This is a genomic window from Micromonospora sp. C51, assembly GCF_018070435.1.
Classification (GTDB): Bacteria; Actinomycetota; Actinomycetes; order Mycobacteriales; family Micromonosporaceae; genus Micromonospora; species Micromonospora sediminimaris.
Genome location: NZ_JAGPXQ010000015.1, coordinates 56978 through 114648, shown reverse-complemented (window position 1 = coordinate 114648; position 57671 = coordinate 56978). Strand labels below are relative to the sequence as shown.

General features: G+C 70.6%; 45 protein-coding genes and 1 tRNA gene (2 of these 46 running past the window's edge). 25 read left to right on the top strand and 21 right to left on the bottom strand.

All coding sequences use genetic code 11. The annotated features are described in order from the left end of the window. From KBX50_RS17475 to KBX50_RS17465, 3 genes are all read left to right on the top strand, one after another. On the top strand, positions 1-1011 hold the 3' portion of the coding sequence (locus tag KBX50_RS17475; RefSeq protein ID WP_210938081.1) for a DUF58 domain-containing protein. 381 nt of this gene lie to the left of the window's left edge; 1011 of the gene's 1392 nt are visible here — the last part of the coding sequence; its start codon lies off the left edge, out of view; its stop codon occupies positions 1009-1011. Beyond that, positions 1011-1574, top strand: a complete 564-nt coding sequence (locus tag KBX50_RS17470; RefSeq protein WP_210938080.1) for a hypothetical protein — start codon at positions 1011-1013, stop codon at positions 1572-1574. Before KBX50_RS17475 ends, KBX50_RS17470 begins: the two co-directional genes overlap by 1 nt. A gap of 156 nt (positions 1575-1730) precedes the next feature. Then, the gene (locus KBX50_RS17465; RefSeq protein WP_210938079.1) at positions 1731-3056 is read left to right on the top strand and encodes an NAD(P)/FAD-dependent oxidoreductase; all 1326 of its coding nucleotides are present in this window, start codon (positions 1731-1733) and stop codon (positions 3054-3056) included. Positions 3057-3087: 31 nt separating this feature from the next. Here KBX50_RS17465 and KBX50_RS17460 read toward each other — a convergent pair whose 3' ends face one another. Next, positions 3088-4926 (bottom strand): hypothetical protein, encoded by a 1839-nt coding sequence (locus KBX50_RS17460; RefSeq protein ID WP_307870991.1) that lies wholly within the window; start codon positions 4924-4926, stop codon positions 3088-3090. 101 nt (positions 4927-5027) lie between these two features. Between KBX50_RS17460 and KBX50_RS17455 the strand changes: the two genes are divergently transcribed. From KBX50_RS17455 to KBX50_RS17445, 3 genes are all read left to right on the top strand, one after another. After that, positions 5028-5111: transfer RNA gene (locus KBX50_RS17455), tRNA-Leu, on the top strand. Positions 5112-5268: 157 nt separating this feature from the next. After that, positions 5269-6102 carry a Bax inhibitor-1/YccA family protein gene (locus KBX50_RS17450; RefSeq protein WP_093406384.1) on the top strand — a complete coding sequence of 278 codons (834 nt, stop codon included), beginning with the start codon at positions 5269-5271 and terminating at the stop codon, positions 6100-6102. A 243-nt stretch (positions 6103-6345) separates the two neighbouring features. Beyond that, positions 6346-6639: a hypothetical protein gene (locus tag KBX50_RS17445; protein ID WP_210938078.1), complete on the top strand. Its 294-nt coding sequence runs from the start codon at positions 6346-6348 to the stop codon at positions 6637-6639. A gap of 163 nt (positions 6640-6802) precedes the next feature. On the opposite strand, the gene KBX50_RS17440 is transcribed toward KBX50_RS17445, so the two are convergent. The 3 genes from KBX50_RS17440 to KBX50_RS17430 form a co-directional block, all read right to left on the bottom strand. Next, a complete protein-coding gene (locus KBX50_RS17440; protein ID WP_210938077.1) occupies positions 6803-8065 on the bottom strand; it encodes an acetyl-CoA C-acetyltransferase in 1263 nt (420 codons plus the stop codon). Positions 8066-8150: 85 nt separating this feature from the next. Next, entirely contained in the window at positions 8151-8954 is an 804-nt protein-coding gene (locus KBX50_RS17435; RefSeq protein WP_210938076.1) for an SGNH/GDSL hydrolase family protein, read from the bottom strand. Between the two features lie 46 nt (positions 8955-9000). Then, positions 9001-10053: an SGNH/GDSL hydrolase family protein gene (locus KBX50_RS17430; RefSeq protein ID WP_093406394.1), complete on the bottom strand. Its 1053-nt coding sequence runs from the start codon at positions 10051-10053 to the stop codon at positions 9001-9003. 139 nt (positions 10054-10192) lie between these two features. On the opposite strand from KBX50_RS17430, the gene KBX50_RS17425 reads away from it, so the two are divergent. The 7 genes from KBX50_RS17425 (at position 10193) to KBX50_RS17395 (ending at position 17005) form a co-directional block, all read left to right on the top strand. Next, positions 10193-10549, top strand: a complete 357-nt coding sequence (locus tag KBX50_RS17425; protein ID WP_093406678.1) for a YkvA family protein — start codon at positions 10193-10195, stop codon at positions 10547-10549. 82 nt (positions 10550-10631) lie between these two features. Next, positions 10632-12002, top strand: a complete 1371-nt coding sequence (locus tag KBX50_RS17420) for a cystathionine beta-synthase (RefSeq protein ID WP_210938075.1) — start codon at positions 10632-10634, stop codon at positions 12000-12002. 341 nt (positions 12003-12343) lie between these two features. Further along, positions 12344-12793: a hypothetical protein gene (locus KBX50_RS17415; RefSeq protein ID WP_210938074.1), complete on the top strand. Its 450-nt coding sequence runs from the start codon at positions 12344-12346 to the stop codon at positions 12791-12793. A gap of 126 nt (positions 12794-12919) precedes the next feature. Then, positions 12920-13849, top strand: coding sequence for a hypothetical protein (locus KBX50_RS17410; RefSeq protein ID WP_210938073.1), 930 nt, complete (start codon positions 12920-12922; stop codon positions 13847-13849). Beyond that, positions 13846-15132 carry a peptidoglycan-binding domain-containing protein gene (locus KBX50_RS17405; protein WP_210938072.1) on the top strand — a complete coding sequence of 429 codons (1287 nt, stop codon included), beginning with the start codon at positions 13846-13848 and terminating at the stop codon, positions 15130-15132. The genes KBX50_RS17410 and KBX50_RS17405 overlap by 4 nt, the downstream gene beginning before the upstream one ends. Beyond that, entirely contained in the window at positions 15132-15794 is a 663-nt protein-coding gene (locus KBX50_RS17400; protein WP_210938071.1) for an ABC transporter ATP-binding protein, read from the top strand. Before KBX50_RS17405 ends, KBX50_RS17400 begins: the two co-directional genes overlap by 1 nt. Further along, complete coding sequence (locus KBX50_RS17395) at positions 15791-17005, top strand: ABC transporter permease (RefSeq protein ID WP_210938070.1); 1215 nt, start codon at positions 15791-15793, stop codon at positions 17003-17005. The genes KBX50_RS17400 and KBX50_RS17395 overlap by 4 nt, the downstream gene beginning before the upstream one ends. Before the next feature lie 35 nt (positions 17006-17040). Here the strand turns inward: KBX50_RS17395 and KBX50_RS17390 are convergent, their stop codons facing one another. The 9 genes from KBX50_RS17390 to KBX50_RS17350 all read right to left on the bottom strand — a co-directional run bounded on the left by KBX50_RS17390 (position 17041) and on the right by KBX50_RS17350 (position 26245). Then, positions 17041-17550 (bottom strand): GNAT family N-acetyltransferase, encoded by a 510-nt coding sequence (locus tag KBX50_RS17390; RefSeq protein WP_210938069.1) that lies wholly within the window; start codon positions 17548-17550, stop codon positions 17041-17043. Beyond that, positions 17547-18476 (bottom strand): ribonuclease Z, encoded by a 930-nt coding sequence (locus tag KBX50_RS17385; protein ID WP_210938068.1) that lies wholly within the window; start codon positions 18474-18476, stop codon positions 17547-17549. The genes KBX50_RS17390 and KBX50_RS17385 overlap by 4 nt, the downstream gene beginning before the upstream one ends. A gap of 316 nt (positions 18477-18792) precedes the next feature. After that, a complete protein-coding gene (locus KBX50_RS17380) occupies positions 18793-19986 on the bottom strand; it encodes an osmoprotectant NAGGN system M42 family peptidase (RefSeq protein ID WP_210938067.1) in 1194 nt (397 codons plus the stop codon). Continuing rightward, positions 19983-21875: an N-acetylglutaminylglutamine synthetase gene (gene ngg, locus KBX50_RS17375; protein ID WP_210938066.1), complete on the bottom strand. Its 1893-nt coding sequence runs from the start codon at positions 21873-21875 to the stop codon at positions 19983-19985. Before ngg ends, KBX50_RS17380 begins: the two co-directional genes overlap by 4 nt. A 2-nt stretch (positions 21876-21877) precedes the next feature. Next, positions 21878-23662, bottom strand: a complete 1785-nt coding sequence (locus tag KBX50_RS17370) for an N-acetylglutaminylglutamine amidotransferase (RefSeq protein WP_210938065.1) — start codon at positions 23660-23662, stop codon at positions 21878-21880. A 301-nt stretch (positions 23663-23963) separates the two neighbouring features. Beyond that, positions 23964-24626: a peptide-methionine (S)-S-oxide reductase MsrA gene (gene msrA / locus KBX50_RS17365; protein WP_210938064.1), complete on the bottom strand. Its 663-nt coding sequence runs from the start codon at positions 24624-24626 to the stop codon at positions 23964-23966. A 128-nt stretch (positions 24627-24754) separates the two neighbouring features. After that, the gene (locus KBX50_RS17360) at positions 24755-25171 is read right to left on the bottom strand and encodes an HIT family protein (protein ID WP_210938063.1); all 417 of its coding nucleotides are present in this window, start codon (positions 25169-25171) and stop codon (positions 24755-24757) included. 52 nt (positions 25172-25223) lie between these two features. Further along, positions 25224-25916, bottom strand: coding sequence for a nucleotidyl transferase AbiEii/AbiGii toxin family protein (locus tag KBX50_RS17355; protein ID WP_210938062.1), 693 nt, complete (start codon positions 25914-25916; stop codon positions 25224-25226). Beyond that, the gene (locus tag KBX50_RS17350) at positions 25916-26245 is read right to left on the bottom strand and encodes a hypothetical protein (protein ID WP_210938061.1); all 330 of its coding nucleotides are present in this window, start codon (positions 26243-26245) and stop codon (positions 25916-25918) included. Before KBX50_RS17350 ends, KBX50_RS17355 begins: the two co-directional genes overlap by 1 nt. A gap of 95 nt (positions 26246-26340) precedes the next feature. Between KBX50_RS17350 and KBX50_RS17345 the strand changes: the two genes are divergently transcribed. Genes KBX50_RS17345 through ilvA form a run of 4 tightly spaced genes read left to right on the top strand, consistent with a single transcriptional unit; the run spans position 26341 to position 31096 of the window. Beyond that, on the top strand, positions 26341-27483 hold the full coding sequence (locus KBX50_RS17345; RefSeq protein WP_210938060.1) for a cystathionine gamma-synthase: 1143 nt from the start codon (positions 26341-26343) through the stop codon (positions 27481-27483). A gap of 16 nt (positions 27484-27499) precedes the next feature. After that, positions 27500-28909 (top strand): amidase, encoded by a 1410-nt coding sequence (locus KBX50_RS17340; RefSeq protein WP_210938059.1) that lies wholly within the window; start codon positions 27500-27502, stop codon positions 28907-28909. A gap of 43 nt (positions 28910-28952) precedes the next feature. Then, positions 28953-29873 (top strand): DUF4328 domain-containing protein, encoded by a 921-nt coding sequence (locus KBX50_RS17335; RefSeq protein ID WP_210938058.1) that lies wholly within the window; start codon positions 28953-28955, stop codon positions 29871-29873. Between the two features lie 2 nt (positions 29874-29875). After that, a complete protein-coding gene (ilvA, locus tag KBX50_RS17330; protein ID WP_210938057.1) occupies positions 29876-31096 on the top strand; it encodes a threonine ammonia-lyase in 1221 nt (406 codons plus the stop codon). A 129-nt stretch (positions 31097-31225) separates the two neighbouring features. On the opposite strand, the gene greA is transcribed toward ilvA, so the two are convergent. Further along, on the bottom strand, positions 31226-31723 hold the full coding sequence (gene greA, locus KBX50_RS17325) for a transcription elongation factor GreA (RefSeq protein WP_164446063.1): 498 nt from the start codon (positions 31721-31723) through the stop codon (positions 31226-31228). A 111-nt stretch (positions 31724-31834) separates the two neighbouring features. Next, on the bottom strand, positions 31835-32269 hold the full coding sequence (locus tag KBX50_RS17320; RefSeq protein ID WP_210938056.1) for a DUF4307 domain-containing protein: 435 nt from the start codon (positions 32267-32269) through the stop codon (positions 31835-31837). Positions 32270-32489: 220 nt separating this feature from the next. Here KBX50_RS17320 and mca point away from each other — a divergent pair, with 220 nt between their 5' ends. From mca to KBX50_RS17305, 3 genes are all read left to right on the top strand, one after another. Further along, positions 32490-33371, top strand: coding sequence for a mycothiol conjugate amidase Mca (gene mca / locus KBX50_RS17315; RefSeq protein ID WP_210938055.1), 882 nt, complete (start codon positions 32490-32492; stop codon positions 33369-33371). Positions 33372-33419: 48 nt separating this feature from the next. Further along, positions 33420-33716, top strand: coding sequence for a hypothetical protein (locus KBX50_RS17310; RefSeq protein WP_210938054.1), 297 nt, complete (start codon positions 33420-33422; stop codon positions 33714-33716). 234 nt (positions 33717-33950) lie between these two features. Beyond that, positions 33951-36425 (top strand): bifunctional diguanylate cyclase/phosphodiesterase, encoded by a 2475-nt coding sequence (locus KBX50_RS17305; RefSeq protein WP_210938104.1) that lies wholly within the window; start codon positions 33951-33953, stop codon positions 36423-36425. A 96-nt stretch (positions 36426-36521) separates the two neighbouring features. Here KBX50_RS17305 and KBX50_RS17300 read toward each other — a convergent pair whose 3' ends face one another. Beyond that, positions 36522-37556 carry a phosphatidylinositol-specific phospholipase C domain-containing protein gene (locus KBX50_RS17300; RefSeq protein WP_247673887.1) on the bottom strand — a complete coding sequence of 345 codons (1035 nt, stop codon included), beginning with the start codon at positions 37554-37556 and terminating at the stop codon, positions 36522-36524. A gap of 140 nt (positions 37557-37696) precedes the next feature. Here KBX50_RS17300 and KBX50_RS17295 point away from each other — a divergent pair, with 140 nt between their 5' ends. The 3 genes from KBX50_RS17295 to purE are packed head-to-tail and all read left to right on the top strand — an operon-like array spanning position 37697 to position 41472. After that, positions 37697-39736 (top strand): thioredoxin domain-containing protein, encoded by a 2040-nt coding sequence (locus tag KBX50_RS17295; protein WP_210938052.1) that lies wholly within the window; start codon positions 37697-37699, stop codon positions 39734-39736. Positions 39737-39787: 51 nt separating this feature from the next. Beyond that, on the top strand, positions 39788-40975 hold the full coding sequence (locus KBX50_RS17290) for a 5-(carboxyamino)imidazole ribonucleotide synthase (protein ID WP_210938051.1): 1188 nt from the start codon (positions 39788-39790) through the stop codon (positions 40973-40975). A gap of 5 nt (positions 40976-40980) precedes the next feature. Then, positions 40981-41472, top strand: a complete 492-nt coding sequence (gene purE, locus KBX50_RS17285) for a 5-(carboxyamino)imidazole ribonucleotide mutase (protein WP_093406682.1) — start codon at positions 40981-40983, stop codon at positions 41470-41472. 8 nt (positions 41473-41480) lie between these two features. On the opposite strand, the gene KBX50_RS17280 is transcribed toward purE, so the two are convergent. After that, positions 41481-46409 carry an SCO7613 C-terminal domain-containing membrane protein gene (locus tag KBX50_RS17280; protein WP_210938050.1) on the bottom strand — a complete coding sequence of 1643 codons (4929 nt, stop codon included), beginning with the start codon at positions 46407-46409 and terminating at the stop codon, positions 41481-41483. Between the two features lie 110 nt (positions 46410-46519). Further along, positions 46520-47947, bottom strand: coding sequence for a UDP-glucose/GDP-mannose dehydrogenase family protein (locus tag KBX50_RS17275; protein WP_210938049.1), 1428 nt, complete (start codon positions 47945-47947; stop codon positions 46520-46522). Positions 47948-48200: 253 nt separating this feature from the next. Between KBX50_RS17275 and KBX50_RS17270 the strand changes: the two genes are divergently transcribed. Beyond that, the gene (locus KBX50_RS17270) at positions 48201-49364 is read left to right on the top strand and encodes an acyl-CoA dehydrogenase family protein (RefSeq protein WP_210938048.1); all 1164 of its coding nucleotides are present in this window, start codon (positions 48201-48203) and stop codon (positions 49362-49364) included. A 91-nt stretch (positions 49365-49455) separates the two neighbouring features. Here the strand turns inward: KBX50_RS17270 and alaS are convergent, their stop codons facing one another. From alaS to KBX50_RS17255, 3 genes are all read right to left on the bottom strand, one after another. Then, positions 49456-52128, bottom strand: a complete 2673-nt coding sequence (gene alaS / locus KBX50_RS17265; RefSeq protein ID WP_210938103.1) for an alanine--tRNA ligase — start codon at positions 52126-52128, stop codon at positions 49456-49458. Positions 52129-52455: 327 nt separating this feature from the next. Then, positions 52456-53883 carry an amidohydrolase family protein gene (locus tag KBX50_RS17260; RefSeq protein WP_210938047.1) on the bottom strand — a complete coding sequence of 476 codons (1428 nt, stop codon included), beginning with the start codon at positions 53881-53883 and terminating at the stop codon, positions 52456-52458. A 75-nt stretch (positions 53884-53958) separates the two neighbouring features. Continuing rightward, complete coding sequence (locus tag KBX50_RS17255; protein WP_210938046.1) at positions 53959-55023, bottom strand: ParB/RepB/Spo0J family partition protein; 1065 nt, start codon at positions 55021-55023, stop codon at positions 53959-53961. A 904-nt stretch (positions 55024-55927) separates the two neighbouring features. On the opposite strand from KBX50_RS17255, the gene KBX50_RS17250 reads away from it, so the two are divergent. Then, a protein-coding gene (locus tag KBX50_RS17250; protein ID WP_210938045.1) for a BTAD domain-containing putative transcriptional regulator crosses the window boundary here: on the top strand, positions 55928-57671 show its 5' portion. Its footprint extends 1448 nt past the window's final position; only the first 1744 of its 3192 coding nucleotides appear in the window; it begins with the start codon at positions 55928-55930; its stop codon lies beyond the right edge, outside the window.

Genomic DNA, 57671 nt, shown 5'->3' with positions numbered 1-57671 from the left:
GGTGCCGGGCAACCGACCGTGGCGGACCGTCCGTTCGTCACGTCGGTCGCCCCGGACACCGCCGTCGACCTGGAGTTGGCCGGTACCGCGCTGCGCTGGGGCCGGCATCCGCTGGGTCCTGCGGGTGCCCGGGTCGCCGCCGCGCAGGGCCTGCTGGTCTCGCGTGCGGTGATCGTCGAACCGGTCCGGTCGAAGGTGTACCCGAAGACCGAGCCGTTCGAGGCGGTCGAGGTGATGCCCCGGGCCGCCGGCCTGGTCGGTGCCCACCACTCGCGTCGTCCCGGTGAGGGAGGCGAACTCGCCGGGGTGCGGGTCTTCGCCCCCGGTGACCGGTTGCGCCGGATCGACTGGCGGGTGTCGCTGCGGGCCCGGCAACTGCACGTGGCGGCCACTCTCTCCGACCGGGACGCCGAAGTGGTCGTGCTGCTCGACGTGCTGGCCGAGGCGGGTCGCTCCGGTGGGGTCACCGGTACGGCGTCGGTGTTGGACACCACGGTCCGGGCGGCCGCCGCCATTGCCGAGCACTACCTGCACCGGGGTGACCGGGTGGCGCTGCTGGAGTACGGCCCGAGTGCCCGGCGGCTGCGCCCCGCGACCGGACGGCGGCAGTACCTGACCGTGCTGGAGTGGCTGTTGGACGTCAAGGCCCAGTCCTCGCCACACGAGCCGTACGACCACGTGTTCGGCCCGCAGTTGCTCTCCGCGGACGCGCTGGTGGTGGTGCTCACCCCGTTGCTGGAGGAGCGGTCGGCGCAGATGTTGGCCCGGTTGGCCCGTTCGGGGCGGTTCGTGGTGGCCGTCGACACGCTCCCGGCGGACCTGTCACCGCCGAAGGATCGGGGCTGGGCCGAGGTGGCGTACCGGCTGTGGCGACTCGACCGGGACACGATGATCGCGCAGTTGCGTGAGCACGGGGTGCCGGTGGTGCCGTGGGCCGGCGCCGGCAGTCTCGACCAGGTGCTACGCGACGTGGCGAGGCTGGCCACCGCCCCCCGGGTGGGTGGCCGGTGATGGGGGCGGTCATCGGGCGGGTTCGGGCGTTGCGGACCGCCGCAGCACGGATCTCGCTGGCTCCCGTGCTGGTCCGGGTGGGGATCTTCCTCAGCGCACTGGTGGGGCTGCTGCTGGCGTACCCCGCCGAGGTCGTGGCGGGTGAGGCGCTGGGCCCGCTGGTGGCGGTCGCGGCGCTGCCGGCGGTGCTGCCGCGCCGGCTCTGGCCGAGTTTCGCCGCCCTGGTCACGGTCGGCGGCTGGCTGCTCGCCACCGACGGATACAACCGACCTATCGCGTTGTGGCGGCTGATGGCGGTGGCCGTGGCGCTCTACCTGACCCACACGCTCTGCGCGTTGGTGGCGGTGCTGCCGTACGACGCCGTGGTGGACCCGGACGTGATAGTGCGTTGGCTCACCCGGGCCGCCGGAGTGTTGCTCGCCACGTCGGTGCTCGGCGTGCTGCTGCTCGAACTCGCCGGTGCCCGGCCCGGTGGTGGCGGCTGGCAGGCGGTCACGGTGGCCGGTCTGCTGCTGGCTGTCGGGGTGACCGCGTTGCTGGCTGGGCTGCTGCGACGCCGGTGATTCGGGGGTTCCCCGGGTCTGCCGCGACAGCTGGTGTCGGCGGTTCGAGGATGCCGCCGGTGGCCGTCGTTACCGGGGTCACAGTCGCGTTGTGCTCGGTCACAGAAGGGGGCCGCGCGCGGGATTACCGCTGTCGGTGGGGGAAAGATGGTAGGCGTGAATCCGAAGCGGATCCTTGTGGTGGGCGCCGGGCACGTCGGTCTCTACGCGGCGCTGCGCCTGTCGAAGAAGCTGAGTCCCCGTGAGGCTGAGGTCGTCGTCGTCGACCCGCAGCCGCACATGACGTACCAGCCGTTCCTGCCCGAGGCTTCGGCGGGGAACATCTCCCCACGGCACTCCGTGGTGCCGCTGCGTCGGGAGTTGCGCCGGTGCAAGGTGGTGGCTGGTGCGGTCACCCGGATCGACCACGCGAGCCGGACCGCCACGGTGCAGCCGATCATCGGCCCGCCTCGCGAGATCACCTACGACCACGTGGTGGTCGCCCCCGGCTCGGTCTCCCGGACCCTGCCCATCCCGGGCCTGCACGAGCACGGCATCGGCTTCAAGACCATTGGTGAGGCCATCTATCTGCGTAACCACGTGCTCGAACAGCTCGACGTGGCCGCCGCCACCACCGACCCGGAGGTACGCCGCCGGGCGCTGACCTTCGTCTTCGTCGGCGGCGGGTACGCCGGTATCGAGGCGCTGGCGGAGATGGAGGACATGGCCCGCCACGCGCTGAAGTACTACCCGGAGCTGAACACGTCGGACATGCGGTGGGTACTGGTCGAGGCCACCCAGCGGGTGCTGCCGGAGGTCGACCGGGACATGGGTGCCTACACGGTGCAGCAGTTGCTGAAGCGGGACATGGACATCCGGCTCGACACCCGGCTGGAGTCCTGCGTCGACGGGGTGGTCAAGCTCTCCGACGGGGACAGCTTCAGCGCGGACACCATCGTCTGGACCGCCGGGGTGAAGCCGTCACCGATGCTTGACGCGACCGACTTCCCCCGCGAGGAGCGGCGTCGGGTCACCTGCCTGCCGACGTTGCAGGTGGTCGACGGTGACCGCGTCGTCGAGGGCGCCTGGAGCGCCGGCGACTGCGCCGCCGTACCCGACCTGACCAAGCCGCCGGGCAACTACTGCTCGCCGAGCGCGCAGCACGCGGTACGCCAGGCGCAGCGGATGGCCGACAACATCGTCGCCGTGATCAGGGGCCGGGCGCCGGTGCCCTACAAGCACAAGCACGTCGGCAGCGTGGCCAGCCTCGGCCTGCACAAGGGGGTGGCGCAGGTCTACGGCATCAAGATGACCGGCTGGCCGGCGTGGTTCATGCACCGGACGTACCACATGAGCCGGATCCCGTCGCTGAACCGGAAGGTCCGGGTCGTGGTCGACTGGACGCTGGCGTTCGTGCTCAAGCGTGAGGTGGTGGCCCTCGGCCAGCTGCACGACCCGCGTGAGGAGTTCGCCGAGGCGTCTCAGCCCCCGTCGAAGGTGTGAGTGAGCGGTAGCCCTCTTCCCCGGAAGGGGGCTACCGCGTTTCTTCGACCCGCCAGTACCAGGCGTCGGTGAGGCGGGTCGACGGTCCGTAGAGCGCCTCCAGCGTCAGCCGCAGACTGTCGGCGTGCGCCGTGTCGGCGGCCAGCACCACGCACGAGGCACCCCAGTACGCAACGTCCGCGGCGGCGCGGCGGCGCTGTTCGTCCCCGACGACGGGCCGGAGACCGCTGCGGGCCACGTCGGCCAGGAGCGCGGAGGTGGGTCGCGGGGCGACGCCCATCGCAGCGCTGCCGCCACGGCCGTGCGGGCCGATGAAGAAGCCCTGCGGCATGCTGAACTCGGCGTTGGCGGCGGTCGCCCATCGCATCGGCCAGGGCTCCTTGGGCGTGGCCAACGGCACCGGTACCAGGACGCCGCCCGGCTCGACACACGTCCGCCAGTGGCCGGCGGCGATGAACTCCGGAACCGGCGGGCGCTGTGCGGTAGGCAGCGGCGCGGGGAGCAGCGGTACCACCGCCACGGCGACCGCGACCAGCGTGAGCCGGCGGGCGCGGCCCGTGCTGCGCAGCGCCCGGTCGACCGTCAGCACCAGCAGCGTCGCGATCAGCGGCGGTACGGCCAGGGCGAACCGCATCGGTAGCGCGCCGTCGACCACCGGCACTCCGCCGAGCAGTGCGTACGGCCCGGGCAGGCCGGAGGCTTCGCGGTCGAAAATCACCTCGGGGCCGAGCGACAGCGCACCCATCACGAGAATTCCGGCGGTGCAGGCCAGCACCAGCGGGCGGCGTCCCAGCCAGACGGCGCAGCCGACGGTGACGACCAGCAGCGGCCAGCCCAGGAAGGTGTTGTACTCGGCCGGGCCGGTGCTCAACTGGGCGGAGCGGTCGTCCCCGAGCAGCGAGAGCGGTGAGATCGCCCACCAACTGCGCAGGTCGGCTGAGAAGTAGTGCGGGCTGAACATGCCATCGGCGACGCCGAGGGGCCCGGCGAACTGGAACCACAACGGGCGGGCGAGCACCAGTAGGGCCGTACCGGTGGCGAGGACCATTGCGCCGGCGAAGGCGGGGAGCGCCCGACGGGTGAGATCGCGGTCCGTGATGATCATCGTCACCGCCATCACCAGCAGGGTGAGCGCGGCGAGGAAGAGCACCTCCTCGCCGATGAACACCTGAGCGGAGACAGCGGCGGCGAGCCCCATCGCGGAGGTGGTCAACCGGCGTCGGTCCGGCGCGCCGGCAGCCGGCCCGGCCGCCCGCAGCAGGCGTACGACCAGCCAGACGATGACCGGCAACAGCCACTGCGCCGTCATGTGCAGATGGCTGTTGCTCTGGGACACCATGCCGGGGGCGAAGCCGCACAGCGCACCGCCCAGCGTCGCGGCGGCCCGGCGGGCCCGCAGCGTACGGCTGAACAGGAGATACCAGGCGGTTGCGGTGCCGGCGAGGTTGACCGTGACCAGCAGGGTGAAGGTGACCGGAGCGCCGAACAGCAGGGTGACGGGTGCGCACAGCACACCGAGGGCGATGACCGACGTGTTGGCCATCAGATTGACCCCGACAGGGGCGTTGAGCCGGTCGGTGGACAGGCCGAAGTCGCCCAGCAGGGCCCGGGCGTCGACGGCCAGGAACCACTCGTAGAGCACCTGGTCCTCGGGGTTGAGGGCGAGCACCAGACCGGTCGGGTCGGCCCAGAGGCGGTGGGTGAGCGCGCCGGCGAGCGCCGCGAAGAACAGCCCTACCAGCAGGTCGATCCGGTACCGGACGACCGTCCGGGTGAGCCGGATGAGCCGCCGTCGGCGTACCCGAGCGAGGGGGTGACCCGCCTGCGTTGCCACGTCATCAGTCGGGGCGAGGGGCGCGCGGCTGCTCACGGCCTCGACCCTACTGGCGGTGCTTGGCGGGGGACGCCGCAGTGGCGACGAACCCGCTACCGTGGCACTGCACCGTACGTGCCGGCACGCCGGTGTCACCCGCCCGGGTGGTGGAAAGGCAGACACGGCCGCCTTAAAAGCGGCTGCCGCAAGGCGTGCGGGTTCGACCCCCGCCCCGGGCACCACCTCGCGAAGACCTCGCCGTGAGAGCCTGTGCTCAGGTGCCGGATCGGCTCAGCTCTCAGCTTTCCCTCAGCTTGGCGATCTCCAAGGGCTGGTCGGGACGTTTACTCTTGTACTGCACGTTGACGTGCAATGAGACCCCCTGAGGGAGGCCAGACAGTGAAGACTTCGAACCCGGTGCTCGCCCGGCTTGGTCAGGCGGCCGAGCGGGAGCGGGCCGCCGGGTACGCCCCGTCCGGGCCGTACGGACAGCCCGGTTACCCCCAGCAGGTTCCGCCGCAGGCCGGCTACCCCGGCGCGCCCGGATTTCCGTCGGCCCCACCGGCGGTCACCCCCATGTCGATCGACGACGTGGTGGTCAAGACGGTCACCCTCCTGGCGATCGTCGGCGTTGCCGCCGCGGCGGCGTGGGCGCTGGTGCCCGACGCGCTGCTCGGCGTCGCCTGGATCGGTGCGGCAATCGTCGGCCTGGTGCTCGGCCTGATCATCTCGTTCTCCCGGATGGCGAACCCGGCGCTCGTCGTCGCGTACGCCGTCGTCGAGGGTGTCCTCGTCGGCGCCGTGAGCAAGTTCTTCGAATCGCTGTACGACGGCATCGTGCTCCAGGCGGTGACCGCGACCTTCGGTGTCTTCTTCGTGATGGCCATGCTCTACAAGGCGCGGGTCATCCGGGCCACGCCGAAGTTCGTCAAGGGCATGATCGCGGTGATGGCGGGTCTGTTCGCCGTCATGCTGATCAACCTGGTGCTGGCGCTCTTCGGCGTCAACACCGGCCTACGTGACGGCAGCCCGCTGGCCATCGGCTTCAGCATCGTCTGCATCGTGGTCGCCTCGCTGAGCTTCGTGCTGAGCTTCAAGGAGGTCGAGGACGGCGTCCGGATGGGCCTGCCGCAGCGCTACTCCTGGGTGGCCGCGTTCGGCATCCTGGTCAGCCTGATCTGGCTCTACATCGAGATGCTGCGCCTGCTGAGCTACTTCCAGGGCGACGACTGACCTCGCCGCCCAACGACCGACCGGCGCCCGCCCCAACCCGGGGCGGGCGCCGTCGTCTCCCCACCCCAGTCCCCGCTCTCCCGCTGCGCCGATCATGCAGTTGTGGCACCGGACAGGTCGGGCGTAAGCGGAGGAATCGACGACCCCAACTGCATGATCGGCGGTCGCTTGGGGGTCGGTGCGTAGAGTGCGGGGGTGGCGGGTGTTGGTGGGAGTGAGGCAGAGGCGGAGGTTGTGCGGGGGGTGGAGCTGCTGGTGCGGCAGGTCAGCCACTGGCAGCAGCCACGGTGGTCAGCCGCCGCATCGGTCGGCAACGTGTCCCGGGCGGATCTGGTGCACCGATTGGTGCAGGAGATCGCCAACCTCGCCGCGGACGCGGAGGGGCAGCCACGACGAGTCGTACCCCGGCTCGACAACGACCTGGCTCTGCCCGACCAACTCCGGGTGGTCACCGCGGACCTGCTCGCCGCGAACCCGAGCGAGGAGGCCCTGGCCCGGGCCGCCACCGAGGTCACCGCGACCCGGACCGCGCTCTGACCACCGGCCCCTCAAGTGGCCCGACATGCGGCAAGCCGGGGTCTACCGCCGAGCTGATGGCTCGAGTTGCCGCATGTCGCGACCGCGCCTGACCGCCGACCGCGCCTGACCGCCGGCCGCGCCTGACCGCCGGCCGCGCTGACGGCCGGCGATCGGTGCTCAGTCAGCTCAGGCGCTCGACGACCATTGCCATGCCCTGGCCGCCACCAACGCACATGGTTTCCAGGCCGATGGTCGCGTCATGCCATTGCAGGGCGTTGAGCAGTGTGCCGGTGATCCGGGCGCCGGTCATCCCGAACGGGTGACCGACGGCGATCGCGCCGCCCATCACGTTCAGCTTCTCTTCCGGGATGCCCAGCTGGCGGTACGACGGAATCACCTGGGCGGCGAACGCCTCGTTGATCTCGACCAGGTCGACGTCGTCGATGGTCATACCGGCGCGTTCGAGTGCCTGCCGGCTCGCCTCCACCGGGCCGAGGCCCATGATCTCGGGTGACAGCGCGGTGACACCTGTGGAGACGATCCGCGCCAGTGGAGTGATGCCCAGCTCATCGGCCCGCTGGGCGCTCATCACGACCACGGCGGCGGCCCCGTCGTTCAGCGGGCAGCAGTTGCCGGCGGTGATCCGGCCGTCCGGGCGGAAGACCGGCTTCAGCTCGGAGACCGCCGCCAAGGTGACCCCGGCTCGGGGCCCGTCGTCGGTGGCGACCACTGTGCCGTCGGGCGTGGTGACCGGGGTGATCTCACGGGACCAGAAGCCGTCGGCGATCGCCTTCTCGGCCAGGTTCTGACTGCGTACGCCGAAAGCGTCCATGTTCGCGCGGCTCACGTCGTACACCTGGGCGAGATTCTCGGCGGTCTGTCCCATGGCCAGATAGACGTCGGGTAGCGCGTCCTTCTCACGCGGGTCCGTCCAGACCGGCGCGCCGGCCTCGGCGCGAGCCTGGGACCGTTCGCGTGCCGACGCGAAGCGTGGGTTCTCCCAGGCGCCGCCGAGCAGGGCCTGAGCCTCGGGCGGCAACCCGTCGGAGCTGCCGCGTGCGTAGCGGGAGACCATTTCGACGCCGGCGGAGATGAAGACGTCGCCCTCACCGGCCCGGATCGCATGCATGGCCATTCGCGTCGTCTGCAACGAGGATGCGCAGTAGCGGGTGAGGGTCGCGCCGGGCAGGCCGTCGAGGCCCATCAGCACGGCGACCACGCGAGCCATGTTGAAACCCTGCTCGCCGCCGGGCAGCCCACACCCGAGATAAAGGTCGTCTATCTGTCGCGGGTCGAGCTGCGGCACCTTGGCCAGGGCCGCCTGCACGATGGTGGCGGCCAGATCGTCCGGGCGGAGATCACGTAGGGAGCCCTTGTGAGCCCGGCCGATGGGGGAGCGGGCGGTGGCGACGATGACGGCGTCGCGGGACGACTCAATCGGCATACCGACACGTTAACTCGCCGGTAACTTGCGGCGGAAGTTTCCGTCGGCCGGGAAATGTCACCCCGCGTCGGATGAACAGACCCGCTCAGTGGTGTGGGGTGACGGCCGCGGCGGCGACCACCGCGGGCAGCAGGGCGTGGGCCCAGACCCGGTAACCGTCGGCGGAGGGGTGGTAGCCGTCGTGACAGAAGGTGCCGGCGTCGGCCCGGAACACCGAGCCCGTCTCGGTGGCCAGGTCGACCACCGTCCCCCCGGCGTCGAGCACCGCACCGGTCTGTGCCTGGGCGATCCGGCGTCCCATCCAACCGACGACCTGCCGTAGCGGCGACGCGATCGCGCGTACGGCGCCGAGATCCGGGCAGGTGCCGACCACGACCTCGACGCCGGCCTGACGCAGCCGGTGCACGGCGGCGCCGAGATAGGCGGCGGCCTCGGTCGGCCGGCGCATGCTGGTGACGTCGTTGGCGCCGACCAGGACGACCGCCACGTCCGGCCGCTCGCCGAGCAGCGCTCGCGCCACCTGGGTGGCCAGGTCGGTTGAGCGTGAGCCGGAGACACCGACGCTGGACAGGTGCACCTGACGCCCGCCCGGTCCCTCGGCGAGCAACTCCGACAACTGCCCGCCGATGGTGTCGCCGAGCCGGTCCACCCCGACGCCGAGGGCCGAGGAGTCGCCGAGCAGCACCAGGCGCAGCGGTGGGGCACCGGCCCGACCGACGGTCGCCCGCAGGGCCAGGCCGAGCTCTGGCTGGGCGTAGCGACGGTTGCGCGCCACCACGGCCTCGCCGGCGAGCACCGCGGCCCCGCCGAGCGTGCCCGCGAGCAGGGAAAATGCGACGGTACGGGCGACCCGCGCGGCGACCTGGGTGCCGGCAGAGAGATTGGTCATGACGCCGTCCTCGCGCCGGAACCCGACCGGCCCCTGATCCGCTCGGTCATGAGAATCCTTCCACTGCGGGTGTGTCGACGGTGCGGGCTGGCTGCGGCGTCGGACCGACACCGAAGAATCCCCGCCGGCGCAGCTGCGCCCAACGGCCGGCCGGACCGCTCTCGCTGCCCCGGACCTGCGTACCGCTGACCTCCGTCCCCGGGTGCCGAGCCGCCTCCTGTGCGGCCTTAGGCAACGACCGTACGCCTTCGAGCCGCGTTGGCGAAGGCCTGCGTTCGGCACCCTGGCCCAGAGCGGAGAGCACCGTCGGCAGCAGGGCGGCGGCAGCCGCCGCGTAGCCCTCGGCGGAGGGGTGGAACCGGTCCCAGGCGAACATCCGCCCCGGCTCGGCGGTGAACCGGGGACCGAGCAGGTCGCCGAGGGAGACCGTCCAACCACCGGCCGACACCACCGCGACCGTCTGCGCTGCGGCGAGCTGCCGGCTCCACCGGCGGGCCAACCAGCGCAGCGGTGGCTGAATGGGTCGGATCGCGCCGAGGTCCGGGCAGGTCCCGACGACCACCTCGGCACCGGCCGCGCGCAGTGCCCGAACCCCCTCGACGAGGTAGCGCACGGCCAGGGCCGGCGGGGTGCGATTGGTGACGTCGTTGCCGCCGATCAGGATGACCGCGACCTCGGGGTCGCACTCCAGGGCCGCCTCGACCTGAAATTTCAAGCCGGCCGAGATGGCGCCCACCACCGCGAAGCGATGCAACCGGACGGGACGCTGGAGACGCCGGGACAGGCCGGTGGCCAACAACGCGCCAGGCGTCTCACGGCGTCGGTGCACCCCGTAACCGGCGGCCGACGAGTCACCGAGAACGACCATGGTGATCGCGGGCCCGGGGAACTTCGCGCCATAGACGCCGTCGCAGCGCGGTGGCGGCGCCTCGGCCATTGGAATGGTGCGCCGGGCCTGCCGGGCCTGGCCGAAGAGCACACCTGTCGTCGCCGCGGCGGCGGCCACCGTGGCACCCGTGCCGATGGCCGCCAGACGGGCCACCCGCAGGGCACGCTGCCAGCGCGGACGATCCGGTACGACGGAACCAGCGACCCCCATACCGTGACACTAGCGCGCCTGTCTGACGCCCTGCTGTCATCGTCGCGGCGCTCCGGTGCCTGGAAAACGACCGCGCTGGGTACTTGGATGGACGGTGTTGCGGCGGGGCGTCACGCTGCACGTGGAGAGGAGCACGACGATGGCTAAGACGTTGAAGCGAGGTGCCGCGTTTGTGGCCCTGGCGCGGGCGATGACCGCCGGTGCCCGGGGCGGGCCGTCGCTCGGCGCCCGGATCGGGGCGCTGCCCAGGATGATCGCGGCCACCGCCCGTGGCCAGTACGACGGCGGGCTGCGGCTGGCCATGATGACCGCCGCTACGGCGTACATCGTCTCGCCGATCGACGCGGTACCGGAAATGTTCCTCGCCGTGTTCGGGCTGATCGACGACGCGGTGATGGTCACCTGGCTGGCTGGTTCGGTGCTTGCCGAGACCGAGCGCTTCCTGGAGTGGGAGGCACGTCGCAGCACCGTGGTCCCCGGCCACGTGGTGCCCTGACCGACGTACTCTGGGCGGGAATTCCACCTGGTTCACCCGCCCGGCCTGGCGTGCCGGTGCCGGAGCGAAAGGGCACAACGAGGTGCAGTACTACGACAACGTCGTCGAAATGATCGGCAACACGCCGCTGGTACGGCTACGCAACGTCGCCGAGGGCATTCAGGCGACGGTGCTGGCGAAGGTGGAGTACCTCAACCCCGGCGGGTCGGTGAAGGACCGGATCGCGCTGCGCATGGTGGAGGACGCCGAGGCGGCAGGGATCCTCCGCCCCGGCGGCACCATCGTCGAGCCGACCAGCGGCAACACCGGCGTCGGGCTGGCCCTGGTGGCCCAGCTCAGGGGCTATCGCTGCGTGTTCGTCTGCCCGGACAAGGTCAGCCAGGACAAGCAGGACGTGCTGCGGGCGTACGGCGCCGAGGTGGTGGTCTGCCCGACCGCCGTCGCGCCGGAGGACCCGCGCTCGTACTACAACGTCTCCGACCGGCTGGCCCGGGAGATCCCCGGCGCGTGGAAGCCCAACCAGTACGCCAACCCGGCGAACCCGCGCTCGCACTACGAGACCACCGGCCCGGAGCTGTGGAAGCAGACCGAGGGACGGATCACCCACTTCGTGGCCGGGGTGGGCACCGGCGGCACCATCTCCGGCATCGGGCGCTACCTGAAGGAGGCCTCCAACGGCAGCGTCAAGATCATCGGTGCCGACCCGGAGGGCTCGGTCTACTCCGGCGGCACCGGTCGGCCGTACCTGGTCGAGGGGGTCGGTGAGGATTTCTGGCCGGAGACGTACGACCGGAACGTGGCCGACCAGATCATCGAGGTCTCGGACAAGCAGTCCTTCGAGATGACCCGGCGGTTGGCCCGCGAGGAGGGGCTGCTGGTCGGCGGCTCCTGCGGGATGGCGGCGGTCGCGGCGTTGGAGGTGGCGCGCGCCGCCGGCCCGGACGACGTGATCGTGGTGCTGTTGCCGGACGGCGGTCGGGGCTACCTTTCCAAGATCTTCAACGACGCCTGGATGGCCCGCTACGGATTCCTCGACGCCTCCGGTTCGGAACCCACCGTGTCCGAGGCCATGGCTGGCAAGCCGGGCGGCCTACCCGAACTGGTCCACGTGCACCCGACCGAGACGGTCCGCGACGCCATCGACTACATGCGCGAGTACGGCGTCTCGCAGTTGCCGGTGCTCAAGGCCGAGCCGCCGGTGGTGACCGGCGAGGTGGCCGGCTCGATCGCCGAGAAGGATCTGCTTGACGCGCTCTTCACCGGCCAGGCGCACCTGCACGACACCATCGAGCGGCACATGGGGCCGCCGCTGCCAATGGTCGGCGGTGGTCAGCCGGTCAGCGAGGCGGTGAACCTGCTGGAGAAGTCCGACGCCGCCCTGGTCCTGATCGACGGTAAGCCCAAGGGTGTCCTCACCCGCCAGGACCTCCTAGCTCACCTCGGCGCCCGCTGATCCACTGCACAACGGCCGGCCGGCTTCGCATTAGCGGAGCCGGCCGGCCTGTTTGTGCACAATGGGCAACCGGCATGAATGTGACGGGGATCACTGTCGTTGCTCTTGCAAACAGCGGCGGAGGCTGATCTTGCCGGGTGACCTGCTCTTCGATGGCCGCATGCGTCCCTTGTGTGCGGGCCTGGTGATCGCGTCGGCCCTCGAAGGGGCACCGTGAGTAGCGGCTTCTTGCTAGCTTGACTGATATCGATCGAGAAGGGCGCGCTGGCCAGCGGGCGGAAGCGCGGTTGCGGTGTTGCAGGCACCGCAACCGCTTGGCTCCACTCTGCTCTGGAGGAACCGTGACAACGGTACAACGCAGACACTGGCGCGCGCGAGCGGCCGGTGTAATCACGACGCTGGCGATGGTGTTCGCCGGGCTCTTCGTGGCGGCCGGCCCCGCTCAGGCGGCAGACGTCGGCGACGGCTACCTCAGCTGCAACCGTGGCGAGATCTGCCTGAAGAAGAACTGGGACAGCAAGTACAACGACGCCATCAAGCACTTCTGGTACAGCCAGCGCCACGACAACTACAACTGGGGCGGCAACAACGCCAGCGGGTCGGTGGTGTTCGCCGCCTCCATGTTCTGGAACCGCGACACCCAATGCCGGGTCTACGTCGTTGACGGCTACAACGGCTCTTGGAGCTACGCCGCCAACTCATCCTCCGGATACGGCTGGGTGGGTCTGCTGTACAACGACGCGAACTACGCACACTCGCGGTGTAGCGTCCATCAGAATTGGGGCACCTGACCGAAAATGATCGTGTCCGGGTCGGTCGCTGTGGCGGGATGCCGCCCGGCCGGCCCGGGCACGGCCGCCCCAAGCGGCCACCTGACGGGCTCCGGTCAACACCGCGAGGCGTGAAGGGAAATTCCAGTGAAGCCAGTTGACTGGGTGGTTCGACTGACCGTGCCGGCCGTCGTCGCCGTGCTCGTGACGGGTTGCGACCGAGCGGGGACGGACGACCGAGCGGCCGAGCGGAGCCTGCCGCCGGGGCAGGCGTCGACCTTCGACCTCTTTCTCGGAGACAAGGTCGATTTTCTCGATTTCGCGATCCGTCAGCTGAACGCGGAGTGCATGGCCAAGGTCGGCTATCCGCAGATGAAGCAGGCCGGCAACGACGTCTACAAGGGAGCCGGTCAGATGCTGCTCATCTCCCGCGAACGGTTTCGTGGCTTCGCCAGCGAGCAGGAGGCCCGCGCGCAGGGCTTCGGCCAGGACCAGGCTGCGGAACGGCCACCCCTGGTCAGCTACGACCCGAGCTTCGACAAGCAGATGGCCGCCTGTGACAAGCAGTCCCACGAGGCGATCGGCGTCGACGGGCGGGCGATCCTCGACAGCTACAACGAGGTCGGTAACGCCATCGCCACCGAGTTCAACGGATGGAGCCGGGACAGCATCCGGGCCAGCCTGAGCCCGCTCGTGGACTGCCTGGAAAAGGAAGGGTTCCAGTTGCGCGACAGGGACTCCTTCATAAACAAGCTGTGGGACGTGAAACTCTTCGACATTCCGCTCGGAACCCTCGACGGTGAGCCGTACACCTGGCAACCGGCGAAGAGGCCGGGCACCGTGCAGGTGGGCCCGGCGGTCCCGGCCCGCCGTTATGTGCCGAGTGGCCGGGAGGGCGAGTTGGCGGCCGCCTGGTACCGGTGCGATCAGGCGTCCGGGCGGGTGGAAAAGCTGTTGAGCGGGGCCCGGGCCGAAGAGGCGAAGATCGCGAGCAAGTACGAGGACAGGCTCGCGGAACTCAACCCCAAGCTAGAGGAACTCGCCAAGCGGGCCACCGTCCTGGTGGGGCGGACATGACGATCCGGACGGATGTCGAGATCCTCGACGGACCGTCTCCGCAGGAGCCGACCGATGTCGTCCTCACCACGAAACCACCCAGGCGTCGCGGCATGAAGATGTCAGCCCTGCTCGGGGCCGTCGGCGTTCTCGTAGCAGTTTCCTTCTGGCAGGGTCTGAGCCTTCAGGACCCGGATCAGGTGGCCGCCGACGCGGCACCCCCACCGCCCTCACATGTCACGGTGGCCGCCGAGCAACGTGTCCTGGCCGAACCGCTTGTCCTCCGCGGTCGGGTCAGCCCAGGATCGAGCGTCCCGGTCCGACCTCCGGCAGCCCTGGTCGGCCCTGACTCCGTGGTGACCAGGGTCGATGTCCGGCGGGGTGACGAGCTGCGTGAGGGCCGACTCGTTCTGGAGACGTCGGGCAACCCGTTGATCGCGCTGCGCCTGGCGTTTCCGCTGTACCGCGATCTCGTCGGGGGGATGACGGGCCCCGACGTCCACGAGCTCCAGCAGGCGATGCGCAGGATCGGCTACCGGGTGCCTCTCACCAAGCGCTTCGACAATGCCACCCAGCAGGCGGTACGCAGGTGGTGGGGCGATCTCGGCTACCGCCTGCCGCAGGCCGTGGATCAGCCCGGAACGCCGCCGGCAGACGATTCGGCTGCCGCATCTGACCGGGGCGACGCCACTGACGTGACGTCGCAGCGGGCGACGGTGGCAGCCGGGCCGGTGCTGCCACGCTCGGCGATCCTGCGCGTCTCCCGTAGCCCGGCGAAGGTCACCGCGGTTGCGGTCCGGGTCGGTCAGATCATCGATCAGCCGGACAAGGCGCTGCTGCAACTGAACGGTGGTGCACCGTACGTGTCCACCGTCGTCGCGAAGGAGCAGGTTGAGCTGCTCAGTGTCGGGCAGATGGCGACCGTGACAGACGACGTGTCAGGCCGTACGGCAAAGGCGGAGATCGCGTCCATCGGTGCCGAGGTGCGGACCGACGAGTCGACCGGCACCACCGGTTTCCCGGTCAAACTCACCTTCACCTCCGCGGCGCTCAACGCCGCTGACCGCTCGGTACGTCTGGACATCGCCTCGGCCACGTCGACAGAGCCACAACTCGCCGTGCCGGTGACCGCCGTCTACTCGCGGGCGGACGGCAGCGCCTTCGTCACCGTCCTCAAGGCGGATGAGCAGACGCTGGACGTGCCCGTGCAGCCCGGCCAGGGTGGCGGTGGTTGGGTGGCGATCACTCCCGCGCCGGGCGACGCGGTGGTGCCGGGCACGCTGGTCGTCGTCGGGCACGCCTGATGCTGTCGCTGACCGGGGTGTGCCGCGTGTACGACGACGCCCAACCCGTACACGCGCTGCGCGATGTCTCTCTGCACGTCGAACAGGGCGAGTACGTCACGATCACCGGAGCGTCCGGTTCCGGGAAGTCGACCCTGCTCAACGTGCTGGGCCTGCTGGATCTACCGAGCTCCGGCAGCTATGCGGTGGCGGGCACGGAAACCGTCGGGCTGGGGGACTCGGCGCGGGGGGCGTTACGCGGTCAGCTCTTCGGGTTCGTGTTTCAGGCCTTCCACCTGTTGGCCGGGCGTTCCGCGCTGGAGAACGTGGAGCTGGGAATGTTGTACGGGCCGTGGCCGCCTCGTGATCGACAGCGGCGCGCGGCGCGTGCGCTCTCCCGGATCGGTCTCGCCCGACGGGCCCACGCCGACCCCCGACAGCTCTCCGGTGGGGAGCGGCAGCGGGTAGCCATCGCCCGTGCGGTGGCCGGGGGGCCGCGCGTGCTCTTCTGTGACGAACCGACCGGCAACCTCGACAGTGAGAACACTGCCAACGTGCTCGAACTCCTCGCGGATCTGCACGCCGACGGGCTCACCCTGGTGATGGTCACCCACGACCAGCGCGTCGCCGCCAGCGGCACCCGCTGGCTGGCGGTCGAGGACGGGGTGGTGAGCGAGCGGTGAGACGCGAGCGGGAGGTAGTCCGGCAGTTGGACATCGGGATGCCCCGGTTCCGACTGCGGGACTGGGTTCGCGAGTCTCGGCTCTCCGTACTCCGGCATCCGGGCAGGTCGCTGATGACGGCCGTCGGCACGGTCCTCGGTGCGGCGGCCTTCGTGGCGACCCTCGGTATCGCCTCGACGGTGTCGCGGCAGGTCAGCGACTCCTTTGACGTGCGCCGGGCGACCGAGGTGCGGGTGGTCGCCGCGCCGGACGCGCCGACCGGATGGCTGGCCCCGGCACGCCTTCGACAGCTCCGTGGCCTCAACGGAGTCACCGCGGCCGGCGTCCGGACCATGATCCCCGAGATGCCGTTGTCCAGGTCGCCCCACCTGGCACCCGAAGCCGTGAAGATCATCGGTGCCGATCCGCAGGCGATCGCCGTGATGTCACCCCGGATCACGCTCGGGCGCACCTACGACGAATTCCACGAACGCAGCCGATCTCCCGTGATCATGCTTCCGAAACCGGTTGCCGAGCGGTTGGGGATCGCCCGGACGGGAGTCGCGGTCTTCCTCGACGATCGGCCCTACACGGTCATCGGAATCTACGACGAGGTGCAGCGGCGACCGGAAGCGATGCTCGCCGCGGTCGTGCCCGCCACGTTGGCAGAGAACACGTTGGTCAGACCGGGAATGGAGGTGGAACGTGACGTCCTCGTCTCGACCGCCGCAGGTGCCGCCCAGCTGATCGGCCGTCAGTCACCGCTCGCCCTCTGGCCAGAGGATCCGGCCGCCCTGCGGGCGATCGCGCCGCCTGACCCGAGGACGCTCCGACAGGAGATCGAGGGCGATATCGCCCAGTCGAGCCTGCTGCTCAGTGGGCTGGCCCTGGTGATCGGTGCGGTCTCCATCGCCAACGCCGCGACGGCCTCCGTCGCCGCTCGGATTCCGGAGATCGGGCTGCGTCGCGCGGTGGGTGGTCGTCCGGTGCACATCTTCGCCCAACTGCTCGGCGAGACCACGGTGCTCGGTGCTCTGGGCGGGATGGTAGGCGTCCTGCTCGGCATCTCGGTGATCGCGGGTACCGCCATCGTGAAGGGATGGACCCCCGTTCTCGATCTGCGCGCCGCGCTCGTCGCGGTCGCCGCCAGCGCGGCGATCGGGCTTGCCGCCGGGCTGTGGCCGGCTGCCCGGGCGATGCGCATCCAGCCGGTGGCTGCCCTGCAACGGTGACGGCCCCCGACCCCGTCGCCTGTTCGGCGGACGGATCAGAGTTGGCGCTCGTAGCGCAGTTGGGGGGTGTACGCGGTGCCGATCATCTCGTTGCGCTCCAGGCCGGTGGGGTGCCAGCCGCCGCGCTCGTAGAAGAGGCGGGCGTGGGTGTTGTCGCGCAGTACCCAGAGCACCGCGCAACGCCAGCCGCGCGCCCGCATCTTGGCCAGGGCGTCGACCATCAACGCCCGGCCGACGCCGCGACCCCGCTCGGACGGTTCCAGGTGGATGGCGTTGAGCAGCCCGGTCGCTGGATCGCCCGCGTCGTCAGGGCCGAAGTAGCTGAAGCCGGCCAGGGTGCCGTTCCGTTCGGCCACCGTCATCACATGGTCGGCGCGCTCCCAGGTCCATCGCTGCACCCAGTATTCGCCCATCACCTCCGGGGTCGGGTCGGCCAGCGCCTCCGCCGGCAGGAACGAGGAGTAGGCGGCGACCCGGGAACGTTGGTGCAGGGCACCCACCGGCAGGAGATCAGCGGACCCTGCCGGACGCAGCGTGACGGTCACTCAGCAGAGGGTACCCGTCGGGGTGGCACCTGAACCGTGGTCAGATCCTCGGCGATCACCAGATCGCCGTCGAAGTGCCGGCGGGCCTCGTCGGCGAAGCGGGCCGGGTCGGCGTACCGCTGGGAGAAGTGGGTGAGCACGAGTCGGCGTACCCCTGACTCGGCCGCCACCCGTGCGGCCTGGCCGGCGGTGAGGTGCCCGACCTCGGCGGCCAGCTCGGCCTCCGACTCCAGGAACGTCGACTCGATGACCAGCAGATCGGCGTGCTCGGCCAGCGCGTACACCCCGTCGCAGAGGCCGGTGTCCATCACGAAGGCGAACCGCTGCCCCGGCCGTGGCGTGCTCACCTCGTCGCGGGTGACGCGGCGTCCGTCGAGATCGAGGTGACCGACGCGTTGCAGCTCACCGACCGCCGGCCCGGCGATGCTGTACGCGGCCAGCTTCTCCGGCAGCATCCGGCACCCGTCGGGCTCCACCAGCCGATAGCCGTACGTCTCGATGGGGTGCCGCAGCCGACGTGCCTCCAACGTCCCGTGCCGCAGCACGATCCGTTGCCCATCCGCCTCGATCGGGGTGACGGCCAGCTCGACGGTCTCGTGGAAGGAACTGGCGTACCGCAGCCGGGCGAAGTAGTCGGCCCCCTCGGCCGGGAAGTGCACCGCCACCGGATGCGGCACCCGATCCAGGGACAGGCGCTGAATGGTGCCGGGCAGGCCGAGACAGTGATCGCCGTGGAAGTGGGTGACGCAGATCCGGGTCAGGTCGGTGGCGGTGACGCCGGTGTGCAGCAGTTGCCGCTGGCTGCCCTCGCCGGGGTCGAAGAGGATCACCTCGTCGTCCCACCGCAGCACGTACCCGTTGTGGTTGCGGTCCCGGGTGGGTGCCTGACTCGCCGTGCCGAGCACCACCAGCTCGCGCATGGACACGGCCGCCTCCGGTGAAATGAAGCGACCCCCGGGGCTTCCGCGCTGACGCGCGGGCCGACTGGACTGGGTCGGCACCCCGGGGGTCGGGTGGCTGTCGTGGTTTCGCCGCACCGCTGCCACACGGTCTCGACGACTCTTACCGTGCCCGTCCCGAGGGACGGACTGTCACTGTCGAGGACAGCGGCTAGCGGACAGCCACCTCACGAGTCCGATTGCTATACAAGTCTGGACCACCTCCTTTCCCGTGTACCGCCACGCTATCCAGCCGCCGGCCGACCGGCAACGGATTTCGATCACACTGCTGTCGGCCCCGCTGTCAGGCGCTCTGGGCGATGCCTATCGGCCCTTCCCGGGGGCCGTCCGCGCTGGCCGGCTGCACCGCCAGCGACGGGAAGTCGGCCAGGTCGCCCTCCGGCTCGGCGTCCCATTCGGGGAACACCAGGTCGCTCTGGAGGTAGAGGCAGATCAACTGGGCCAGGTGGCGCAGCCCTTCGAGGTGGGTGCGCTCATGGCCATGGGTGGCGTCGACGCCGAAGCCGAGCAGCGCCACCCGGGCATGCGCGCCCGCCTCCACCGCTGCCGCCACGTCCGAGCGGTAGTAGTCGAAGACGTCCCGGACGAGATCCACGTCGTGTTCCCGGGCGATCGACGCCAGGTTGCGGGTGAGGTGGTAGTCGAACGGCCCGACGCCGTCGCCCATCGCCAGGGTGGCCGAATGCTCCCGCGACTGCTGCCCGGGGGCGACCACCGCCGCGTCCACCGAGACGATCTCGGCCACGTCGGGGTCGAGGCCGTGGGACGCGCCGTGGCCGATCTCCTCGGTCACGGTGACCAGCAGATGCGCGGTCACGGCCGGTTTCACCCCGCCGTCGACCATCGCCTTGAGGGCGGCGAGGACCGCAGCCACGCCGGCCTTGTCGTCCAGATGGCGGGACTTGACGTACCCGCTGGCGGTGACCGTCGGAGTGGGCAGGAATGCCACGAAGTCGCCCGCGTCGATGCCGAGGGCCCGCAGCCCGGCGATGTCCTCCACCGGCTCGTCGACGCGTACCTCCACCTGCTCCCAGCCGAAGCCCTGCAGGTCGACGCCCTCGTTGTAGCGGTGACCGCTGGCCTTGAGCGGCAGCACCTGACCGGTGACCACTCGATCCAGGTCGTCGGTGAAAATCCGCACGTGGGCGCCCTCGGCGAACCGGGCGCTGTGCGTGCCGATCGGCTTCAGTTCCAGCCGGCCGTTCTCCTTCAGCCGCTTGACCATCCCGCCGATGGTGTCGGTGTGTACCACGATGGCCCGGTCCGCGCCGGTCTCCCGGGGGCCGGGCAGGCAGGCGCTCAGCGCGCCCCGGCGGGTCAGCGTCGACGGGATGCCGAGCGCCGACAGGCGCTCACCCACGTACTGCTGCACATGGTCGGTGCGCCCCGACGGGCTCGGTATGTCGAGCAGCTCGACCAGCACCTGACGGAGATAGTCCAGGTCGATGGGGAGCGGAGTGGTCTTGCGTACGGTCATGCCCCAGATGGTGCCGCACCCGCCGGCGTCCAGAGCTTCTGCGGTGCCCGAGTCCCGGGAAAGAGCAGATCCACGAAGCGTTCGGCGGTGGGTTGTGGCTCGTGGTTGGCCAGCCCGGGCCGCTCGTTGGCCTCGATGAAGACGTGCTCGGGCTGGTCCGGCGCCGGCACCAGCAGGTCGAGCCCGGTGACCGGGATGTCGATGGCGCGACTGGCGGCGACGCACGCCTCGGCGATCACCGGGTGCAGCTCTCCGGTCACGTCGTGGATGGTGCCGCCGGTGTGCAGGTTCGCGGTGCGTCGCACGGCCAGCACCTGCCCCTCCGGCAGCACGTCGTTCAGCTCGTACCCGGCCTCGGTGACCACGTCCCGGGTCATGTCGTCCAGCGGAATGCGGGACTCGCCGCCGGTGGCGGCGGCCCGACGACGACTCTGCCGCTCGATCAGCTCGGTGATGTCGTGCACTCCGTCGCCGGTGATCGAGGCGGGCCGGCGTACGGCGGCGGCCACCACCTCATGATCGATCATGACGACCCGCAGGTCCTCACCGGAGCACAGCTCCTCCAGCAGCACCTCCGGGCAGAACCGGGCGGCCAGTTCGACGGCGGTGGTCAGCGCCTCGGGGGTGCGTACGCCGACGGTGATGCCGTTGCCCTGCTCGCCCCGCGCCGGCTTGACCACCAGCTGGCCCACCTCGGCCAGGAACTCCGCGTCGGCGGCGTCGCCGGTGGCGGTGCGCCCGCGCGGTACCGACAGACCAGCCTCGGTCAGGATCCGGCGGGTGACCCGCTTGTCGTCGCAGCGGCTCATCGCCACCGCCGAGGTCAGCTCGGACAGCGACTCCCGGGTGAGGATGGTCCGGCCGCCACTGGTCAGTCGCAGCTCACCCCACTCCGGGTCGGTCACCTCCACCCGGATACCCCGCCGCATCGCCTCGTCGGCGACGATCCGCGCGTACGGGTTGAGTCCGTCGTAGCCGACCGGCATGGCCGGCAGGAACAACCGTTCGTTGATCGGGTTCTTCCGCTTCACGCAGAGCGTGGCGGTGCGGTAGAAACCGAGCCGCTCGTACAGCCGGATCGCACCGGCGTTCTCGGCGAGCACGGACAGGTCGACGTACGCGCGACCCCGGGCGACCAACCGGCTGGCCAGCTCGGTGATGAGGGCCTGCCCGGTGCCGGGCGGTGCCTGGTTGAAGTCGACGGTCAGGCACCACAGGCTGGCGCCGTTGTCCGGGTCGTCGAAGACCGCCACATGGTCGATGCCGGTGATGGTGCCGACGATCTCGCCGGTGACCGCCTCGGCCACCAGGTGCAGGAACCGGTCGGTGGCGGCGTTGTCGACAAGCACGTCGACCGGGGCGGTGACCATGCCGTTGGCCGCGTAGATCCGGTTGACCGCGTCGGCGTCGGCGGCGTCGCGCAACCGACGGATGCGTACCCCGGGCAGCTCGTTGCGACCGTCGAGCGGCGCCGGCGTCTCGGCGCTACCGGCCTCCTCGGTGGTACCGGCGCCGGGACGCGGCCCGCGACGGTCCCCGCCGAGCGGCAACCGGAAGGTCAACGACGGGTCGATGAACAGCTCGTCGGGCAACCGGGAGACCAGCACGTGCGGATCCCGCAGGTAGATGCAGATGTCCCGGGCACCGGCCGCCTCGGAACGCAGGACGTCGGCGACCGCGGACTGGTCGGCGAAGGTCTGGCCGAAGACCAGCCGCCCCCAACCGCAGTCGAGGATGACATCCGCACCGGTGCTCGGGCGTTCGTCGGCGGTCGGGTCGGCGCCGCCGGTCGCGATCGGATCACCGCCCGGCCCGACCCGCTCGTACCGTCTGCCCGTGCCGCGGCCCCGGTCTGTCCGGGCGACGCCGGTGGCCAGGGTGTCCGTCACGGTCAGTCGATTCCGTGGCTCTGGAGCCACATTTCCAGGAGTCCGAGTTGCCACAGCTTGTTTCCGTTCAACGGGGTCAGTTCGGCGTTGGGCGCGTCGAGCAGGGCGTTGACGTAATCGGTGCGGAACAGGTCGCGGCGGCGGGCCTCGGGAGCGGACAGCGCGTCGCGTACCCGGTCGAGGAGCTTGCCCTCCAGGTGAGTCAGGCCCGGCACCGGGAAGTAACCCTTGGGCCGGTCGATGACCTCGTGTGGCAGCACACGACGGCCGATCTCCTTCAGCACACCCTTACCGCCCTGCGCCAGCTTCAGCTCCGGCGGGCAGGCGGCGGCCAGTTCCACGAACTCGTGATCCAGGAAAGGCACCCGGGCCTCCAGCCCGTGCGCCATGGTCATGTTGTCGACCCGCTTGACCGGGTCGTCGGTGAGCATGATCTGCGTGTCGATGCGCAGGCCGGCGTCGACCGCGGTCTGCGCGCCCGGCCGCGCCAGGTGCGCGGCGACGAACTCCCGCGCCGGGTCGCCGTCGGCGAGCCAGGCGGGGTTGAGCACCCGGGCCAGGCCGGCGCCGTCCCGGTCGAAGAAGGCCCGGGCGTACGTGTCGAGGGCCTGTTCCCGGCCGACCTGAGCCAGCGGCGGGTACCAGTGGTAGCCGCCCAGGATCTCGTCGGCGCCCTGGCCGGACTGCACCACCTTGACGTGCCGGGACACCTCCTGACTGAGCAGGTAGAAGGCGACGCAGTCGTGGCTGACCATGGGCTCGCTCATGGCCGCGACGGCCGCCTCCAGCGGCGGGACCAGATCCTGGGCGGCGACCCGGATCTGGTGGTGGTCGGTGTCGAAGGTCTTGGCGACCACGTCGGAGTAGCGGAACTCGTCACCCTCCCGGCCACCGACGGCGTCGAAGCCGATCGAGAAGGTGGACAGCCCGCGCTGCCCCTCCCCGGCCAGCAGGGCCACCACCAGGCTGGAGTCCAGGCCACCGGAGAGCAGTACGCCGACCGGCACGTCGGCGACCATCCGCCGGCGAACGGCGGTGGTGAGCGACTCGTGCAGCGCGTCCTGCCAGTCCCGTTCGGACCAGCCGGCGTGCTCGTCGCGGCGGAGGAACGGCGGATCCCAGTAGACCCGCTCGTGGCTGCGGCCGTCGGCCTCGTACACCCGGACGGTGGCCGGCGGGAGCTTGGCCACCCCGCGCAGGATCGTGCGCGGCGGCGGCACGATGCTGTGGAAGCTGAGGTAGTGACCCAGCGCGACCGGGTCGATGCTGGTGTCCACCCCGCCGCCGGCCACCAGCGCCGGCAGGGTGCTGGCGAAGCGCACCACGCCGGCGGACTCGGCGAGGTAGAGCGGCTTGATGCCGAGCCGGTCCCGGGCCAGCACCAGGCGGCCGGTGTCCCGCTCGCTGATCGCCACCGCGAACATGCCGATCAGGTGGTCGACGAAGTCCAGCCCCCACTCGGCGTACGCCTTGACGACGACCTCGCTGTCCCCGCTGGAGAAGAAGTGGTGGCCCTTGGCCTGCAACTCGGCGCGCAACTCGCGGTAGTTGTAGATGCAGCCGTTGAAGACGCCGGTGAGGCCAGCGGCGGAGTCGACGATCGGCTGGCCGCTGGCCGCCGACAGGTCGATGATTTTCAGTCGACGGTGGCCGAGAGCGACCGGCCCCTGTGACCACACCCCGCTGCCGTCAGGCCCCCGATCGCACATGGTGGCGGCCATCCGTTCCACCGCTGCGACGTCGGCACGCGTCGCGTCCCGTCGGAACTCCCCAGCCAGTCCGCACATGTGAGCCCATGCTGCCAGAGGATGTTGCGATTAGCCTGTTGAGACCATGACGGTCGTGTAACAGCATTGCTAGAATCCGCGCCCCGCGATCAAGACATTGTCATTCGGGGTCGAGCGGCGTGCTGTTTCGTGCCCGCCTCGTAGCACTTGTGGCGTTTGGGTAGCAGCGTTGAGTGTGACGAATGCCGCAATACGTGTCGCATCGACTCGGTCACAGGTCGGCCGTGCCACGCACACGCGCGGCCGGCCCGCCGAAATCGGCGGGCCGGTCGTCAAGGGGCGCTTGGGTGTGTTGCGCTGCTCAGCCGGCGGTGCGTGCCACGCCCACCGGGCAGCTCAGCCCGTTCGGGCCATGGTTGCAGTAGCCGTTCGGGTTCTTGGTCGGGGCGAGGTACTGCTGGTGGTAGTCCTCGGCCAGGTAGTAGTCGCCGAGCCGGGTGATCTCCGTGGTGATCTCGCCCTTTCCGGCGCGGGCCACGATCGGCGCGAACGCCTCCCGCGACGCCTCGGCGATCGCCAGCTGCTCGTCCGTGCTGGCGTAGATCGCGGACCGGTACTGGGTGCCCACGTCGTTGCCCTGGCGCATGCCCTGGGTCGGGTCGTGGTTCTCCCAGAAGACCTTGAGTAGATCCTCGTAGCTGATCTTCGTGGGGTCGTACACCACCTCGACCACCTCGGTGTGCCCGGTCATCCCCGAGCAGACCTCCTCGTAGGTCGGGTTCGGGCTGTAACCACCCGCGTAACCCGCGGAGGTGGTGAAGACCCCGGGCAGGGTCCAGAACAGGCGCTCGGCCCCCCAGAAACAGCCCATGCCGAACACGGCGACCTGGTAGCCCTCGGGGAACGGGCCCTTCAGCGGGGTCCCGAGCACCTCGTGCCGGTCGGCCACCGGCATCGCGATGGGGCGGCCGGGCAGTGCCCGGTCGGGTGAGATCATCTCGGCCTTCATGCGGCGGAGGAACACGGTGGGACTCCTTTCGTACCCTTCCCCGCGTGCAACACCGGCGGACCCCGCTTCCTTACCCGCACCACCGCCGCTCAGGCCCACTCACGCCGCCGCGCCCGCTGCTTCCTACTTGTGCACCCGCTCGCTCACGACGACAGCGCGGTGTGCACGCGGCCGGCATAGGTCGTGGCCTCGGCGTCGTCGGCGTAACGGGTACGCGGCCAGAAGAAGCCACGCAGCCCGTCGCCCTTCGTCCTGGGCACCACATGGGTATGCAGGTGCGGCACCGACTGGGACACCCGGTTGTTCATTGCCACGAACGTACCGCCCGCGCCGAGACCGGACTCGACCGCGACGGCGATCCGCCGCACCAACCCGAAGTAGCCGGGCAGCGACTCCGGCGGCAGGTCGGCGAGGGTGACCAGATGGGTGCGCGGCACCACCAGCACGTGCCCCTTGAACACCGGCCGGGTGTCCAGGAACGCCACCCCGTCCGGCTCGTCGGTCACCCGGAACGCCGGCACCTCACCGGCCACGATCCCGCAGAACACACACCCTGCCATCCGGCCAGACTAAGCCGGGCAGGTGCCGCCGCCGCCCGCGCCGCACCGCCGGTCACAGCCGATCGAGGTACGCGTCCCACTCGTCGCCTGCCACCGGGACCGGACCGCTCTCCCCGTTCGCCAGCCGGGACCGGATGTCCGCCTCCCAGGCAAGGGCCCAGCAGCAGAGCGTCGCAATGTCGTCGTCACTGAGGCCGTAGGAGCGGAAGGTGCGGGGGTCGCGTTCGTTGACCGAGCCGAGGCGATCAGCCAACTCCTCCAAGGAGAAACCAGCGGTGTGCCGCGCACCCAAGTTTTCGATCTCGTGCCAGCTCAGCCGGTCGTTCGCGGCGTGGACGTCGATGTAGTCGCGGTGCGCTGCGCGGTCGTGCAGCGCGCGCATCTTCAGGCCGACCGCATCCTCGAATGACAGAACTGGACCGATGGCCAACCTGGCTGGCGGTCCGAGCCCTTCCTTGAGTAGGTCGACTTCGCATGACATGGACGCGTCCGACACCAGCATCCGAGCCATCCGTGGCGTGACTTCGATGATCTCCGTCTGATAGCCGGCAGCTCGATAGGTGCCAGCCAGGCGATCGACTACGGTGACCAAGGGCAGCGCGGTGGCGGTCGCGAAGTCGATGTCCTGAGATGGGCGATCAACCAGTTCGTGGGCTGCCATGGCGTACCCGCCAGCCAGTACCAGACCAAGGTCGTCGCCGGCACTGAACCCAACTTCGAGCAGTTGCCGGTGCAAGGGCTGCATCAGGCAGCGGCCAGCTCGGGTACGCGGCTTTCCCACAAAGCGATCATTCGGCGTGCTGTCAGCCTTCGAATGCGTGACCAGTCGTGCCGCAGCAACTCCGCGTTGACGTAGCGCACGACATCGTCATGCTGCCCGCAATCCATAAGTAGGCAATACAGTGTCAACCGCTCACGAGAGTCCTCGACGTCGAACTCGGTCAGGCCGGACCAGGCGAGACGTAGTGGTAGGACTACGCGTCCGTGATCGGGCCCGGCGAGCACATCAAGCGAAGCCGGGATGCGGTCGGCTGCTCCGATCAGACGGGAAGGAAGGCTCTTGGTCGGGCTCACTCAGCCAGTATCGCTCAGTGTTCCGACGGAACATCGGAGGCGAGCCGGGCCGGGTTCGAGGCGGTGGGATGGGCGGGAGGACTAACGTCTGCGGAATGACCCACGGCTTCGAGACGCTCGCCATCCACGCCGGCCAGGACCCCGAGGCCCGCACCGGCGCGGTGATCCCTCCGATCTACCAGACCAGCACGTACGCCCAGGATGCGGTCGGCGCGCCACGGCTGGGCTACGAGTACAGCCGCTCGGGCAACCCCACCCGGGATGCGCTCCAGGAATGCCTGGCCGCGTTGGAGGCCGGCCAGGTCGGCCTGGCCTTCGCCAGCGGCCTCGCCGCCGAGGACACGCTGCTGCGTACCGTCTGCGGACCGGGTGACCACGTGGTCATCCCCGACGACGCCTACGGCGGCACGTACCGGCTCTTCGCCAAGGTCGCCGAGCGGTGGGGGCTGGCGTACACCCCGGCCAAGGTCTCCGACACCGACGCCGTGCGGGCCGCGATCCGGCCCGGTGTCACGAAGGTGGTCTGGGTGGAGACCCCGACCAACCCGCTGCTCGGCATCGCCGACCTCGCCACCCTCGCCGCCGTGGCGCACGACGCCGGGGCGCTGCTGGTGGTCGACAACACCTTCGCCTCGCCGTACCTGCAACAGCCGATCACCCTCGGCGCGGATGTGGTCGTGCACTCGACCACCAAGTACGTCGGTGGGCACTCCGACGTGGTCGGCGGCGCGCTGGTGACGGCCGACGCCGACCTCGGCGAGCGGTTGCGCTACCACCAGAACGCGATGGGCGCGGTCAACGGCCCGTTCGACGCCTGGCTGACCCTGCGCGGCATCAAGACCCTCGGGGTACGCATGGACCGGCACTGCGACAACGCCGAGCGGATCGTCGCGTACCTGGACGGGCACGCCAAGGTCGGCCAGGTGCTCTACCCGGGCCTGCCGACACACCCGGGGCACGAGGTGGCGGCCAAGCAGATGCGGCGGTTCGGGGGCATGATCTCCTTCCGCGCTGCCGGGGGTGAGGAGCACGCCGTCGAGATCTGCAACCGGGCCCGGCTCTTCGTGCTCGCCGAGTCCCTCGGCGGGGTGGAATCCCTGATCGAGCACCCGGGTCGGATGACACACGCGAGTGCTGCCGGCTCGCCGCTTGAAGTTCCCTCCGATCTCGTGCGACTGTCTGTCGGCATCGAGACGGTCGAAGACCTGCTCGCCGATCTGGAGCAGGCGCTGGGCTGACCGCTGGCTTGGGAGGGTGGCCGTGCAGGACATCATGCCGACCTGGGTCGGGGCGACCGCCAAACAGATCGCCCGGGGCGTACGCCGGGGCGACGTCTCCGCCACCCAGGTGCTTGCCGACCACCTTGACCACGTCGCCAAGGCCGACGTCGACCTCGCCGCGTTCCGCGCGGTACGCGGCGGGGAGGCGGTCACCGAGGCGGAGAAGGTCGACGAGCAGGAGGACCTGGCGAACCTGCCGCTGGCCGGGGTGCCGATCGCGGTCAAGGAGAACACCCCGGTGGCCGGCGTGCCCACCTGGAACGGCTCCGCCGCCGTCCGTACCGGCGTGGCGGAGGCCGACCACGAGGTGGTCCGCCGGCTGCGCGGGGCCGGTGCGGTGATCCTCGGGGTCACCCGGATGCCCGAGCTGGGGCTGTGGGGCATCACCGACGACGAGACGGCGGTCACCCGCAATCCGTGGGACCTGTCCCGGACCCCCGGTGGTTCCTCCGGCGGTGCGGCCGCTGCGGTGGCCGCCGGGCTGGTACCGATCGCCCACGGCAACGATGGTCTCGGCTCGATCCGCATCCCCGCCGCCTGTTGCGGATTGGTCGGGCTGAAACCCGGTCGTGGCGTGGTGCCCTGCCAGCTCGGCGCGGAGGACTGGTTCGGTCTGGTCGAGCACGGCATGCTCAGCACCACCGTCGCCGACGCGGCGGTCGGCTTCCAGGTGCTCGCCGGCCGGGCCCAGGGCAAGCTCGTTCCGCCGCAGCGCCTGCGGGTCGGCGTGTCGCTACGGTCTCCCGTGCGGGGCGTCTCGCCCGACGCGCCGAACCGGGACGCGGTCGCTGCCGCCGGTCGGCTGCTCGCCGGTGCCGGGCACGACACCGTGCCGGCCGACCCGGTGTACCCGACCGCGCTCGGCCTGAAGGGCATTGCCACCTGGTTCGCCGCCGCGGCGGCGGACGTGCGCGTCGCCGGGGTCGACCGGCGTGCCCTGCAACGCCGCAGTCGCCGGCACGTCGCGCTCGGCGAGTGGGCGTGGCGGCGCGGGTACGTCCGGGAGGCCGACCGGCTGGCCTGGCGTGAACGGTCGATCGGCTTCTTCACCGACCACTCGGTGGATCTGCTGCTCACCCCGGCGCTGGCCAGCGCGCCGCCACCGGCGACCAGTTGGTCGACCCGCTCCTGGCAGGCCAACATGCTGGCCAGCATCCGGTACGCCCCGTACGCCGCGCCGTGGAACATTGCGGGGCTGCCCGCCCTGGTGGTGCCGGTGGGCCGCCGCCCGGACGGACTGCCGCTCGCCGTGCAACTGGTCGGACCGCCCGGGTCGGAACTGCTGCTGCTCGGTGTCGCCGGTCAATTCGAGATGGCGAGCCCGTGGCCTCGGCACGCCCCCGGTTACCCGCGCGTCGGAACGGGCTGGCCAGCCAACGCTTGATCATCTACGCTCCCCGTGCCGTCACACGGGAGGTCCGTCGAGCATGCGTTGCCACACCTGCGACACCGACAACGACGTACGCACCAGGGAATGCCCGACCTGCCGCACGCCGGTCGGTGCGCCGACGCTGTACCCGGGTGCCCGGGTTCGCCCGGTGCGGGGTGTCGGTCGGGCCGCCTCGACCGCCGTGGCCGCGACCGCCGCGTTCCTGCTGCTGACGGTGGCGGTGCAGCCGGTCAACGCGCTGCTCGCCGAGCGGGCGGCCGACTCCCGTGACACCGAGACGTTCCTGCTCACCGCAGGGGTGCTGGAACTGTCGGCGGCGTTGCTCTACCAGGTCGCGTTCCTGGTCGCGATCGTGCTCGTCATCATCTGGACGTGGCGGGCCCGGACGAACCTGGACGCCTTCCCGGGGGCCGGGCCCACCAACTCCGACGGGTGGGCGATCGCCGGGTGGCTGGTGCCGTTCGTCAACTTCGTGATGCCGCACCGGGTGATGGCCAGCATTGCCCGGGAGAGTCTCTGGCGACTGAGCACTCCACTGCTGGTGCACGTCTGGTGGGGGTCCTGGCTGGTGTTCCTCTTCGCGGAGCGGTTCATCGCTCGGTCCTCCGCCGCCGAGTACGAGGCGCTGCCGTTCCCGCAGACCTCGACGGACTTTCAGGCGTACGTGGATCATTACCTGACGGCGACCGGTGAGTACCTGGTGCCGGCGGTGTTCTGCGTGATGGCCGGGGTGTCGCTGATGGTGCTGATCCATCGGATCTCGGCGGCGCAGACCGCCCGGATCGCCCGATCGATGCCCACCGGTCCGATCCTGCCCGGCATGACGATCGCGGCAACGGCGGACCAGGCTGCGGCGGTTGCGCCGGACCAGGCCGCGGCGGTTGCGCCGGGCCGGGCGTCGACGGTTGGGCCGGGCCGGGCGTCGGCGGTGCCGGACGGGGCGGGTGGCACGATCTAGGCATGACGGAACTGGTCAGCCTGGACGAGGTGCGTGCGGCGCGGGAACTGCTCGACGGGGTCATCCGTACCACTCCGCTGGAGCCGTCCCGTCCGCTCAGCGCCGCGCTCGGCGGGCCGGTCTGGCTCAAGTGCGAGAACCTTCAGCGAGCGGGGTCGTACAAGGTACGCGGCGCGTACGTGCGGATCTCACGGTTGTCGGCGCCGGAGCGGGCCCGGGGCGTGGTCGCGGCCAGCGCCGGTAACCACGCACAGGGCGTGGCGCTCGCCGCCGGCCTGGTCGGTACCCACGCCACCGTCTTCATGCCGGTGAACGCGCCGTTGCCGAAGGTGGCGGCCACGAAGGGGTACGGCGCCCAGGTCGAGCTGGTCGGTGCCACGGTCGACGAGTCGCTGGTCGCGGCACAGACGTTCGCGGAGCGCACCGGCGCGGTGCTGATCCATCCGTTCGACCACCGGGACGTGATCGCCGGGCAGGGCACGGTGGCGCTGGAGATCCTGGAGCAGTGCCCGCAGGTCACCACGATCGTCACCGGCGTCGGTGGGGGAGGACTGATTTCCGGGCTGGCGGTGGCCGCCAAGGCGCTCCGGCCGGACGTTCGGGTGATCGGAGTGCAGGCGGCCGGCGCGGCGGCCTTCCCGCCGTCACTGGTCGCGGGGGAGCCGGTCCGGCTGCCGGCCTTCACCACCATCGCGGACGGCATCGCGGTCGGTCGGCCGGGCGACGTCACCTTCAGTCACGTCCGCAAGCTGGTGGACGACATGGTCACCGTCTCCGAGGAGGACATCTCCCGAGCGCTGCTCATGCTGCTCGAACGCGGCAAGCAGGTGGTGGAGCCGGCCGGGGCGGTCGGCGTGGCCGCTCTGCTGGCCGGCGCGGTCGAGGTGACCACGCCAGCGGTGGTGGTGCTCTCCGGTGGCAACATCGACCCGCTGCTGATGCTGCGCGTGATCGAGCACGGACTGGCAGCGGCGGGGCGCTACCTGCGGGTCACGGTGCGCTGCTCGGACCGGCCCGGGCAGCTGGCCTCGTTGTTGAGTGAGATCGCCGAGCACCGGGCGAACGTGGTGGACGTGGTGCACCAGCGGGCCAACCCGCACCTGCGCCTCGGTGAGGTGGAGGTGGCGCTGTCGGTGGAAACCCGTGGTGTCGAACATTCCGACATGCTGATCAGCGCCCTGCGGGCCAGCGGCTATCAGGTGACGATCGCACCAGAGGCGTGACGCGTTGGCGTCACGCCTCTGGACGAACGGACAACTGGCCCGGGTAGCGGAATGAACCTCGATCGGCTTGCCGGCTCGGGGTGTGGCACGGCGGTCGATCGGATCGCCGGCTCGGCCGGCGGACGACGGTCAGCCGGAGAACGGCTCGAAGCTGACCACTGTCACCTTGATGTCGGCGCCGCTCGGTGCGGTGTAGGTGCAGGCCTGGCCTGCCTTGCCGCCCAGGATCGCTTGGCCGAGGGCCGACTCGGGGCTGTAGACCGTCAGGTCCGTGGTCGAAGCGATCTCACGCGAGCCGAGCAGGAACGTCTCTGTGTCGTCGGCGTCGTCGTCGAAGTAGATCGTCACGACCATCCCGGGCGCCACGGCGTCGACGGTCGGCGCCTCGCCGACCTGGGCCGTGCGGAGCAGCTCCTTCAAATAGAGGATGCGCCCCTCGGCCTTGCCCTGCTCCTCGCGGGCGGCGTGGTAGCCGCCGTTCTCGCGCAGGTCGCCTTCCTCACGCCGGGCGTTGATCTCGGCGGCGATGACCGGCCGGTTGGCGATCAACTCGTCGAGCTCGCCCTTCAGGCGGTCGTACGCGTCCTGGGACAGCCAGGTGGCGGGCGCCTCGTTGCCATTGGACACAGGCGGTCCTCCTCGGGTGTGCGTGCTGGCTGACAGGTGAACCTCCAAGTTACCAGTGCCCTACGACAAGGAGTGTCGGCGATCACGCCGCGCGGACGACCTCGCCGAGCCTCAGGCGGGTGGCCGGCAGCGGACGACTTCACCGATGAACGGCCGTGCGGTGGTGGCGAGGCGGTGCCGGACGGTGACGTGACGCTGCCCGGCGGCGGCGGTCACCGGCACCTCCTCGCGGGCCACCTCGGCGCCGGCGTGGTCCCGGGCGCGCAGCACGCACACCGCCGCGCCGCCGTCCGGCAGGTTGACCCGGAAGTCGACCACCACCTGGTTGTCGGTGATGTCGCCGTAGCTGATCACCTGGGCGTCGTACGCCGGATCGCCGTACTGCCGGTAGAGCCGGACCGAGACGACGGTGAGCGTCGCGACCACGACGACGGCCAGCAGCGCGGCCAGCACCGGCCGGCGGCGCTTGGGCGCGCGACGGTGGCCGTACCGGCCGGGCGGGAAGACCGGCGCGTTCGGTCCAAGTGTGGCGTGCGTCTCGGTCACCGTCGGGTATCTCCCTGGCGTTGTTGTCAGCGGTATCGGCAAGAATGGCAGAGTCCGCCATTCCTGTTCGACTCGGTCGCCAGATCTGGCTCAGCGTCGCGTACGGCTGGGGTCAAATATGACAGGCCGGCGCGGTCCGGTGCCGCTACGGGGAGGAATTCGGCAGGTCAACGGGGGCCCGGGGTGGGTCGCCGGTGGGCAGAGACGAGGAGCGCCGACCTTGGCAGAGCAACTTCGACTCATGGCCGTTCACGCGCACCCCGACGATGAGTCGAGCAAGGGCGCCGCGACGATGGCGAAGTACGTCGCCGAAGGGGTGGACGTACTGGTCGTGACGTGTACGGGCGGCGAGCGGGGCAGCGTGCTCAACCCCAAGCTCGACCGGCCCGACGTCTGGGCGAACATCGGCGAGATCCGTCGCGCCGAGATGGACGCGGCGCGAGCCATCCTCGGCATCGAGCAGGCGTGGTTGGGTTTCGTCGACTCCGGCCTGCCCGAGGGCGACCCGCTGCCGCCACTGCCCGAGGGCTGCTTCGCCCTTCAGGACGTGGACGTGGCCGCCGGTCCGCTGGTGCGGCTGATGCGCGAGTTCCGTCCGCACGTGGTCACCACGTACGACGAGGAGGGTGGCTACCCGCACCCGGACCACATCATGTGCCACAAGATCAGCGTGGCGGCCTTCGACGCGGCCGGCGACGCCGAGCGCTACCCGGAGCTGGGCGAGCCGTGGCAGCCACTCAAGCTCTACTACGACATCGGCTTCTCCAAGGGCAAGATCCTGGCGCTGCACGAGGCCGTCCTCGCGGCCGGTGCCGAGTCGCCGTACGCGGAGTGGCTGACCCGCTGGGAGGACCGGCCGGACAAGGGGCCCCGGATCACCACCCGGGTTCCCTGCGCCGACTACTTCCCGGTCCGCGACGACGCGCTGCGGGCGCACGCCACTCAGGTGGATCCGGACGGCTTCTGGTTCCAGGTGCCGATGGAGCTGCAACAGCGTGCCTGGCCGACGGAGGATTTCGAGTTGGTCCGGTCGTCGGTCGACAGTCCGATGCCGGAGTCCGACCTGTTCGCCGGGGTACGGGGGACGGGTCATGCCCGCTGAGCGGGCACCGGGCTACCCTGGTCGCACACCGCGAACCGGAGGAATCCCATGCTGACCGCTGCTCAGGTGCTCGCCCAGAACAACTTCGGTGACACCCGCACGGGTGGGCTGGCCGGGCCGATGGGCCTCTTCCTCATCCTCGTCCTCGGTGCCGCCACCGTGCTGCTGATCCGGAACATGAACGCCCGGCTGCGCCGGCTTCCGGACCGGTTCCCTGGTGAGGGGCCGGCGGCACCCGGCACGGAGTCGATGGACCGTTCGGTCGGTGATCCGACAGGTGGGATCGTGACGGAGGATTCATCCACGGATGCTCCCAACGGGCACCAGCAGCGCCGCGACGGCTGATCGGAGCATGATTCACGTCGAACCGGATGGTCGACCCCTGTTGCGACCATCGGGTTTGGCTTAGCCTTCCGCCGGGGGGACCGAAAGTCCTCAAGCTGCGCGGGAGGGGGCGCCGATGACCACCGCAGTCATGTCCGCCCGCCGCGTGGCCTTTTTCAGGTCGGCGGGAGGGGGTCGGTGACCTCCGGCCGGGCCGGTCAACCGCTCGACCGGCCCACGGGCCGTGGTACGCCGATGGGGCTGCACCTGCTCACCGCCGCCGTCGTGGCCACCGCGCTGGTTGCCGCGGTGGTGGGGCTGAGCCTGCCGGTGGGGCTGCCGGCCGACGACCCGCTTGGTGGGCCCGCCCGCTTCGGCGTCGCGGTCGCCCTTTTCGCCCTGTCCCAGTTGGCCCGGCTCCGGTTCCGCGCTGCGGCCGGCGTGGTCAGTGTCACCTGGGCCGAAGCCGCCTTGATCGTCTGCCTCTACCTCGTACCACCCGGTTGGCTGCCGGCGGCCGCGCTGCTCGGCGTCACACTCGCCTGGACGGCACTTTCGGTGGTGGATGACGGCCGCACCACCTGGGACGTCATCCGCGTCGCGGGCGCGCACACCGCCGCCACCGCGCTGGCGGTGGCGGTCACCACCGCCCTGGGGCAGCCGACGCTGGCCGTACCGACCCCCTCACTCACCCTCGCGGTGGCCGTCGGTGCCGTCGCCTACCTTCTGGCCAGTGCCTGGCTGGGCGGGGTGATGCTGGCGTTGCGGCACGGCATGCCCATCGGGCGTCCGTTGCTCGCCGCGATACGCGGCAAGCTGCTGATGCTCGTCGGCAATGTGGTGGTCGGCCTGCTGGTGGTGGTGCTGATCGAGATCGACCCACGCTGGCTGCTGTTGCTACCCGCTCCGCTGTGGCTGCTACAGCAGACCTACCGGCAACGGCTGCTCCAGGACCGCGATCGACGTACCTGGCGATCATTCGCCGAGGCCACGAAGACGCTCAACCAACTCGACGAGCGGGGCGTGGCGACGGCGGGTGTCACCGGGGCACTGGCGCTGTTCGAGGCGGAACTGGTCGACGTGGAGGTGGCCCGGGGCGACGGACGGTGGCGTCGCTACCGGGGTGACCCGGGCGGTCAGGTGGTCGACCGGGAGATCGCCCCGCCAGGCGACGAGGAGCCCGAACCGGGGGAACTGGTCCGCGACCTGTCGGTCGGCGAGACCCGCGTGGGTCGCTTGCGGGTGCGATTCCCCCGTACGGCGCCAGCCACCGGTCGGGAACGCGACGCTCACGCGGCCTTCGCCGACGCCCTCGCCGCGGCGCTGCACGATGCCGCCGCCCACCGGGAGCTGCGTCTGGTCACGGCTCGCTCGTCGTACGAGGCGGTGCACGACCCGCTGACCGGCCTGGCCAACCGGGCGGCCATGCTCGGCAAGGGCGACCAGGCGTTGCGGCAGTTGGCCCATGACCATCCGGTCGCCCTCCTGCTGCTGGACATCGACCAGTTCAAAGAGGTCAACGACACCCTCGGGCACGCCGCCGGTGATCAGCTGCTGCGGTTGACCGCGAACCGGCTGGGTGCCCTGGCCCGCTCGGGCGATCTGCTGGCCCGGCTCGGTGGTGACGAGTTCGCCCTGCTGCTGAGTACGGTCCCGGTGGTCGGTGACCGCGCCGCACCCATGGCGTACGCGCTGCGTCAGGCCCGGGACATCGCCGAGCGGCTGGCCGCGCCGACCGAGGTGGCCGGGGTGCGGATGTCGGTCGAGGTCTCCGTCGGGGTGGTGGTGGCCCCGGCCGGCACCGCCGACCTGACCGAGCTGCTGCGCCGCGCCGACATCGCGATGTACCAGGCCAAGTCGGGTGGCGTCAGCGTGGCCGCGTACGACACCTCACGTGACGCGGCCAGCACCGACCAGCTGGCCCTGCTCGCAGAGTTGCGGGAGGCATTGCAGGCCGACGACCAGTTGGTGCTCGTGTTGCAGCCGGCCGTGGACCTGGTGACCGGGGCGCCGACCGGTGTGGAGGCGTTGATCCGGTGGCGGCACCCGAGGCGCGGCTGGTTGGGGCCGGCCGACTTCATCCGGCCGGTGGAGAACAGCGAGCAGCTCGGCGCCTTCACCCGCTACGTGCTCGACAAGGCGCTCGCCGTGGCCGCCGACTGGGCCCGGGAGGGCCTGGACGTACCCATCTCGGTGAACCTGTCCGCGCGTAGCCTGCTGAATCCGAGACTGCCGGCGGAGATCGCCGACGCGCTGCGCCGGCACCAGGTGCCCGCCGACCGGCTGGTCCTGGAGATCACCGAGACGGTGGTGATGAGCGAGCTGGAGGTCATCGACCAGGTGCTCACCTCGTTGCGGTCGATGGGCGTGCAGCTGGCCGTGGACGACTTCGGTACCGGCTTCTCGTCACTGGCGTTCCTCACCCGGGTCGCCGTGGACGAGCTGAAGGTGGACCGTTCCTTCGTGCTCCAGATGGCGGATTCACCGCAGGCGGCGGCCATCGTACGCAGCACCGTGGGGCTGGCCCACCAGTTGGGCCTGCGGGTGGTGGCCGAGGGAGTGGAGACGGCCGCGCAGCGTTCCGCGCTGGCCGAGCTGGGCTGCACCGCCGCCCAGGGCTACCACTTCTTCAAGCCGATGCCCGCCGACAAGATCGCCGCCGTCCTCGGCTCGCTACGCGACACCGCCCCCAACAACGTCCTCCCCCTCCGCGCCGACGGCGCCTCCTGACCCACCACTCCACCCCACCCGGTTGATCAAGAGGCTTGCGTCGGAGGAGAGCGATCCCGCTGACGCAAACCTCTTGGTCAACACGATTGCAGGGGTCTAGGCGCGGGGGAGGGTTTCGGCGATCACCTGGGGAATGGGGGCCCAGTCGGCGGAGGCGATGGTGGCGTGGCGGGCGGCCAGTTCGGCGAGGCGGGCCCGGGCGGCGTCCGGGTCGGTGTTGCCGATGGCCGGTGGGACCTTGTGCGCGTCGGTCATCACCAGCAGATAGTGGTTGGTGGAGTACCAGGCGGTGTCGATGCCGGCGGTCACGTAGGCGGTGGCGTCACCGTCGAAGAGGACGAACCAGGGGCGCAGGTGGGTCTCGGCGTACTGGGTACGCGGGTCGCCGGCCCGTGCGCGGTGCACCGCCGGGAACGCCTTCGCGGCGCCGAGGTTACCGGCCGCGTCCAGGGCCACCAGGTGCCGGGCGTACTCGACGTCGGTGCGGAGCGTGTCGGTCGGGTTGCTGTGCTCGACAGTGCCCGGGATCAGGTAGACGATCACCTTCCCGGCCAACTGCCGGCGGGTCGGCCAGGCGTTCGCGCGGGCGGCGGCGTCCAGGCTGGCGTGCCCGCCGCGTAGGTGGGCCGGGGTGAACAGCCGGTCGCCGAGCCGGGTGGCGAGCACCGCGTCGAGCTGCGCGGGGCCCTGACCGGTACGGGCACTGAACCCCGTCTTCAGTTCGATCTTGAGCAGCAGCGGCCCGGCGTCCGGGTGCGCTCCCAGCCAGAGCCGGATGTTGTCCAGGCAGTGTTCGAGGTTCCGGTTCCGCGTGCCGGTGTAGAGCTGGGCGGCGCTGGCGGCCGCCACGCAGTTGTTGTCGTTGCCGAGCGGGTTCGAGTGACTGACCCGCCACTGTCGGGTGAGGATGTCCGGCCAGACATCCAACTCGATCAGGCCCGGCCGGGCGTCGAGCGACTGCGCGAGATAGGTGTAGGTGGCCTTCTCGTACGCGTTGTGGGTGCCGACGCCGGTGGTGGCCGAGATCCGAGCGTCCGGGTCGACGGCGGCGTTGGCCGGGGTCGTCGGCACCGCCAGTGTGGCCGCCAGCAGACCGGTCGCGAGGATGGACAGGAGCCGGAGTCTGCGCATGGGAACCTCCTCGTCGCCGAGCCGGCGGGTGTCGCCGGCAGGCATGCACAGATCTAAATAGACAGACGTGAACGGGGTGAGGCGGACCGGCGCACGGCGTCCGACCGGCAACCGAGGGCCCGGCTGGATATGGTCGTCGGGTGAATCGACTTGCGGAGGCGACCAGCCCGTACCTGCTTCAGCACGCCGACAACCCGGTGGACTGGTGGCCCTGGTGTGACGAGGCGTTCGCCGAGGCGAAACGGCGGGACGTGCCGGTGCTCATCTCGGTCGGCTACTCGGCCTGCCACTGGTGCCACGTGATGGCGCACGAGTCGTTCGAGGACGAGGCGGTCGGCAAGCTGCTGAACGAGGGCTTCGTGTCGATCAAGGTGGACCGCGAGGAGCGGCCCGACGTGGACGCGGTCTACATGACCGCCACTCAGGCGATGACCGGTCAGGGCGGCTGGCCCATGACCGTCTTCGCCACCCCGGACGGCACCCCGTTCTTCTGCGGCACGTACTTCCCCCGGCCGAACTTCGTCCGGCTGCTGGAGTCGGTCGGCACCGCCTGGCGGGACCAGCGTGAGGCCGTGCTGCGCCAGGGCGCCGCGGTGGTGGAGGCGATCGGCGGGGCCCAGGCCGTCGGCGGCCCCACCGCCCCGCTCACCGCCGAGCTGCTCGACGCCGCCGCAGACCAACTTGCCAAGGAGTACGACGAGGTCAACGGCGGTTTCGGCGGAGCGCCGAAGTTCCCGCCGCACATGAACCTGCTCTTCCTGCTGCGCCACCACCAGCGCACCGGCTCGGCGCGGAGCCTGGAGATCGTCCGGCACACCTGCGAGGCGATGGCCCGAGGCGGCATCCACGACCAGTTGGCCGGCGGCTTCGCCCGGTACTCGGTGGACGGTCACTGGACCGTGCCGCACTTCGAGAAGATGCTCTACGACAACGCTCTGCTGCTGCGGGTCTACACCCAGCTGTGGCGACTCACCGGTGACGCGCTGGCGCTGCGGGTGGCCCGGGACACGGCCCGGTTCCTCGCCGACGAGCTGCACCGGCCCGGGCAGGGCTTCGCCTCCGCACTGGACGCGGACACCGAGGGCGTCGAGGGCCGGACCTACGTCTGGACGCCGGCCCAGCTGGTCGAGGTGCTGGGCGAGGAGGACGGCCGCTGGGCCGCCGACCTCTTCGCGGTGACCGACACCGGCAGCTTTGAAGAGGGCACGAGCGTGCTGCGGCTGGCTCGGGACGTCGACGACGCGGATCCGGCGGTGCGGGAGCGCTGGCAGGTGGTGGTCCGACGACTGCTGGCCGCCCGGGACGCCCGTCCCCAGCCAGCGCGTGACGACAAGGTGGTGGCCGCCTGGAACGGGTTGGCGATCACCGCGCTGGCCGAGTTCGTTCGGCTGGTCGAGACCACCGGCCGGATCGGCACCGAGGGTGAGGCGAACCTGCTGGAGGGGGTCACCATCGTCGCCGACGGGGCGATGCGGGACGCCGCCGAGTACCTCGCCCGGGTGCACGTGGTCGACGGTCGACTGCGCCGCGCGTCCCGCGACGGCCGGGTCGGCGATCCGGCCGGGGTACTGGAGGACTACGGCTGCGTGGCCGAGGCGTTCTGCGCCATGCACCAGGTCACCGGCGAGGGACGGTGGCTGGAACTGGCCGGTGAGCTGGTCGACGCCGCGCTGGCCCACTTCGCCGCGCCCGGCGGGGCGTTCCACGACACCGCCGACGACGCGGAACAACTGGTCGCCCGGCCGGCCGATCCGACGGACAACGCCACCCCCTCCGGCCGGTCCGCGATCGTCGCCGGCCTGGTCGCGTACGCGGCGCTGACCGGGGAGAGCCGCTACCGCGAGGCCGCCGAGGCGGCCCTGTCCACCGTCGCGCCGATCGTCGGGCGGCACGCCCGTTTCACCGGGTACGCGGCGACCGTGGGTGAGGCGCTGCTCTCCGGCCCGTACGAGATCGCGGTGGCGACCGAGGACGTGGCGGGTGACCCGCTGGTGGCCGCGGCGTACCGGCACGCTCCACCCGGTGCGGTGATCGTGGCGGGCTCCCCGGACCAGCCGGGGGTTCCGCTGCTGGCCGGCCGTCCACTTGTCGACGGGCGGGCCGCCGCGTACGTCTGTCGGGGGTTCGTCTGCCAGCGGCCGGTGACCGGTGTCGAGGAGCTGGTGGGGCAGCTGCGGTGAGTCGGATCCGCCGCTCGGTGCCGCGACCGGCCCGGTTAGGCTGACGCCGCTATGGATTCCCGTACCGGTCTGCCCGTTGTCGGCATGGTGGGCGGCGGCCAGCTGGCCCGGATGACCCACCAGGCTGCCATCTCCCTCGGCCAGTCACTGCGTGTGCTCGCGCTCACCCCGGATGACGGGGCGGCCCTGGTCGCCGCCGACGTCCAGTACGGCGACCACACCGACCTCGCCGCGCTGCGCACCTTCGCCAAGGGGTGTGAGGTGGTCACCTTCGACCACGAGCACGTCCCGACCGAACACATCCGCACCCTGGCCGGCGAGGGGGTGAAGCTGTTCCCGCCCGCCGACGCCCTGGTGCACGCCCAGGACAAGCAGGTGATGCGGGAACGGCTCGGCACCCTGGGCGCGCCGAATCCGCGCTGGCGACCGGTCGCGTCCCCCACCGATCTGGTCAGCTTCGGCGACGAGGTCGGCTGGCCGGTCGTGCTCAAGGCCGCCCGTGGTGGGTACGACGGGCGGGGCGTGTGGCCGGCCACCGACCCGGCGTCCGCGACCGAGTTGGCGCAGACGCTGCTCGCCGGCGGCACGAAGCTGATCGTCGAGGAGCGGGTGGCACTGCGCCGGGAACTGGCCGTGCAGGTGGCGCGCTCGCCGTTCGGCCAGGTAGCGGTCTACCCGGTCGTCGAGACGGTCCAGCGCGACGGGATCTGCGTCGAGGTGCTGGCACCGGCGCCCGGCCTGGCCGAGGAACTGGCGGTTGCCGCGCAGCAGCTCGCCATCGACGTGGCCACCGCGCTCGGCGTGGTGGGCCTGCTTGCGGTGGAGCTGTTCGAGGTGGCCGACTCGGCGGCACCGGGCGGTGGTCGGCTCGTGGTCAACGAACTGGCCATGCGCCCGCACAACTCGGGGCACTGGACCATCGAGGGTGCCCGGACGTCGCAGTTCGAGCAGCACCTGCGTGCCGTGCTGGACTACCCGATGGGCGACACGTCGTTGACCGCTCCGGCGGTGGTGATGGCGAACGTGCTCGGTGGTCAGCCCGGCGGCATGTCGGTCGACGAGCGGTTGCACCACCTCTTCGCCGCCGAGCCGACCGCCCGGGTCCATCTCTACGGCAAGCAGGTGCGGCCGGGTCGCAAGATCGGTCATGTCACGGTGCTCGGCGACGATCTGGATGAGGTACGCGCCCGGGCCGCCCGGGCCGCCCGCTGGCTGCGGGACGGAACACCGGAGGAATGAGCAGCGTGAGCACGGTCGGTGTGATCATGGGAAGCGACTCGGACTGGCCGACGATGAAGGCTGCCGCCGAGGTGCTCACCGAGTTCGAGGTGCCGTACGAGGTCGAGGTGGTCTCGGCGCACCGAACCCCGGTCAAGATGATCGATTACGGTCGGGCTGCCGCCGACCGTGGGCTCAAAGTGATCATCGCCGGGGCCGGTGGCGCGGCGGCGCTACCCGGCATGGTCGCGTCGGTGACCCCGTTGCCGGTGATCGGCGTACCGGTGCCGCTGAAGCACCTCGACGGCATCGACTCGCTGCTGTCCATCGTGCAGATGCCGGCCGGCGTGCCGGTGGCGACCGTGTCCATCGGCAATGCCCGCAATGCCGGGCTGCTCGCCGTCCGCATCCTCGCCACCGCCGACCGCGCCCTGCTCGACCGGATGTCGGCGTACCAGGCCGACCTGGAGCAGCTGGTCGCCGAGAAGGACGCCGCACTCCGCGCCTCCCTGGCCTGACGCCACACTCAGCGCATGCCGCGAAGCGCGGTCTGTAGGCGTTCCTGGGCGCGGCGTCGGCGTTCGTTGCTGGCACCGAGGATGAGCAGCAGGAAGCCGACCGGGATCAGTGCCAGCCACGGACCGAGGCTGAACAGCGCGTGCACGGCCGCGATGGCGGTGACCACCGCACCGACGATGACCGGTGCCTGCTGCTGCGTCATCGAGCCGAAGACCAGCACCGCGACCGCGCCGAGCAGCAGCAGCACCTGGCGCATCGTGCTCGAATCGGTGGCCAGCACGATCGCCAGGGTCGGCACGAAGGCGGCGAGCAGCGCCGGCCCGTACGCTACCCAGCTGCTCAGGTCGGTGCGCTGGCGTAGCTCCAGCACCCCCACCAGCAGGGCCAGCGCGGCGAACGGCAGGGTGTACGCCTCGGGCAGGGCCACGTCGGCGACCCGCATCAGGATCCACCAGGCGGTGATCTCGCAGAGCACCACCGCCCAGAACAGAACCCGTCGCTCCGTCGGCCGGCGGCCGGGCCGGGTCGCCGCGAGGCCGAGGACCGCACCCCAGGCGGCGAGCAGCGCGGCGATGTGCCGAGGTGAATCGAAGGCCAGCGCCAGCGCGATCAGCGCGGCGGCGTGGCCGCTCCACTCCACGGTCGCCGCCTCGCGACGCGCCTCCGGACGGCGGAGCCGGGGGAGAGTGGCGGAGAAGACCTGCAACGCCGCGCCGACCGCCAGCACCCCGAACGCCGACCAGACCGGGGCGAGCCCGGCCACCAGGCCGGCGGTGAGCACGAACAGTTGCGCCATCAGCGAGGCGAACAACCAGCCGAGCAGACGGGCCCGGGAAGTGAGGCCGTAGAGGGCTGCCACCAGCCCGACCCCGACCGCACCGCCGAGGGTGAACAGGGTCAGCTGCCGGGTGGCGAGACTGCCGGCGAGGCCGGCTCCGCCGGCCGCCAGCCCGATCACGAAGACCAGGACCCGGGCCAGTCGCAACGAGCGGGCCCGTTCCACCAGGGCCGGCGGCGGCGTCAGCGCCAGCCCCAGCATCGAGATGGTGAACACCGCCAGCGCCGACAGGGTGCTCGCCGGCCAGCCGCCGCCCAGCGCGATCGGGGCGATGAGCAGGGTGACTGCGGCGCCGGGCAGCACCACCGGCACGGCCCGGGACCGACGGCCACCGCTGAACCCGGTGGCGGCCAGGGCCGCCGTCGCGGTGAGCAGCAGCGCGGTGAGCACATGGGTCGGGTTGACCGCTGCCGGCGGCGGGTCGAGCAGGGCCGCCGGTGGTCCCTGCCAGATCCGGCCGACGGTGCGATGCGGATCGACGAGGGCCGCGATCAGCGCCGGGGCGATGGAGACCAGGGCCAGTACGGTCGGCAGGGCGGCGGCGGCCAGCGCACCGGCGGCCGGGCTCACCCGCCACCGGCGCCGGTTGTCGTCGGGCAGCCGGCGCAGCGCCCCGTCGAGCAGCACGGTCCAGCGGCGTACCGGTTGGGCCGCGCCGACCGGCGGCTCGGTCGCCCCTCGGACGAGTTCGGCGAGCACACCGAGCAGCGCCGCCGCTGCGGCGTAGACCCCGACGGGCAGGGCGATCGGTACGGCGGCGAGCGCGGTCACGCTCGCCCCACCGACCACGCCGGCGCTGGCCCAGGGCAGGTACTGCGGAACCTGCCGACGGGCCGCGGCCACCGCGGCCAGGCCGAGACTGGATGCGGCCAGGCCGGCGGTGAGCACCACCTGCGGGGTGTGGCCGAACTCGACGGCCAAAGCGGCGATGGCACCCGGCAGCGCCAACAGCGCCGCGCACACACCCGCGCCACCGATCTGCGCCAGGTGCGGCGGCATGCCCTCCGCCTCGATGTCCTCGACGAGTGGCTCGGCCATGTTGCGGGCCAGCGCGGCCACCACCGCGCCGATCAGGACGATGCTGCCCAGGGCCAGCGCGGTCGTCCACGGCCGCACCAGCCCGGCGCCGGCCGCATGCAGCGCTACCACCCCGGCCACAGTGATCCGGGACAGCGCCGCCCGGGGATCGATCGTGGCGACCGCGGCCATCCCGAAGATGGTGGCGACCATGCCGCCGATCAGGACCGGCGACCACCAGGGAAGCTCGAACGCGGCGGCGGCACCGATCGTGGCGAGCACCACCGCCACGCCGGCCACGTCCCAGCGCCAGGGCGGGGGCAGCAGGATGCCGGCCGCGACCGCGAGCAGCACCAGGGCGATCGGTCCCTGCCAGGTCGTACCGCCGGTCGGCGCAGCCGGCCAACCACTCAGGTCACCGTTCCAGATCGGGCCGGGTGTGGCCAGCACGCCGACGCCGCCGCGCAGCGCCATCCAGCCGGCCAGCAGCCCGATCAGCAACCCACCGACCGTGAGGCCGAGCACCGGCCCGCGTCGCCACTCCTCGGGCATCGCCCGAGCCGCCACGGCGACCACCAGGACCAGCGCGGCGGCGACGGCGAGCTGCCCGCTGGGCGCGAGCACGGTGCCGATCCGTAACAGGGTGGCGACCAGCGTGGCGGTCACCGCAGCGGCCGCCAGGTCGGAACCGTCCAGGGTCAGATCGGAGCGGCGACCGGTGTCGATCGACGGAGCCAGAAAGAGCAGCACCGCGGAGACCAGCAGCAGTGCGCCGACCCAGGCGTCCGCCACGGTGGCGCCTGGCGAGCCGAAACCGGCCGCGGCGACCACCAACGCGCCCAGACCGGTGCCCACCGACAGCGGTACCGGGATCTGGCGTTGCGACACCTGCACGACGGCGGCGTAGCCGAGCGTGACGCAGCAGGCGAGGAAGCTGGCCGCGAGCACCGGTACGGTCGCCTCGCGCAGGCTCGCCGGGGTCGGCGTGGTGTCCACCGGCAGGGTGGCCGACACGAAGGCGGCCACCGCTCCGGGCAGGGCGAAGGCGGCACCTCCGGCGGCCCAGGCGGATACGGTGTCCGCCGCTGCCGGGGCGAGCCGGATCCGGGGAGCGGCGGCGATCAGCGCACCGGCCACGACGAGGGTGATCAGCACGGCGGCGGTCAGCGCCGGCCGGGTGAGGGCCGCGCCCGCGCCGACCAGCCCGACCACGGCGGCGGCCACCGCGTGCGCCAGCGCAGCGCGGGGCGTACGCGCGGAGAGGCCAGCCGCCCCGATGCCGATCGCGGCCAGCACCATCGGCCACGGCGCCAACGTCCAGGCCAGCCCGAAGGAGGCCGGTACGGCCAGCGCGGTGAGCGCCGCACCGGTCACCGCGAACTCGCGGCGGATCTCCGGCGGCAGCGCCAGCACCGCGGCCACGGTCAGCAGGAAGGCGCTGGCGGCGAGCTGCCAGGCGGCCGGTCCCACGGCGGCGGCCAGTTCGGCCGGGTACCGGTCGAGGTCCGCCGCCCAGGCCGGCAGCGCCGCCTGGACGGGGGCGATCCCGGCCCGCAGCGCACTGCCGGCGACCACCACCCCGCTGACCGTGAGCGCCACCGCAGAGGCCAGTTGGGGACCCCGGCGGGCGGACTCGGGTACCGCCCGGACCGCCAGACCGGTGACCGTGATGACCGCCGCGATCAGTAGCAGGGCCCGACCGGGCAGCGCCACCGAGGCGATCCGCCCCAGGGCGCCGATGACAGCGAGGGTGAACACGCCCGCGCCCAGGTCGGGCAGGGGCGGGCGGCGGAGCACCAGCGTCCCGGCCAGGCAGACCGCGGCGGCGAGGAGGAGCACCAGGCCGGCACCGGTCGCGCCCGGCACGGTGGTGGTCCGCAGCAGGGCGGTCACCGCGTACGCCAGGGCGAGGGCGACCGCCACTCCGTGCAGCACCCAGGTCAGTGCCCGCAGCCCGGGCACCGGTCGGGTCGGTCCGGTCGCGGTGCCGCCGACGGTGAGGTCCAGCAGTTCGCCGCCCTCCTCCGGCGCCGCCTCCGGCCGGCGGTCGGCCTGGCTCTCCTCGGCCGACCGCTGCCGGGGCGCTGCCGACCGGCCGGAGTCCGCCACACCATCGGCGAGTGGCTGCTCCACGGTTACCGGCGAACGGGCCAGCCACAGGTCGAGCAACGCGACCACGGTCAGCACCAGCGCCCAGCCCGCCGGGCCGGTGATCCGGTCGTACGCCAGCAGCGGCACCACCGGCTGGGCGGCCAGCACGGTGGCGAACCGGGGTGCGCGCAGCCTGGTCCACCCGGCGTAGCCGACCGAGACGGCAGCGGTCACCGCGAAGATCACTCCAGCGAAGACGGCACCGGAGGCGCCGCCGTTGCCGATCCGGTCCACGGCCCACAACGCGTACCCCGCGAGCGGTACCAGAAGCAGACCCACCGCGGCGATGGTCTCGGCCGTGGAGGTCAACCCGCGCCGGACCAGCACCGGCGGGGCGAGCAGCATCAGTACCGTCGCGAGCAGCAGGATGCCGAGTCGGGCCAACGCGTCCATCGAGCTGGTGGCGACCACGGCGAACACCACTGCGGCGACGCCGAGCAGCAGCGCGCCGAGGCCGAGCGGGATGTTCTGGACCTCCCGTGAGGAGGCTTCCGGAGGGTGCTCAGGGTCGTCGGCGTCCAACCAGACGGGTTCGGTCGGTGGCGGTGGCCCCTGGGCGCCCGCGCCCTGCCGGGGGACCCGGGGCGGCGGAGTCGCTCCGTCGCGGGATGGCGACGCATCCTCCGACGTGGGGCGCCGCGGCGGCCGACGACGTAGCACGCGGCGGGGCCGGGTGGCCTGCCGGAGCCGCTCGTCACCCTGACTACCGGCGTGCGAGAGGATGTCCCGCTGGAAGAGCGCGGCCTGCATCTTCGCGGCGAGCTGCCGTTGCTCACGGGCGATAGCGGCCTCGCGGGCCTTCAGCTCCGCGATGGATCGTTCGATCTCCGCCAGATGATCGGCCCATTGTGGCTGGTGCGCGCCGCAGTGCGGGCAGCGAACCGCCGGCTTGATCCCCCGGCCGCACGAAGGGCACTGAAAGTTCGCCACGACACCCCTCCACCCGCACTGTGGATTCCCACTGTCGCAGCATGCCCAAAGCGGGCCGGGAATTCGACAGTTGTCGGCGGGTCAAGCGCCAACATCACCGAACGGGTCGATCAAGGCCGCCCCATGCCGCGGTATTCCCAGCCGGCCTGAGTCCACAGTGCGGGGTCGAGGCAGTTGCGGGCGTCGACGATGCGGCGGCCCGCGACCAGGTCGCCGAGGTGGCTGGGGTCGGCGTTGCGGAAGTCGGCCCATTCGGTGAGGACGCAGACCAGGTCGGCGCCGGTGACCGCCTCGGCCATGTCGGGCTCGTAGGTCAGTTCCGGCACCGCCCGGCGGGCGTTCTCCATGCCCTGGGGGTCGTAGACGTGCACGTTGGCGCCGGCCTTGTGGAGCAGGGCGGCGACGGCGAGGGCGGGGGCGTCGCGTACGTCGTCGGTGTTTGGTTTGAAGGTGGCGCCGAGCACGGCGATGCGGGTGCCGGACAGGTCGGGGCCGGCCGGGCCGGAACGGCGGCCGAGCAGGTCGGCGGCGAGTTGCAGGACGCGGGTACGGCGGCGCAGGTTGATCAGGTCGACTTCGTGCAGGAAGCGCAGGGCCTCGCCGGCGCCGAGTTCCTGGGCGCGGGCCTGGAACGCGCGGATGTCCTTGGGTAGGCAGGCGCCGCCGAAGCCGAGGCCGGCCTGGAGGAAGCGGTTGCCGATGCGGGGGTCGTAGCCGATGGCCTTGGCGAGTTGGGTGACGTCCCCGCCGGAGGCCTCGCAGACCTCGGCCATGGCGTTGATGAAGGAGATCTTGGTGGCGAGGAAGGCGTTCGCGGCGACCTTGACCAGTTCGGCGGTGGCGAAGTCGGTGACCACCAGGGGCACTTCGCGGTCCTCGGTGGCGGCGAGGTCGAACACGCCCTTGTGGGCGGCGTAGAGCATGCCGTTGGCCCACTCGCTCTTGACGCCGACGACGATCCGGTTGGGGCGCAGCACGTCATCGACGGCGAAGCCCTCCTGGAGGAACTCGGGGCTCCAGGCCACCTCGACGCCGAGGTCGGCGGGGGTGTGCTTACCGACGAGTTGCTCCACCCACTCGGCGGTGCCGACCGGAACGGTGGACTTGCCGACGATCAGCGCCTTGCGGGTCAGGTGCTGCGCCAGGCCGGTGACCGACGCCTCGACGTACGACAGGTCGGCGCCCATCCCGTCGGCCCGCTGGGGGGTGCCGACGCAGATGAAGTGCACGTCACCGAACTCGGCGGTCTCGGCGATGTCGGTGCTGAACCGCAGCCGACCGGCGGCCAGGTTGCGCCGCAGCAACTCGTCCAGGCCGGGCTCGTGGATCGGCACCTCACCCGCGTTCAGCTTGGCGATCTTGTCCGCGTCGACGTCGAACCCGAGCACCTCGTAGCCGAGTTCGGCGTAACAGATGGCGTAGGTCGCGCCGAGGTAGCCGGTGCCCAGGAAGGTCACCCGGGGGCGGGAGGCGCCCGAGGGGGGCGTGACCGCCGCGATGGCGGGCACCGGCTGGGTGTTCGGGTACGGGATGGTCACGCCTGTCTTCTCCGCTCACACTGGCGCCGCGTGGCTGCGTCGCATTCCTTTGCGGCGCCATGGCGGGGCGCCGGAGAGGTGGTGGTCGTCTGCTGGGTTCCATCATCGCCGAGTGGCTTCAGAGTTTCGCCTTGCCCCAGCCTACGCGCCGGTAACATCGCCTGAACTGTGGTCGTTATCCTTCAGTCTGCGCGGTGGGTGTCCAGGTGACGCTACAGACTGCGCATGATAGCGGTGAAGGGGAGGGGCTGACATGGCCGCAGAGCAGTCGTTCGACGCGTACCGCCTGCCGGAGGAGCACGAGGCGATCCGGGAAGCGGTCCGTGAGGTCTGTGCGGCCAAGGTGGCTCCGCACGCGGCCGAGGCCGATGAGACAGGTGAGTTCCCGAAGGCGTCGTACGACGCGCTACGTGCCGCCGACTTCCACGCGCCGCACATCCCGGTCGAGTACGGCGGGGCCGGAGCGGACGCGCTGGCCACGGCGATCGTGATCGAGGAGGTCGCCCGGGCCTGCGCCTCGTCCTCGCTGATCCCGGCGGTGAACAAGCTGGGCACCATGCCGCTGCTGCTGGCCGGCTCCGACGATCTCAAGCGCCGCTACCTGACTCCGGTCGCCAGCGGCGAGGCGATGTTCTCGTACTGCCTCTCCGAGCCGGAGGCGGGCAGCGACGCGGCGGCGATGACCACCCGGGCGGTACGTGACGGCGATCACTGGGTGCTCAACGGCGTGAAGCGATGGATCACCAACGCCGGTGTCTCGGAGTTCTACACCGTCTTCGCGACGACCGACCCCACCGCCCGGTCCAGGGGTATCTCCGCCTTCGTGGTCGAGAAGTCCGATCCGGGGGTGAGCTTCGGCGCGCCCGAGAAGAAACTGGGCATCAAGGGCTCCCCGACCCGCGAGGTCTACCTGGACAATGTCCGGATCCCGGCGGACCGGATGATCGGCGCCGAAGGCACCGGCTTCGCCACCGCGATGAAGACCCTGGACCACACCCGGGTCACCATCGCCGCACAGGCGGTGGGCATCGCGCAGGGTGCGCTCGACTACGCCAAGGGGTACGTCGCCGAGCGTCGGCAGTTCGGCAAGGCGGTCGCCGAGTTCCAGGGCGTGCAGTTCATGCTCGCCGACATGGGCATGAAACTGGAGGCGGCCCGGCAGTTGACGTACGCGGCTGCCGGCCGCTCCGAGCGCGGCGACGCCGACCTGACCTACTTCGGCGCGGCGGCCAAGTGCTTCGCCTCGGACGCCGCGATGGAGATCACCACCGATGCGGTCCAACTGCTCGGCGGCTACGGCTACACCCGTGACTACCCCGTCGAGCGGATGATGCGGGACGCCAAGATCACCCAGATCTACGAGGGCACGAACCAGGTGCAGCGGATCGTCATGGCGAGACAGCTCCTGAAGGGCTGATTCGGGACTGTTCTGGCAGCAGGTTCGGTTACCCCAGAGCGCTTTCGGTCGCGTTCTGGGGTAACCGAAGAAGCTGACGGTTCTACTTGTGCTACGACGGACTCTGCGCGAGGACGGCCTGGCGCACCGCGGCGATGGCCTGGTCCACGGCGCCCGGGTCGGTGCCCGCACCCTGCGCCATGCTGTCCTTGCCGCCTCCGTGCCCCCCGAGGACCGTCATCGCCGTACGGATCAGCTTGCCGGCTTTCAGTCCGCGCGCCTGCCCCTTCTCGTTCACCACGATCACACACAGCGGGCGGCCGTCCTTGATGGAGAACAAGGCGACCACAGCCTCCGTGGACGGGAACCGCTCACATACATCCCGTGCCATCCGCCGCAGATCGTCCATGGCGATCCCGTCGCCCACCCTCGCCGCGACCAGCGCAACGCCGCCGACGTGCTCGGCCGATTGCACAAGCGATGCACTCGCCCGCAGGAGACGGTCCAGCCGGAAGCGGTCGATCTCCTTGTCCGCCTCCCGGATGCGCGCCATCATGCCGGCGATCTTGTCCGGCAGTTCCTCCGGCTTGCCCTTGACCAACTCGGTCAGCTGCCTCACCAACGTGTGCTCGCGGGCCAGGAAGCGGTACGCGTCCACGCCGACCAGTGCCTCGACTCGTCGTACGCCCGCGCCGATGGACGACTCGCTCATCAGCTTCACCAAGCCGAGTTGCGCGGTGTTGCGAACATGCGTTCCGCCGCACAGTTCCTTTGAGTAGTCGCCGATGGTGACAACGCGCACCCGGTCGCCGTACTTCTCGCCGAACATCGCGACAGCCCCCTGCTTGCGAGCCTCCTCCAGGGGCATCACCGCGGCCGTCACCTCCAGTTCCCGGGCCAGCACTTCGTTGATCTCCTGCTCGACGTCCGCGAGCACGGAGTGGGGCACCGCGGACGGTGAGGCGAAGTCGAAGCGGAACCGCCCGGGCGAGTTCTCCGAGCCAGCCTGCGCGGCCGACGGGCCGAGCGCGTCACGGAGCGCCTGGTGCGTCAGGTGAGTCGCCGAGTGCGCGCGGGAGACGGCACGACGGCGCTCCACGTCAACCGTCGCGAGCACCGTCGAGCCGACAGTGACTTCGCCGACCAGCACCCTGCCCGAGTGCACGAGGACGCCGGGCACCGGTTGCTGCACGTCGTGAACCGTCACGGTCGCGCCCGCATGTGTCTGGATTCGGCCGTGGTCGGCCAACTGGCCGCCGCCCTCGGCGTAGAAAGGCGTCCGGTCCAGGACGATCTCGACGTCGTCGCCCTCGGACGCCACGGGCGAAGGGACGCCGTCGACCAGCAGGCCGACGACCGAAGCCTCGTCCTCCAACAACTCGTATCCGGTGAACTCGACGGCCCCGGCCTGGTCCGCAACCCCCCGGTAGGCGGACAGGTCGGCGTGGCCGGCCTTCTTCGCCCTAGCGTCGGCCTTGGCCCGGTCCCGCTGCTGCTTCATGAGCTGCCGGAAGCTGTCCTCGTCGACCTGCAGGCCCTGCTCGGCTGCCATTTCCAGGGTCAGGTCGATGGGGAAGCCGTAAGTGTCGTGCAGCATGAACGCCTGGTCGCCGCCCAGGACGGAGGAGCCGCGGCGTTTGGTCTCGATGACCGTCTCGTCGAGGATGGCGGTGCCGGTTTTCAGTGTCTTGAGGAATGCGGCCTCTTCCGCCAGCACGACGATTTCGATACGCGAGCGGTCCGCCAGGAGTTCGGGATACTGCTCACCCATGATTTCGAGGACGGTGTCGAGCAGGTCTTTGGCCACCGGCCCGGTGGAGCCGAGTAGACGCATATTGCGGATGGCGCGGCGCAGAATCCGGCGCAGCACGTAGCCGCGGCCCTCGTTGCCGGGTGTGACCCCATCCCCGACGAGCATCACCGAGGCCCGCATGTGGTCCGAAACGATGCGGAGCGAGACATCCGATTTCGGATCCGTGCCGTACGCAACTCCGGTCAGCTCGGTCGCCTTGTCGATGACGGCACGCGAGGTGTCGATTTCGAAGATGTTGTTCACACCCTGGAGGATCATCGCCAGCCGCTCGAGGCCGAGGCCGGTGTCGATGTTCTTCGCCGGCAGCGGGCCGAGGATCTCGAAGTCCTCCTTTCCGGTTCCTTCACCTCGCTCGTACTGCATGAACACGAGGTTCCACAGTTCGATGTAGCGCTCGTCGTTGACAGCCGGGCCGCCTTCGGGGCCGTACTCAGGGCCGCGGTCGTAGCAGATCTCCGACGAAGGTCCGCAGGGCCCGGGCACATCCATGGACCAGAAGTTCGGCCCCATGCCGAGGCGTTGGATCCGCTCCGGCGGGACGCCGACGACATCGCGCCAGATCGCCTCGGCTTCGGAATCCTCGTGGAAGACGGTGATCCACAGCCGCTCGGGGTCCATGCCGTAGCCGCCCGCGTCCTGCGGGGAGGTCAGCAGTTCCCAACCGAGGGTGATCGCTTCCTTCTTGAAATAGTCACCGAACGAGAAATTGCCGCACATTTGGAAGAAAGTGGCATGGCGAGTAGTCTTGCCAACCTCGTCGATGTCCGGGGTGCGAACGCATTTCTGGATGCTTGTGGCCCGCGGAAAGGGCGGCTTCTCCTGGCCGAGAAAGTATGGCTTGAAAGGCACCATGCCTGCAGGTACCAGCAGCAGGGTCGGGTCGTCCGCGATTAGCGGTGCCGAAGGCACGACCGTGTGCCCGCGCTCCTCGAAAAATCCGAGCCAGCGTTTGCGGATTTCCGCCGACCTCATCAGCATTCGTCCTTCCATGTCGCCGAACGATCTGTGGAGGTCGCCCGGCTTCGCTGTGGCTTTCCCATCGTGTGTGACACGCTGCCATGTGCCATCGGGCAGTCTAGGGGACGTCTCGCAACCAGGTGGGAGGCGTTGCCCTGGGGCGGGGCCGGTGGTCAGCCGGCGAGAATTATGTTGCCAGGTTGGTGATGCCGGATGCGACGTCGGCCAATGTGTGGGCGGCGCGGCGGTAGTCGCGCGGCTGATGACGCCGACCGCTGGACCTGGATGATCCTCGCCGCCTACACCCCACTCCGGCTGGCCCGAACGCGCCGAAGCTTCCTTTCAGCCCGGTGCCGCGAGCAACGACAGTGCCCCGAGGTCGGCCCGCTGAGCCAGGCAGCGGGCCAGCTTGCGCGATTCGCGCACCAGAGCGGTCACGTCGACGCCCGGCAACTCGCCGTCGGCGACCCGTCGCTGTCCCGCCACCCATACGTCCTTCACCTCGCGAGCTCCCGCGCAGTAGACGATCGCCTGGAACGGGTCGTGGACATTGGCGAGGGCCGGTGACCCACCGTCGAAGACAACCAGGTCGGCGGCCTTTCCGGGGTCAAGTGAACCGACCGCGTTGTCCAGGTTCAGCGCGGCGGCACCTTCGATGGTCGCCATGCGGAGGGCCGCACGCGCAGTCAGCGCGGCGGGGTCGAGCTGATCCAGACGTTGGAGGAGGACGCCGGTCTTGATCGTTTCCAACATGTCCTGGCGGTCATTGCTGGCCGGGCCGTCGACGCCGAGCCCGACCTTGATCCCACTGCCACGCAGCCGTGCAACCGGGCACACCCCCGACGCGAGGATCATGTTCGACACCGGGTTGTACGCTACGCCGACGCCGTACGACGCCAGGAGACGGATGTCGGCGTCCGCGAGCCAGACGCAGTGTGCGGCGAGTGTCGGCGAATCGAACAGTCCGTGCTGCGCGCAGTACGCGATCGGGCTCATGTGCCGGGACTCCCGGATGAACTCGATCTCCTCTCGTGATTCATGAAGGTGGATGTGAACTCCGTCTTCATACGACGATGCGAGGTCAACCGACCGCGCGAACATCGACGGGGCTTGCGCGGCCACCGTCGCTATACCGACGCGGAACCGGCACAGCGTGCTGCTGGCCGCGGCCTCACGTAGCGCGGCATGTTCGGCGAGCACGCCCTCCACTGAAGTCCCTGACCGCCGATCACTCGCGCCATAGGAGACGATGCCCTTCAGGCCCAGCTCCTCCAGGCCCTGGACGACTCCAGGCGTGACGGGTGTCGTCCTCGGGTCGCAGACGAACATGTCGTTCGTCAGCGTGATCCCGGTCCTCAGCATCTGAACACCGCCGAGCAGCGTACCGATGAAGGCACTTTCCCGGTCGAGGCGCGGGGCGACGGCGTCGATCAGGACCCGAAGCCAGTCGCCGAGAGCGTAGTTCTCCGCGATTCCCGTGACGAGGGCTTCGGAGAAGTGCCCGTGAGTGTTGATGAAACCGGGAGTGACGATATCGTTGGGCCCGCCGAGAACGGCACAGGAAGGAAACCTGCCGGACAGATCTGCGAACGACCCGATGTCGGCAATCGTGTCGCCCACCACTCGCACGGCACCGTCCGAGATCATCTCTGGCTCGGACGAGGTCAGGACGTACTTGCCGCGGATCAGGAAACCGGCATCCTGCTGACCGGGATGAGCCGCCCCCTCCGAAGAGATCGCCGGGTGCAGAGTATCGGACGGTTCAGTCATCGGGTGCGTACCCATTCCCCATGCCATGTCGGAGTCACTTGGAATTTCCACCGGCCGATGCGGGACATTGGAGAGCTACGCCCCCCTCACTCTGCTCTCGGGCATGAGACGAGCGGACCCTTCGAGTTCCTGAGCGAAGTCGTCCCACAGCTGCGCGTACCGCCGCGCGAGTTGCACCATGATCGGCACACTGTATGAAGGCACCGCCGAGGCGAGAGAGGCCGATTCCCGCAGGCTTGACGCGTTCGCCTGCAACAATCGCAGAAGTTGGCGTCCGGCCTGGTTGTAGCGCAGGGAGGGGTCATGGGCGAGCTTGGTGACGACGCTGGCCGGATCGGCCACCGTCGGCAGCGAGGCCCGCAGCGGGCGCGACTCCAAGCGGCGCCGGGCCGGCGACACCCGGGCGTCCGGCGTTGCGACTGGCCGGAGTGACCGGGGCGGATCCGGTCGGCGGCTCTCGTCGGACGCGTGCGCCTGCCGTACCGGGTCTTCGCCTCGTGCCAGCCGGCGGCGCACATCGCCCACCGTGCTCGGCGATATCCCAGAGCTCTTCGCCACCTCTCGCAGCGATGACTGTGGATGGTCCTCCAGCAGTTTGGCGGCCTTGAGCCGGCCTTCCACTGTGCTCGACGGCCGGGATCTGCCGTCGCGTCCCACCCGGGCGGCCGGCAGCGACGACACGTCCTGGGCCGCGTGCCGTATCTCTGCAACGATCTTGGCCGCCATGCCGACGACCTTGGCGATCGCCCGATCGGACATCTCGGCGTGCGACGCGATGATTCGAGCCGCGGCGGCGCGCCGTTCGGCGCGCGACAGCGGGAGTCCATGCGTGACGTTCGCCTCGACGGCGCGGAGGAACGCGTCTTCGGCGGTGCCGTCGAAGAACTCGACGCTGATGGATGCTCTTCCGTTGAGCGCCGCGGCCATGAATCGATGGGCGCCGTCGACCACTTGCATCGTCCGCCGGTCCACGATGATCGGCGGGAGTTCACCGTCGACCTCCGCGAGGCGCGCGACATGCTCCTCGTCTGTTCCACCCAGCCGTGGTGACCGACCGAGCGAGAGGCGGGCCAACTGGACGACCCAGGGCCCCCGCCCGGCGGGGAACTCGTCCATTGCGCCGCCGTCGGCCTGGGGCATCGGGTCTTCGTAGAGAGTTGATATCGACATCGCATCAACCTGATTCAAGGCTGGAGTCCCCTCGTCAATCGACCTCCGCAAGGCAGCGCACAACTGTCTGCCTCACGACGCATACGCACGGTGATCCTCAGCTTTTTGTAGCGGTGTTGGTTATGCGGCCCGGCCTTGCTAAACGGTCCGGGCTCGCGCTTCCTGGATAATTCGTTCGAACTCGACGGGGCGGTTCCCCGCTGGCCGCGCTTTGGTGGCGCTTCGTATGGAAAAAGTCCGCGATGTGGCGGTCTTCGGCCGGGCCTCGGGCCGCGTGCGGAGGCCTCGTCGTCTCCGACGTGTCCAGATGACCCTCGGCGGGACTCGGCCACGGCCACGCCGTCGGCGAACCAGTGGCCCGCGCTCGGCGGCACCGCCTGGCAGGCCCGCGACGTGCCGGTTCGGCCCGGCGCGGCCAACCACCACCTGGCGGGCGGTCACAAAATTGCGCAACTGCCGCACCTCGCTCTCCTGTCGACTGCTCCTGCGGCTGTCGGCACAGGTCGGGGTCGAGTATCCCCAGCAACATGTCGACGGAGCTGCGGCGAGGTTTGCGGATCAGCCCACGTGCATAATTGCGGATGGTCCGGACACTTTCACCTGAGCGATCGGAGAGTTTCTCCTGGGTATGGCTGCGTAGCAGGCGAGGTCCGACCAGAGAATGGTTGATCACATCGATACACCTCCGGAGCGCACGGACTCGCCGCTGTCGGCGGTTACCGGCCGTATTCGAGGACTCATCCGCAGTTCGGAGTCTGCGCCGCCCCGTTCCCGTTCTCATCCCGGGCTGGTACCAAATCATTGAAGGGTGTCTTATGATCCGCATATACGAGGGGGGCTCGCTTCGCTGATGCGGCACGGGGGAGGGTTGCGGATGGCGGGTATGAACGGCGGCGGCCTGCGGTTCAACATGCTGGGTCCGCTCGAGGCCTGGTCTGGCGGTGTCCGGCTCGAACTCGGCGGCCCGATCCAGCGCCGGGTCCTCGCCACGCTGCTGCTCGACGCCGGCCACATGCTCCCCGTACCGAGGCTGATCGAGGCCGCGTGGGGTGAGGATCCACCCGCCACGGGCGCCCATCAGATCCGTAAGAGCGTGGCCAATCTGCGCAGCCGGATTCCCGAGGGCGGTCAGGTGCTCGTCACCGACGGGCCCGGTTACACGGCCGTGGTGACGCCGACCCAGCTTGACCTGCATGAGTTCACCGGATGGTTGGACCAGGGCAAGGAGCTGGCTGCGAGCGGGCGGCTGCGGGAGGCGGCCGAGGCGCTGGGCGCCGGCCTCGCCTTGTGGCGCGGGCCAGCGCTGTCAGGGCTGGACGGCCCGGTGATCGAGACCGCCACGGTGCTGCTGGGCGAGCGTCACATGGCCGCCGTCGAGCGGTACTTCGAACTGCGGCTGTCGCTCGGCGAGACCGCGGAGCTGATCAGCGAACTGCGCGGATATGTCGGTCGGTTCCCACTGCGCGAGACGCTGTGTGGCCAGTTGCTGCTGGCGCTGTATCGCTCCGGACGCCGCGCGGAGGCCTTGGACGAATACGGCAAAGTCCGGGAGCGGCTCGTCGAGAAGCTGGGGGTCGACCCCGGCCCGGCGCTGGGCCGACTGTACGAGAACATGCTGCGCGAGCACCCCTCACTGGCGGCGCCCGCTCCCATCGAGCCGCCGACCGCCGCGCCCGCCGATCCGCCCCGTAACCTTCCCTACGACCTGGCCGACTTCGTCGGCCGGGAACGGGAGCTGAGTCAGATCACGGCGAGTGTGCGCAAGCGGGGCCAGCATACCCGCATTGTGGCCCTCGACGGAATGGGCGGCTCCGGCAAGACCTCGCTGGCCGTACGCGCTGCCCATCGGCTCGCCGACGAGTTCCCCGATGGGCAGCTCTACATCGACCTGCGCGGCCACACCCCCTACGAACAACCGGTCACCACGGCCACCGCGCTGGAGATCCTGCTGCGCGCCGCCCGTGTGCCGGAGGAGCGCATCCCCGACGACCTGCCGGGACGGGCGGCGGTGTGGCAATCGGAGCTGTCCGGAAAGCGGATGCTGATCCTGCTGGACAACGCCGCGGATGTCACCGTGGTGATCGGCCTGCTGCCGAGATCCCCCGACTGTCTGGTGATCGTCACCAGTCGGGCCCGGCTGGTGGACCTGGACGGCGCGGAGTGGATCTCCATCGGCGTGATGGCGCCCGAGGAGAGCACGAGCCTCATCGCGGAGGTCCTCGGCGCCGAGCGGACCGCCGCCGAGCAGTCGGAGACAGCCGAGTTGGTCCGACTCTGCGGCCACCTTCCGCTGGCGCTGCGGATCGCCGCCGCGCGGCTGCGCAACCGGCCGTCGTGGTCGTTGCGCTACATGGTCGAGCGGCTGCGCGACGAGACGTACAAGCTGGACGAGCTCAACTCCGGCGAGCGTGGCGTGGCCACCACCCTGCGCCTGTCCTACCAGGGATTGGGCGCTGACTGCCGCTCCCTGTTCCTGTTGCTGTCCGTCCATCCCGGCCGTGCCGTCGACGTCTTCTCCGCCGCGGCCATGCTCGGACTCGACGTCCGCGAGACCGAGGACCGGCTGGAGAGGTTGCTGGACGTGCACCTGCTTCAGCAGCCGGATGTGGGTCTGTACG

Coding starts and splice junctions, on each gene's coding strand:
- KBX50_RS17470 (WP_210938080.1), top strand. CDS start 1,011: ATGGGGGCGGTCATCGGGCGGGTTCGGGCGTTGCGGACCGCCGCAGCA.
- KBX50_RS17440 (WP_210938077.1), bottom strand. CDS start 8,065: ATGCCGATTGAGTCGTCCCGCGACGCCGTCATCGTCGCCACCGCCCGC.
- KBX50_RS17435 (WP_210938076.1), bottom strand. CDS start 8,954: ATGACCAATCTCTCTGCCGGCACCCAGGTCGCCGCGCGGGTCGCCCGT.
- KBX50_RS17430 (WP_093406394.1), bottom strand. CDS start 10,053: ATGGGGGTCGCTGGTTCCGTCGTACCGGATCGTCCGCGCTGGCAGCGT.
- KBX50_RS17425 (WP_093406678.1), top strand. CDS start 10,193: ATGGCTAAGACGTTGAAGCGAGGTGCCGCGTTTGTGGCCCTGGCGCGG.
- KBX50_RS17405 (WP_210938072.1), top strand. CDS start 13,846: ATGACGATCCGGACGGATGTCGAGATCCTCGACGGACCGTCTCCGCAG.
- KBX50_RS17400 (WP_210938071.1), top strand. CDS start 15,132: ATGCTGTCGCTGACCGGGGTGTGCCGCGTGTACGACGACGCCCAACCC.
- KBX50_RS17380 (WP_210938067.1), bottom strand. CDS start 19,986: ATGACCGTACGCAAGACCACTCCGCTCCCCATCGACCTGGACTATCTC.
- KBX50_RS17370 (WP_210938065.1), bottom strand. CDS start 23,662: ATGTGCGGACTGGCTGGGGAGTTCCGACGGGACGCGACGCGTGCCGAC.
- KBX50_RS17360 (WP_210938063.1), bottom strand. CDS start 25,171: ATGGCAGGGTGTGTGTTCTGCGGGATCGTGGCCGGTGAGGTGCCGGCG.
- KBX50_RS17355 (WP_210938062.1), bottom strand. CDS start 25,916: ATGCAGCCCTTGCACCGGCAACTGCTCGAAGTTGGGTTCAGTGCCGGC.
- KBX50_RS17345 (WP_210938060.1), top strand. CDS start 26,341: ATGACCCACGGCTTCGAGACGCTCGCCATCCACGCCGGCCAGGACCCC.
- KBX50_RS17335 (WP_210938058.1), top strand. CDS start 28,953: ATGCGTTGCCACACCTGCGACACCGACAACGACGTACGCACCAGGGAA.
- ilvA (WP_210938057.1), top strand. CDS start 29,876: ATGACGGAACTGGTCAGCCTGGACGAGGTGCGTGCGGCGCGGGAACTG.
- KBX50_RS17310 (WP_210938054.1), top strand. CDS start 33,420: ATGCTGACCGCTGCTCAGGTGCTCGCCCAGAACAACTTCGGTGACACC.
- KBX50_RS17305 (WP_210938104.1), top strand. CDS start 33,951: ATGGGGCTGCACCTGCTCACCGCCGCCGTCGTGGCCACCGCGCTGGTT.
- KBX50_RS17300 (WP_247673887.1), bottom strand. CDS start 37,556: ATGCGCAGACTCCGGCTCCTGTCCATCCTCGCGACCGGTCTGCTGGCG.
- KBX50_RS17290 (WP_210938051.1), top strand. CDS start 39,788: ATGGATTCCCGTACCGGTCTGCCCGTTGTCGGCATGGTGGGCGGCGGC.
- KBX50_RS17270 (WP_210938048.1), top strand. CDS start 48,201: ATGGCCGCAGAGCAGTCGTTCGACGCGTACCGCCTGCCGGAGGAGCAC.
- alaS (WP_210938103.1), bottom strand. CDS start 52,128: ATGAGGTCGGCGGAAATCCGCAAACGCTGGCTCGGATTTTTCGAGGAG.
- KBX50_RS17260 (WP_210938047.1), bottom strand. CDS start 53,883: ATGACTGAACCGTCCGATACTCTGCACCCGGCGATCTCTTCGGAGGGG.
- KBX50_RS17255 (WP_210938046.1), bottom strand. CDS start 55,023: ATGCCCCAGGCCGACGGCGGCGCAATGGACGAGTTCCCCGCCGGGCGG.